This window comes from Neorickettsia findlayensis (assembly GCF_009856525.1).
GTDB classification, from domain to species: domain Bacteria; phylum Pseudomonadota; class Alphaproteobacteria; order Rickettsiales; family Anaplasmataceae; genus Neorickettsia; species Neorickettsia findlayensis.
The window spans coordinates 747,846-805,516 of sequence record NZ_CP047224.1; the positions used below are offsets into that span (position 1 = coordinate 747,846).

Annotated in this window: 52 protein-coding genes and 2 tRNA genes (2 of these 54 cut by a window edge); 27 read left to right on the forward strand and 27 right to left on the reverse strand. The window is 41.6% G+C overall.

The features are described from left to right. On the reverse strand, window positions 1–825 hold the beginning of the coding sequence (locus GP480_RS03410) for a TRAP transporter permease (protein ID WP_160095855.1). Its footprint begins 1,743 nt before the window's first position; the window shows 825 of its 2,568 coding nt (coding positions 1–825); the start codon lies at window positions 823–825; the stop codon falls past the left edge of the window. Between the two features lie 33 nt (window positions 826–858). After that, a complete protein-coding gene (locus GP480_RS03415; RefSeq protein ID WP_160095857.1) occupies window positions 859–1,476 on the reverse strand; it encodes a superoxide dismutase in 618 nt (205 codons plus the stop codon). Between the two features lie 183 nt (window positions 1,477–1,659). Here GP480_RS03415 and tsaB point away from each other — a divergent pair, with 183 nt between their 5' ends. The 3 genes from tsaB to GP480_RS03430 all read left to right on the forward strand — a co-directional run bounded on the left by tsaB (window position 1,660) and on the right by GP480_RS03430 (window position 4,805). Continuing rightward, window positions 1,660–2,250 carry a tRNA (adenosine(37)-N6)-threonylcarbamoyltransferase complex dimerization subunit type 1 TsaB gene (gene tsaB / locus GP480_RS03420; RefSeq protein WP_160095859.1) on the forward strand — a complete coding sequence of 197 codons (591 nt, stop codon included), beginning with the start codon at window positions 1,660–1,662 and terminating at the stop codon, window positions 2,248–2,250. 20 nt (window positions 2,251–2,270) lie between these two features. Then, window positions 2,271–3,413, forward strand: coding sequence for a branched-chain amino acid transport system II carrier protein (locus tag GP480_RS03425; protein ID WP_160095861.1), 1,143 nt, complete (start codon window positions 2,271–2,273; stop codon window positions 3,411–3,413). Window positions 3,414–3,605: 192 nt separating this feature from the next. Beyond that, a complete protein-coding gene (locus GP480_RS03430; RefSeq protein ID WP_160095863.1) occupies window positions 3,606–4,805 on the forward strand; it encodes an MFS transporter in 1,200 nt (399 codons plus the stop codon). 9 nt (window positions 4,806–4,814) lie between these two features. Here GP480_RS03430 and GP480_RS03435 read toward each other — a convergent pair whose 3' ends face one another. Then, window positions 4,815–5,864 carry a mechanosensitive ion channel family protein gene (locus GP480_RS03435; RefSeq protein ID WP_237111333.1) on the reverse strand — a complete coding sequence of 350 codons (1,050 nt, stop codon included), beginning with the start codon at window positions 5,862–5,864 and terminating at the stop codon, window positions 4,815–4,817. Between the two features lie 92 nt (window positions 5,865–5,956). Here GP480_RS03435 and GP480_RS03440 point away from each other — a divergent pair. The 3 genes from GP480_RS03440 (at window position 5,957) to GP480_RS03450 (ending at window position 8,075) form a co-directional block, all read left to right on the forward strand. Then, window positions 5,957–6,033 (forward strand) — tRNA-Asp (locus GP480_RS03440). A 152-nt stretch (window positions 6,034–6,185) separates the two neighbouring features. After that, entirely contained in the window at window positions 6,186–6,893 is a 708-nt protein-coding gene (locus tag GP480_RS03445) for a class II aldolase/adducin family protein (protein ID WP_160095865.1), read from the forward strand. Window positions 6,894–6,905: 12 nt separating this feature from the next. Further along, entirely contained in the window at window positions 6,906–8,075 is a 1,170-nt protein-coding gene (locus GP480_RS03450; protein WP_160095867.1) for an aspartate aminotransferase family protein, read from the forward strand. Window positions 8,076–8,130: 55 nt separating this feature from the next. Here the strand turns inward: GP480_RS03450 and GP480_RS03455 are convergent, their stop codons facing one another. Both GP480_RS03455 and purC read right to left on the reverse strand, forming a co-directional pair. Further along, entirely contained in the window at window positions 8,131–8,790 is a 660-nt protein-coding gene (locus GP480_RS03455; RefSeq protein WP_160095869.1) for a peptidylprolyl isomerase, read from the reverse strand. 136 nt (window positions 8,791–8,926) lie between these two features. Continuing rightward, window positions 8,927–9,649 (reverse strand): phosphoribosylaminoimidazolesuccinocarboxamide synthase, encoded by a 723-nt coding sequence (gene purC, locus GP480_RS03460; protein ID WP_160096148.1) that lies wholly within the window; start codon window positions 9,647–9,649, stop codon window positions 8,927–8,929. A 271-nt stretch (window positions 9,650–9,920) separates the two neighbouring features. On the opposite strand from purC, the gene GP480_RS03465 reads away from it, so the two are divergent. Together GP480_RS03465 and lgt are read left to right on the forward strand one after the other, a co-directional pair. Continuing rightward, window positions 9,921–10,565, forward strand: a complete 645-nt coding sequence (locus tag GP480_RS03465) for a riboflavin synthase (protein ID WP_237111334.1) — start codon at window positions 9,921–9,923, stop codon at window positions 10,563–10,565. A 102-nt stretch (window positions 10,566–10,667) separates the two neighbouring features. Further along, window positions 10,668–11,465 (forward strand): prolipoprotein diacylglyceryl transferase, encoded by a 798-nt coding sequence (gene lgt, locus GP480_RS03470; protein WP_160095871.1) that lies wholly within the window; start codon window positions 10,668–10,670, stop codon window positions 11,463–11,465. A 45-nt stretch (window positions 11,466–11,510) separates the two neighbouring features. On the opposite strand, the gene GP480_RS03475 is transcribed toward lgt, so the two are convergent. Continuing rightward, window positions 11,511–12,488: a COX15/CtaA family protein gene (locus GP480_RS03475; RefSeq protein ID WP_160095873.1), complete on the reverse strand. Its 978-nt coding sequence runs from the start codon at window positions 12,486–12,488 to the stop codon at window positions 11,511–11,513. Between the two features lie 220 nt (window positions 12,489–12,708). Between GP480_RS03475 and rpmH the strand changes: the two genes are divergently transcribed. From rpmH to yidD, 3 genes are all read left to right on the forward strand, one after another. Next, window positions 12,709–12,843, forward strand: coding sequence for a 50S ribosomal protein L34 (gene rpmH / locus GP480_RS03480; RefSeq protein WP_011452229.1), 135 nt, complete (start codon window positions 12,709–12,711; stop codon window positions 12,841–12,843). Between the two features lie 104 nt (window positions 12,844–12,947). After that, window positions 12,948–13,175, forward strand: coding sequence for a ribonuclease P protein component (gene rnpA / locus GP480_RS03485; RefSeq protein WP_272898933.1), 228 nt, complete (start codon window positions 12,948–12,950; stop codon window positions 13,173–13,175). 5 nt (window positions 13,176–13,180) lie between these two features. Further along, window positions 13,181–13,489, forward strand: a complete 309-nt coding sequence (yidD, locus tag GP480_RS03490) for a membrane protein insertion efficiency factor YidD (protein ID WP_237111396.1) — start codon at window positions 13,181–13,183, stop codon at window positions 13,487–13,489. A gap of 13 nt (window positions 13,490–13,502) precedes the next feature. Here yidD and GP480_RS03495 read toward each other — a convergent pair whose 3' ends face one another. The 8 genes from GP480_RS03495 to GP480_RS03530 all read right to left on the reverse strand — a co-directional run bounded on the left by GP480_RS03495 (window position 13,503) and on the right by GP480_RS03530 (window position 31,633). Beyond that, window positions 13,503–16,772: a TrbL/VirB6 family protein gene (locus GP480_RS03495; RefSeq protein ID WP_160095879.1), complete on the reverse strand. Its 3,270-nt coding sequence runs from the start codon at window positions 16,770–16,772 to the stop codon at window positions 13,503–13,505. Continuing rightward, window positions 16,759–20,577: a TrbL/VirB6 family protein gene (locus GP480_RS03500; protein ID WP_237111335.1), complete on the reverse strand. Its 3,819-nt coding sequence runs from the start codon at window positions 20,575–20,577 to the stop codon at window positions 16,759–16,761. The genes GP480_RS03495 and GP480_RS03500 overlap by 14 nt, the downstream gene beginning before the upstream one ends. Then, window positions 20,543–23,095, reverse strand: a complete 2,553-nt coding sequence (locus GP480_RS03505) for a TrbL/VirB6 family protein (RefSeq protein ID WP_237111336.1) — start codon at window positions 23,093–23,095, stop codon at window positions 20,543–20,545. Before GP480_RS03505 ends, GP480_RS03500 begins: the two co-directional genes overlap by 35 nt. After that, window positions 23,073–25,628 (reverse strand): TrbL/VirB6 family protein, encoded by a 2,556-nt coding sequence (locus tag GP480_RS03510; protein WP_160095881.1) that lies wholly within the window; start codon window positions 25,626–25,628, stop codon window positions 23,073–23,075. Before GP480_RS03510 ends, GP480_RS03505 begins: the two co-directional genes overlap by 23 nt. After that, window positions 25,628–28,036: a VirB4 family type IV secretion/conjugal transfer ATPase gene (locus tag GP480_RS03515; RefSeq protein ID WP_160095883.1), complete on the reverse strand. Its 2,409-nt coding sequence runs from the start codon at window positions 28,034–28,036 to the stop codon at window positions 25,628–25,630. Before GP480_RS03515 ends, GP480_RS03510 begins: the two co-directional genes overlap by 1 nt. A gap of 2 nt (window positions 28,037–28,038) precedes the next feature. Beyond that, window positions 28,039–28,335: a type IV secretion system protein VirB3 gene (locus GP480_RS03520; RefSeq protein ID WP_160095885.1), complete on the reverse strand. Its 297-nt coding sequence runs from the start codon at window positions 28,333–28,335 to the stop codon at window positions 28,039–28,041. A gap of 316 nt (window positions 28,336–28,651) precedes the next feature. Further along, entirely contained in the window at window positions 28,652–30,424 is a 1,773-nt protein-coding gene (locus tag GP480_RS03525) for an ABCB family ABC transporter ATP-binding protein/permease (RefSeq protein ID WP_237111337.1), read from the reverse strand. Between the two features lie 141 nt (window positions 30,425–30,565). Beyond that, the gene (locus tag GP480_RS03530; protein ID WP_160095889.1) at window positions 30,566–31,633 is read right to left on the reverse strand and encodes a patatin-like phospholipase family protein; all 1,068 of its coding nucleotides are present in this window, start codon (window positions 31,631–31,633) and stop codon (window positions 30,566–30,568) included. Between the two features lie 319 nt (window positions 31,634–31,952). Here GP480_RS03530 and GP480_RS03535 point away from each other — a divergent pair, with 319 nt between their 5' ends. The 7 genes from GP480_RS03535 (at window position 31,953) to GP480_RS03565 (ending at window position 39,108) form a co-directional block, all read left to right on the forward strand. Continuing rightward, complete coding sequence (locus tag GP480_RS03535) at window positions 31,953–32,831, forward strand: hypothetical protein (protein ID WP_237111338.1); 879 nt, start codon at window positions 31,953–31,955, stop codon at window positions 32,829–32,831. A 99-nt stretch (window positions 32,832–32,930) separates the two neighbouring features. Further along, window positions 32,931–33,794, forward strand: a complete 864-nt coding sequence (locus GP480_RS03540) for an alpha/beta fold hydrolase (protein WP_160095891.1) — start codon at window positions 32,931–32,933, stop codon at window positions 33,792–33,794. Between the two features lie 127 nt (window positions 33,795–33,921). Next, window positions 33,922–34,689 (forward strand): cell surface protein, encoded by a 768-nt coding sequence (locus tag GP480_RS03545; protein WP_160095893.1) that lies wholly within the window; start codon window positions 33,922–33,924, stop codon window positions 34,687–34,689. A gap of 320 nt (window positions 34,690–35,009) precedes the next feature. Further along, window positions 35,010–35,936 (forward strand): P44/Msp2 family outer membrane protein, encoded by a 927-nt coding sequence (locus GP480_RS03550; protein ID WP_160095896.1) that lies wholly within the window; start codon window positions 35,010–35,012, stop codon window positions 35,934–35,936. A gap of 367 nt (window positions 35,937–36,303) precedes the next feature. Beyond that, complete coding sequence (locus GP480_RS03555) at window positions 36,304–37,086, forward strand: P44/Msp2 family outer membrane protein (RefSeq protein ID WP_160095898.1); 783 nt, start codon at window positions 36,304–36,306, stop codon at window positions 37,084–37,086. Window positions 37,087–37,145: 59 nt separating this feature from the next. Continuing rightward, window positions 37,146–37,469 carry a preprotein translocase subunit SecG gene (gene secG / locus GP480_RS03560; protein WP_160095900.1) on the forward strand — a complete coding sequence of 108 codons (324 nt, stop codon included), beginning with the start codon at window positions 37,146–37,148 and terminating at the stop codon, window positions 37,467–37,469. Then, window positions 37,453–39,108 (forward strand): CTP synthase, encoded by a 1,656-nt coding sequence (locus tag GP480_RS03565; protein ID WP_160095902.1) that lies wholly within the window; start codon window positions 37,453–37,455, stop codon window positions 39,106–39,108. Before secG ends, GP480_RS03565 begins: the two co-directional genes overlap by 17 nt. 79 nt (window positions 39,109–39,187) lie before the next feature. On the opposite strand, the gene GP480_RS03570 is transcribed toward GP480_RS03565, so the two are convergent. Further along, window positions 39,188–39,263: transfer RNA gene (locus GP480_RS03570), tRNA-Ala, on the reverse strand. A gap of 149 nt (window positions 39,264–39,412) precedes the next feature. Here GP480_RS03570 and GP480_RS03575 point away from each other — a divergent pair. Beyond that, window positions 39,413–41,410: a hypothetical protein gene (locus GP480_RS03575; protein WP_237111339.1), complete on the forward strand. Its 1,998-nt coding sequence runs from the start codon at window positions 39,413–39,415 to the stop codon at window positions 41,408–41,410. Window positions 41,411–41,418: 8 nt separating this feature from the next. On the opposite strand, the gene GP480_RS03580 is transcribed toward GP480_RS03575, so the two are convergent. From GP480_RS03580 to infA, 3 genes are read right to left on the reverse strand one after another with little or no spacing between them, the layout of a single operon-like run. Beyond that, a complete protein-coding gene (locus GP480_RS03580) occupies window positions 41,419–41,844 on the reverse strand; it encodes a transcription antitermination factor NusB (protein WP_160095904.1) in 426 nt (141 codons plus the stop codon). Further along, window positions 41,834–42,454 (reverse strand): Maf family protein, encoded by a 621-nt coding sequence (locus tag GP480_RS03585; RefSeq protein ID WP_237111340.1) that lies wholly within the window; start codon window positions 42,452–42,454, stop codon window positions 41,834–41,836. The genes GP480_RS03580 and GP480_RS03585 overlap by 11 nt, the downstream gene beginning before the upstream one ends. Window positions 42,455–42,495: 41 nt before the next feature. Beyond that, window positions 42,496–42,777 (reverse strand): translation initiation factor IF-1, encoded by a 282-nt coding sequence (infA, locus tag GP480_RS03590; RefSeq protein WP_160095906.1) that lies wholly within the window; start codon window positions 42,775–42,777, stop codon window positions 42,496–42,498. 371 nt (window positions 42,778–43,148) lie between these two features. Here infA and GP480_RS03595 point away from each other — a divergent pair, with 371 nt between their 5' ends. After that, entirely contained in the window at window positions 43,149–43,679 is a 531-nt protein-coding gene (locus tag GP480_RS03595; protein WP_160095908.1) for a thioredoxin family protein, read from the forward strand. A gap of 21 nt (window positions 43,680–43,700) precedes the next feature. Further along, on the forward strand, window positions 43,701–45,434 hold the full coding sequence (locus tag GP480_RS03600; RefSeq protein ID WP_160095910.1) for a monovalent cation:proton antiporter-2 (CPA2) family protein: 1,734 nt from the start codon (window positions 43,701–43,703) through the stop codon (window positions 45,432–45,434). Window positions 45,435–45,497: 63 nt separating this feature from the next. Here GP480_RS03600 and guaA read toward each other — a convergent pair whose 3' ends face one another. Both guaA and GP480_RS03610 read right to left on the reverse strand, forming a co-directional pair. Continuing rightward, a complete protein-coding gene (guaA, locus tag GP480_RS03605; protein ID WP_160096160.1) occupies window positions 45,498–47,054 on the reverse strand; it encodes a glutamine-hydrolyzing GMP synthase in 1,557 nt (518 codons plus the stop codon). Window positions 47,055–47,187: 133 nt separating this feature from the next. Further along, window positions 47,188–47,928 (reverse strand): Mrp/NBP35 family ATP-binding protein, encoded by a 741-nt coding sequence (locus tag GP480_RS03610; RefSeq protein WP_160095912.1) that lies wholly within the window; start codon window positions 47,926–47,928, stop codon window positions 47,188–47,190. A gap of 400 nt (window positions 47,929–48,328) precedes the next feature. On the opposite strand from GP480_RS03610, the gene GP480_RS03615 reads away from it, so the two are divergent. The 3 genes from GP480_RS03615 (at window position 48,329) to gpmI (ending at window position 51,339) form a co-directional block, all read left to right on the forward strand. Continuing rightward, window positions 48,329–48,937: an OmpA family protein gene (locus GP480_RS03615; protein ID WP_237111341.1), complete on the forward strand. Its 609-nt coding sequence runs from the start codon at window positions 48,329–48,331 to the stop codon at window positions 48,935–48,937. A 96-nt stretch (window positions 48,938–49,033) separates the two neighbouring features. Then, a complete protein-coding gene (locus GP480_RS03620) occupies window positions 49,034–49,798 on the forward strand; it encodes a tetratricopeptide repeat protein (protein WP_237111342.1) in 765 nt (254 codons plus the stop codon). A gap of 68 nt (window positions 49,799–49,866) precedes the next feature. Next, a complete protein-coding gene (gpmI, locus tag GP480_RS03625; protein ID WP_160095916.1) occupies window positions 49,867–51,339 on the forward strand; it encodes a 2,3-bisphosphoglycerate-independent phosphoglycerate mutase in 1,473 nt (490 codons plus the stop codon). 15 nt (window positions 51,340–51,354) lie between these two features. Here gpmI and GP480_RS03630 read toward each other — a convergent pair whose 3' ends face one another. Beyond that, complete coding sequence (locus GP480_RS03630; RefSeq protein ID WP_160095918.1) at window positions 51,355–52,095, reverse strand: alpha/beta hydrolase; 741 nt, start codon at window positions 52,093–52,095, stop codon at window positions 51,355–51,357. A 249-nt stretch (window positions 52,096–52,344) separates the two neighbouring features. Between GP480_RS03630 and GP480_RS03635 the strand changes: the two genes are divergently transcribed. Further along, window positions 52,345–53,856, forward strand: coding sequence for a methionine--tRNA ligase (locus GP480_RS03635; protein ID WP_160095920.1), 1,512 nt, complete (start codon window positions 52,345–52,347; stop codon window positions 53,854–53,856). A 35-nt stretch (window positions 53,857–53,891) separates the two neighbouring features. Here the strand turns inward: GP480_RS03635 and trxA are convergent, their stop codons facing one another. The 6 genes from trxA to recR all read right to left on the reverse strand — a co-directional run bounded on the left by trxA (window position 53,892) and on the right by recR (window position 56,586). After that, window positions 53,892–54,200 carry a thioredoxin gene (gene trxA / locus GP480_RS03640; RefSeq protein WP_160095922.1) on the reverse strand — a complete coding sequence of 103 codons (309 nt, stop codon included), beginning with the start codon at window positions 54,198–54,200 and terminating at the stop codon, window positions 53,892–53,894. Between the two features lie 10 nt (window positions 54,201–54,210). Continuing rightward, window positions 54,211–54,573 (reverse strand): 50S ribosomal protein L19, encoded by a 363-nt coding sequence (gene rplS / locus GP480_RS03645; protein ID WP_160095924.1) that lies wholly within the window; start codon window positions 54,571–54,573, stop codon window positions 54,211–54,213. A 23-nt stretch (window positions 54,574–54,596) separates the two neighbouring features. Continuing rightward, complete coding sequence (gene trmD / locus GP480_RS03650) at window positions 54,597–55,274, reverse strand: tRNA (guanosine(37)-N1)-methyltransferase TrmD (RefSeq protein ID WP_160095926.1); 678 nt, start codon at window positions 55,272–55,274, stop codon at window positions 54,597–54,599. 10 nt (window positions 55,275–55,284) lie between these two features. Then, on the reverse strand, window positions 55,285–55,533 hold the full coding sequence (gene rpmA, locus GP480_RS03655; protein WP_160095928.1) for a 50S ribosomal protein L27: 249 nt from the start codon (window positions 55,531–55,533) through the stop codon (window positions 55,285–55,287). A gap of 50 nt (window positions 55,534–55,583) precedes the next feature. After that, window positions 55,584–55,883 carry a 50S ribosomal protein L21 gene (gene rplU / locus GP480_RS03660; protein WP_160095930.1) on the reverse strand — a complete coding sequence of 100 codons (300 nt, stop codon included), beginning with the start codon at window positions 55,881–55,883 and terminating at the stop codon, window positions 55,584–55,586. 112 nt (window positions 55,884–55,995) lie between these two features. Further along, window positions 55,996–56,586, reverse strand: a complete 591-nt coding sequence (gene recR, locus GP480_RS03665; RefSeq protein ID WP_160095932.1) for a recombination mediator RecR — start codon at window positions 56,584–56,586, stop codon at window positions 55,996–55,998. Window positions 56,587–56,656: 70 nt separating this feature from the next. On the opposite strand from recR, the gene GP480_RS03670 reads away from it, so the two are divergent. Beyond that, on the forward strand, window positions 56,657–57,355 hold the full coding sequence (locus GP480_RS03670) for a thioredoxin domain-containing protein (RefSeq protein WP_160095933.1): 699 nt from the start codon (window positions 56,657–56,659) through the stop codon (window positions 57,353–57,355). A gap of 255 nt (window positions 57,356–57,610) precedes the next feature. Further along, window positions 57,611–57,671 carry the 5' end (the start) of a DsbA family protein gene (locus GP480_RS03675; RefSeq protein ID WP_160095935.1) on the forward strand. The gene runs 713 nt beyond the window's last position, so only the first 61 of its 774 coding nucleotides appear in the window; it begins with the start codon at window positions 57,611–57,613; the stop codon falls past the right edge of the window.

Consider the following 57,671-nt stretch of genomic DNA (forward strand, 5'->3'; position numbering starts at 1 on the left):
CTTCATCATAGGAATGGTCAATGAACCAACAGTAATAGTGTTCGCAATTGAAGAACCAGAAATCATCCCCATAAGTCCCGAAGACACTACAGCAGCTTTCGCAGGTCCACCTCTAAATCTGTTTAAAAGTAAAAATGAAAGTTCGATAAAGAAATTCCCTGTACCTGTCTTTTCCAAAAGACCCCCAAAAAGGACATACAAGAAAACAAAGTCTGCAGATACGGAAATAGCTGTCCCAAACACACCTTCGGTAGAAAACCACTGCTGTGAAGCAATTGCTGAGAACATATAGTTCTTGTGGGCAATAACATCTGGCATAACTTCACCAAATCTAGAATAGAAAAGAAACACCAACACAACAGCCACGACCGCAAAACCTACTGTTCTACGTGCAGCCTCGAGGAGAGCACATATTCCACATGCAGCAATCAGCAGATCAATTATCGTTGGAATTCCAAGTCTCAGCGCAATCTGCCTGTAAAAGACCACTAGATATAAACACGCACATATACCCATGGAGCTCAGCAACCAGTCCGTAATAGGGATGTACCTCTTCTCTGAAGTCGAGAAAGCTGGGAACATCGACAAAGATAAGAAAAGCCCAAATGCAAGGTGTAAAGCACGCACTTGAAAATCGTTGAAAATGAAAGCATTTGAACCAATATAATTCGCCAGATGGAACTGTAGAGGAGACGCAACCCAAAGCTGAAAAAATGCCCAAGCTAACGCTACACAAGAAATGACCATGTACAACAATGTACCCTTTGGTGGGCGAGAACCGAGCTCAGACTCGGTCAGATGTTCATAATCTTCCTTTCGAACCATAAAACTCTATCAAGAAAAAGAGAGGCTGCATGCTTATACAGATGCAGCATAATTTGTGGAAGCAAACTCCCAATTAAGCAATTGACCCAAAAATGCCGCTACATAATCGGGCCTACGATTCTGATAATCTAGGTAATAAGCATGCTCCCACACATCAATCACAAGCAATGGAGACAAACCCTCCACAGTTAATGGCGTTTCGGCATTAGATGTTTTGAGAACTACCAGTTTATCTTTCAACTTATCGAAAGCTAGCCATGCCCATCCGCTACCAAACTGACCGATAGCAGCAAGACCAAGCTGTTCCTTTAATGCGTCAAGACTACCAAAATCTCGCACGACCTGTCCCATAAAAGCATCGTCCGGTTGAGGTTTATGCAATGGGGAGCACATTGAGTTCCAATAGAATGAGTGGTTCCAAACTTGTGCAGCGTTGTTGAAAATTCCTTCACAACCTTCCCTTCCATAACTTTTTTTTATGATATCCACCAACCCATACCCGTGATTGAGTTCTTTATTGACCAACAGCTCATTTAGCTTATTTACATAACCTGAATGATGCTTGTCATAATGAAAGCTCAAAGTCTTCTCAGAGATGAGTGGCTCCAGGGCATCCCTATGGTAAGGCAGGTCCGGTAATATAACTGTCATTGCAGATACCATCAATTAACAAAGCAGGATACTACCACTTTGGAACATATTTTGCAAAACTTGGCACAATGTGCGATGAAATAGACAATCTGGTTCTGTGGCAATTGTTTAGGCTGGCAAACTAACAATGCGTCGACCTAAATAAGCTCATTTTTCGCGTTTAGTGTATTTGAAGGGCAACTCATGAATGTCATGTCCGTTGACTCATCGGGGGAGTTTAATTTTTCTGTGGCAATCGTAAAAGATGGTGAAATAACTTCCTCTAAGGCAATCGAGGGCAGATTTTCCGAGCATTTTTTTCCCTTTCTTTTCTCTCTAGAAAGGAAAACCTTCGAGGAGATTGATTTATTCGCTGTAAATACGGGACCGGGAAGCTATACTGGCATTAGGGCAGCAATAGCAGCTCTCCAAGGGCTGTCAATTTTCTCGAATAAGAAGCTTGTAGGTCTCAATGCTTTCTCGGTTGTGCTTGATAAATTCGAGAGGAACAATAAGGAAAAGATGAAAAACTGGAACACGATTGCAATAGTGCTACGTGGATACAACGACTCATTTTTTTATCTTAAAGAGCTCAAAAGAAATTTCGAGGAACATACGAAAATTGTCAGAATAGACCGAAAAGATTTGGGAAAGATTTGCTCGGACATTTTACTGACCAACATCCCCGGTTGCGGACATATTTGTGAGGTCTCTGCGGAAGATTTAGCTCTACTGGCACTTCAGCAGAAAGATTTCAAAAATGAACTTCAACCCGTCGTTCCACTCTACATATAGCCGAGATCATCAATTTTTTTATGCCCATCTCCAAACCAATACAGGTTGCTATAGCTTCACTGACCATTTTCGCGATTTTCTTCGGCGCAGGAAATCTCATATACCCCACATTCGTTGGCCTAGAAACAAGAAGTAACTTCATGTATGGATTTCTTGGATTTGCATCTACGGGGATCTTCTTACCACTATTGGGGCTAATAAGCATGATCAAGATAGGATGCAAAACAGATGAATTTTTCGCCTTAGCGGGGAAAAAAGTCAGTACGATATTGGTAGTGTTAATATTGTTATTGTTGGGACCACTCGGTGGGATCCCTAGATGCATCATAGTTTCTTTCGAAGCACTCAAAATTATGAGCAGTAGTATTCGTTTAATTCATTTTAACTTTCTTTTCGGCACACTGACGTTTCTGCTTGTCCTACGTGAAAGTGAAGTTGTTCGGATCGTTGGTAAGTGGCTTACACCGGCATTGATACTGGGAATACTAGTGATAGTAATCGCTGGGATATCATCAAATCAGGTAATGTCGGACGCTACGCTTACTGGATTTTCTTCGTTTACATTTGCAGCCCTCGAAGGCTACCAAACAATGGATGCCTGCGCAGCGATTTTTTTCGCAAAAATCATACTGGATTACTTTAAAAAGGAAGTACCAGAAAGTGATATTTTAAATTATTCTTTACTCTCCTCGATATTCGGCTTTTTCCTTTTAGGAATTGTATACGCGGCACTGCTTTTCCTGGGCGCGAAGTATGCCATCAATCTTAACGAAATACCGAAGGCAAACTTGTTCAATTCTTTAACATGTTTGGTTGTAGGTAAAGCGTCATCAGTGGTAGTGTCATTTACCGTCTTTTTTGCTTGTCTTACAACTGTGATTGCATTAGTACAATTAGTATCAAAATGGCTTACAGAACACGCCGGCATCGACTTTAAACTATCTGTTTGCGGAACTGTCGTTTGTAGCATGATTTCTGCTTCGTTCGGATTTCAGACTTTGACGACCCTTCTGATAAGTATTTTGAGCCTACTTTATCCTGCCCTTATTGTGCTTATCTTGTGTAATTTAGCTTCTGGCTATTGTCAGCACATGCGTAAATATTCTCCTGTGATCTTTTGGCTTGCGGCAGCGATCAGTACATATATGGCCGCAGGATTATGACGTGAACAAATGGGATGATAAGAAATATCAAAGATGACGCTTGATATTTCACCGTGGAAGATATTATCATAACGCCTACCAGTAACTTCAACAATGGGTGGTCTTTGCGCACCGGAAAGCAAACTACTTTTCCTGTAGTGGGGGAGATGCCTTTGTCGTTTTATCTGTGACTTTGCGTTTTTGGGTAAACATATGGGAAATATTCTTCCGTGGCTGATAGCGACTTTATTCTTCATGTACCAGTACATACTTCGTGTTCTGCCAAATGTCATAGTTGATGACATAATGATGAAGTTTGACATTTCGCCTGCCACCCTAGGACAAGTGGGTGGACTCTATTATATTGCATACACTCTGCTTCACATACCCGTGGGAATGATCCTGGACCGTGTGGGTGCTAGGACGGTGATTTTTGTTGGTGCTTTGTTAGTGGTCATCGGAATGTTACCTCTGGTTTATACTTCGTCTATAGAGCTCTTGATTGTGGGAAGGTTCATTCTAGGTGGAGCATCTTCGATTGGCATACTAGGCCTACTAAAAGTGGTCAGGGATCTTTTTGCGCAAGAAAATTTCTCCTTCGTTTTGGGAATCTCAGTATCCGTTGCGTTAATAGGAGCGATGTATGGCGGACAGCCATTGCACTACTGTATACACACGTTTGGGTGGTATAGCACCTTTTCCGTGCTTTTGATTGCGGGCCTCGTTATTGCAGTTTCTGCGTACATCTTTATCCCTGCAAGAGGAAAGCAGCACAGTGAGAATACAGCCACAAAGGCATTGTCAGAGCTTTTTTCGTTCAAGAAGTGGTTGGTTATTTCATTGATAGGTGGATTGATGATCGGTCCTGTGGAAGGCTTCGCCGACAATTGGGCTACCAAGTTCTTTACTGTCGTTTACCCTAGCATTACGCCTTCAATGGCAGCCTTTCTACCATCGTTAATACTGCTAGGAATAGCAGTTGGGTCACCAATCATAGGGCTGATAGTTGCACGTTTCAATAACTATTATTCGATCCTCACCTTCTGCGGATGTGTGATGCTATTAGGTTTCCAGTTGTTATTCTATGCCCAATTATCACTCAACTTGTTATCCGCTGTGCTGTTCACAGTAGGTGTAGCTTGCTGCTACCAAACATTAATAATACACCTTGCTTCTTGCATGGTACCAAAAGACTGTGCAGGAACTGCTGCAGCATGTGCCAATATGATAATGATGGCTTTTGGGTATTTCTTTCACTCAACAATAAGCATTGTGATTGGAGATAGCATAGCAGATCCTGACAGAATTGTAGCAGGGCTTTCAGTTATCACGTATTGCTTAGCAATTGCGGTTCTAGCATTACCCCTCTTCTGGAGGTTTTGCGTAAAGAATAAAAATCCGCTCTTAGACTAAAAGAGCAGCTTAACGGCTGTCGTACAGGCATATCTCTGTTTCCGGATACATAGGTTTGAGGTCCATTCTTCTTGCGGTTTCGAAGACTGCAAGAAGGATTTCCTGTCGAGTTGAGGAGAACTCCGTCCAAACCCTTGCTTTTGTGTACGCGATCAACCTAATTGCAACCACTGCACTTCCTATCTTACTCACATTAAAAGTTGCCTTAAATTGTTGATTGAGCAGTTCATTCTTCTCAAGAAACGAAGCCACTTCTTTTGTAAATTGCGGAATTATTGCACTATCACGAAATTCAAATTTCAGGACTTCATCGATACGTCTTGCAAGAACTTCACTCTCATTTTGAATAACGATTGTTGAGAAAATCGCATTTGGAATATACATGGGTTTTTTTTCAAGTGTAATGACTCGAGTAAAACGCCAAGTGATCTTGTCAACTACCCCCATGATATCTCTGTCGCTCGAATAAATAAGATCCCCAACTTTAAATGGCCGATCCAAAAGAATTGTCACAAATCCAAAAAAACTTGAAAATAAATCCTTTGAAGCCAAACCAATAACAACACCACCTATACCACCAACAGCCAAAATTCCACTGATATTGATGTTGAGTTTGTCCAGTATCATTAAGCCTACCACCAACAGCAGCGCACTTTTCGTGACCGTTGTAAGAACATTAATCACAAAAGAATAATTCGCTTCCTTTAGTGCGCAATGGTTCTCAACAGTTTTGATTATTCGAATAAATACCCAACCAATACATCCAATAAGCGCAACTTCTAATGTCATGCATAAAGCCCAGAATTTCTCGTAAATGGTGCTGCTCTTCAGAGAGAGCAAAAGACCACCTACAATCATCGTAATGAGCAGAGGGTATCTAACATTTTTAAGAAGGCGGAAAAAAAGATGCTGTTCCGAACTTGATTGAATTTTAAAACGGATCAAAGCATCACAAAGTAAAATTGCCAATATCGCCCCTAAGGCAATAAAAATACCACCATATGTCTCAACAAAATTACCCATCAATCCTATATATCCAATAGACAACGCTTTCCCCATATTGACACCCTCTCTACACGTGTAATACTATCACCACTGGGGTTTGTAAGGCTACAACGTGTCCGTTACTTCTTACTCTTCCCGTTGTTTTTGGGGGTGTAGCTCAGTTGGTTAGAGTGCCGGTCTGTCACGCCGGAGGTCGCGAGTTCGAGTCTCGTCATCCCCGCCATTTTGGGGACCCTAGTTTCGTAGGGTTGTTTAGGCACTTTTCCTCGAAACAAGGTATGACAAACAAGAAACGGTTGTGATGACATGAATGAATTAAGTGCATGCTTGTGCTGTGTGATGTCTTCACCCGTACATACTTTTATTCATTAATCGATGCCTGATCTTCCTATCAAGAAAGACCTTTTATACGCATACCGAATTATCGCGTATCTTGGTATGGATGATCTCACCTATACTCATATCACTGTCCGCCCAGAAAACGCAGATTTCTTCTACATAGCAAAGTTTGGTGTTCTTTTTAATCAGGTCACTTTCGATGATTTGGTCAAAGTCAGTTTGAACGGCGAAATTCTCGATGGAGAAGAGGTCATATACAATAAAACAGCCTACACAATACACGGCTCCGTATATAACAGCCGTAGTGATGTGAATGCGGTATACCATCTGCACACACAGGCAAGTATTGCGGTCTCTGTTATGGAGTGTGGACTCTTACCACTTTCCCAATTTGCGATGCCCTTTTTTGAGAACATCTCCTATTACAAATATGACTCTCTTGCTTCGGATAAAGCGACTCAAGGAGCAGATCTAGTGAATAGCCTAGGTTCTTACAAAGCAATGCTGATGCGTTCACATGGTTTGCTAACGTGCGGTAGTAGCCTACAAGAGGCTCTTTTCTATACCAGATTTTTAGAGCAAGCTTGTAGAACCCAAGTTGCGATTCTTTCCACAAGACAGAAATACATACTTCCAGAATCAGATGTATGTAGAAAGGCAAGGCATGATATGCTTACATTTGAGGAGAGATTGGGCGAACGTGATTGGAAAGCTCTCTCGAAGTTATTTGAAAAGAGGGTCTGACCTATTGAGTCTATGTCTGCAGTCCTAGGATTTTCAAGGAAATTTCCGGTAAAGATAGTACGAGCCGAAGGTATATATCTTTTCGACTCCAATGGGAAACAGTATTGTGACTTCACAAGTGGTATTGCGACCGTCAACTTTGGGCATTGCAATGAGTACATAAACAAAAAAATCAGTGAGCAAATCCGTACGTTGTGGCACTGTTCGAATCTTTTTTCGAGTGAAATCCAAGAACAAACTGCCATAAAACTAATTAATTCAACAAATTTTGGAGACAAAGTTTTCTTTTGCTCGTCTGGTCTAGAAGCAATAGAAGCAGCAGTCAAATTTATAAAACGGTACTTTTATGAATCCGGTGACACAGCTAAAACCGAAATACTAACACTGAAAAATGGCTTTCACGGAAGGAGCGCTACTGGTATTTCAGCTGGTGGCACGGAGGAAGCGCGCCGTGGGTTTGCACCTTTATTAAAGGGATTTACACAGATAGAAGCAAATAACGTAGATGAACTGAAAGCAAAGGTGAGTCATAGTACGGCAGCAGTCATGCTCGAACTTATACAGTCCGAAGGTGGAATCTATGAAATAACAAATGATTACCTGGAAAATTTGCAGATATTAAGGAAGAAATTCGGATTTCTGTTATGTTTCGATGAAATACAAACAGGCTTCGGGAGAATCGGGCGGCTCTTTCACCACGAAAATCTTGGTATAGAACCAGATTTACTCACATGCGCAAAGGGAATGGGTAACGGGTTTCCAGTAGGGGGGTGTATAGTTAACAAAGATATTGCCTCTGTACTTCCACTCGGTGCTCATGGGGGAACCTACTCAGGAAACGCGCTTGCTATGGCCGCTGTCAGTGCAACTTTGGATCTACTAAACAAAGAATTGTTAAGTAATGTGATAAAGATGTCAGAATACCTATCAAGTTCTTTAAGAGAGATTGCAGCACTCCTCCCAGACCAGGTGATAGATATTAGAGGTAGAGGCTTGCTCATGGGAGTAGAGATAGCTCAAACTGTAGATACATGGGATCTGCTGCTGAAATGCTTAAAATCTGGGCTAGCGCTAAATCGTACATCAAAAAGACAGGTCCTGAGGATTCTACCTCCCCTGATTGTGGAAAAAAGCAACATAGATTTCGCAGCCGAAGTGCTTTACAAAAACTTAAAAAGCTAAGAAATTGCACCAATGCCTACTAGAAAATCTTACTCTTCTCTATCCAATCAGACAGCTACGATACCTGCCAACAGTCCAATATCTTGATAACTCTCGATGGTCTACCGTTGCTGGAACCATAGCTTTCTATTTTTCTCACAACCGGCATTCCCCTAACAACTTGTCCGAAAACAACGTGTCTACCATCCAACCAAGGGGTCTCCACTGTAGTAATAAAAAACTGTGATCCATTTGTATTTGGACCCCGATTAGCCATAGAGACCTTTCCGGGACCAGTATGTTTTATGACAAAGTTTTCATCGGGAAAAACATCATTGTTGTATATCGAGTGACCACCAGTACCATTACCTTGAGTGAAGTCACCTCCTTGTATCATAAAGGAAGGTATTATTCTATGAAACACAGAGCCCTTATAGCCAAATCCATTCTCACCTGTACAGAGTTGAAGAAAGTTTTCTGCAGTTCTAGGTACTACATCCGCTGCGAGTTCAATGTCTATCTCACCCAACATTTCCGCTCCAGCACCTATCTCAAGACGTACTACCGGATTAGCGTTCTTCTTTTTCATTTGTTGAACCTTACGAAAACTCACACGCTCGGTATACGATAACACATTCTCTTGAGGATGCAGGAATGCAATAGATGCATACGAGCAACGAACTCCACAAAAAAACAGAACAAACGCAGTAATAGTTGCTACACTGTTCTTCATCATACTCTAGAATTGAAAGTGTTATATGGTAGTACTCGTAATTAAATAAAAAGCTATTAATAGAAAATCCAGATCCGCAAAACTTACAACACTCGCCTGCACATGCGGGCTGTAAAATTTGACTGTCTTGAAACAGCATTCAGAATGAACCATTCAGAATACCCAAACGCCTGGCAACTTCTCTGTAATACTTACTCACTCCACCTAAATCTCTTCTAAAGCGATCTTTATCCATTTTTTCTTTTGTGCCAGTGTCCCAAAAACGACAAGTATCAGGACTAATTTCATCAATCAAAATAATCTGGTCATCATAGAAACCAAACTCGAGCTTCAGGTCTACAAGTGTGATACCGGCAGAGGACAAGGCGCCACTTAGAAAATCATTTATCCTCCACGCCATGACTTTTATTTCCTCTATCTCAGATTGTCTGAGCCAATCAAATGAAAGAATGTGATCATCAGTGACCATCGGATCTCCAAGCGAATCACTTTTGTAATATGTCTCTATCAGCGGAGCATCAAGGATCATTCCCTCCTCTAAACCAAGCCTTTTTGCGAGACCACCCGCAACTATATTGCGTACGACGAGTTCAATGGGTATTAATTCAGCTTTTTTTACAAGCTGTTCTCTCATGTTCAGTACCTTTATGAAATGTGTTTTAATTCCGACATTCTGCAGGTTTTGCATGAAGAAGGCTGATATATAGTTATTGATTACTCCCTTACCTGGAATAACAGAATGTTTCTGATTGTTATAAGCTGTAACATCATCCTTAAAATGCTGAGTTACAAGGTTAGGATTGTCAGGAAAACTAAACAATATCTTGGCTTTTCCTTCGTAAATTTTTCGTCTTTCCCTCATTGTCAACCCAACACCCAAAGACCCCAAAAGGTATCAGGATTATAGCATAAAGCAATCTACTTAACGACTTAGAGAAAGTTTATTTTTATTTTGACTACCCGACATGACATTCAAGCTAGTCCATCATTTGCGGAATAAACTTTTGAGCCGAACCCATACTATTCTCAGAAACGTAAGAAGCAAGATGTGATATATGATTTAGACTGGTTTTAATTCACCTCTCCTTTGTAATCAGAATATAGTGTAGACAAACTTCCATTGCGCACTCAGAATGAAAATGTTTCCTATAACTGGTATTTTAAGCAGTAAAGTTATGTTTAAGGGAATAGTGCAAGCACTAGGTTTAGTAACAGAGTTAACTATGATGGATAAACAAATTTCCCTTGCAGTTGATGCGAAAGCATTAGCACAGAATGTGGAACTCGGTTCCTCGGTAGCATGTAATGGTGTTTGTCTCACAGTAACTTCTATCACCAATACAGAACTAGAATTCTACATTTCTCAAGAAACATTTAGCAGAACCAACTTTCATGCACTTAAGAAAGGTGCAAAGGTAAACTTGGAAGCTTCCCTCAGGATTGGCGATACACTCGACGGACATTTTGTACAAGGTCATGTTGACGAAACTACTACGATTACCGCCATAGAAAAAGTTGGTGAATCACACGTCTTCACGTTTGCCCTTACGGAAGGAATTTCATCATTTATAACGTATAAGGGTAGCATTTGCATCGATGGTACCTCCCTCACGGTTAACGGGGTATTCGAAAACGAATTTAGTGTCAACATCATTCCATACACCTGGAGTCACACTATTTTTCACAGCAACAAAGTTGGTGATGAAGTAAATGTAGAAAGCGATTTGTTAGCTCGCTATCTAAAGCGATTGCTCGAACATACCAGACCTGCTGTATAGACCTCTTATATTTGTACGTGATAATGCGGAATCACCACCCATACTTGATTTCTCACATATTTAAGCTTACTAACTTCGTTCTGTGATAATTCAACTCAGCCGGTGACTTACGCCATAGTTTTACCATACCTTGACCCGGTTGCCTTTTCTTTTGGCCCTATTACGGTGAGATGGTACGCTTTCGCATATGTTTTCGGTATAACCTACAGTTATCTTTTCATTTCGAAGCACGCGAATCTCGCGCACAAGGAGCTAGATAGTCTTTTCTATTACGCCATACTGGGAATAATCTTTGGTGGTAGGCTTGGCTATGTCATTTTCTATAATTTGACCTATTACATCGCAAACCCACTTGAAATATTGATGCTGTGGCGTGGAGGTATGTCGTTTCATGGGGGTCTCCTCGGACTAATACTAGTGCTGTTTCTTTTCTCGTGTCAGCACTCGTACAAATTTTTCCACATTACAGATTTAATCACTTCCACTGCAAGTTTAGGCATTTTTCTTGGAAGGCTTGGGAACTTCGTAAATGCCGAACTATATGGTAGACCAACTACCCGTAGTTGGGGTGTCATTTTCCCAAATGGTGATGGCCTCCCTAGACACCCAGTACAACTCTATGAGGGATTCTTTGAAGGGTTTCTCCTTTTCCTAGCTACACAACTACTCTTCTTTAAGACACCTATCTTGAAATACTCTGGAATGCTATCCGGAATCTGGCTCACCCTATATGGCTCAACAAGAATAGTTCTAGAGAATTTTAGAGAACCAGACCCTCAAATTGGTTATTTTTTTCACTTTATTACCATGGGACAGCTTCTGTCCGTACCGATGATAGGAATAGGTATCGTAATGATTCTAATCGCTACGAAAGCGTTCAGGGAGGGGAGTCCCAGGTAGCTGAGACTCAACAGCACTTGGATATAGCTTCTGGAAGTACAGGATTTATTCGTGCTGCACCCTTAAAAAAGACACACAAATACCAAGCAGGATGAAAGCCATTATTTGATGCAACAATGCAATATCAATTGGCACGTGAAAAAGTAACGTTAGAACGCCGAAAAACATCTGTAGCAACACCATCAATGCCATCAAAAAAACCCTAGCGCGAAAAGTCCGATCATAAAAGAATGAAATGATCAGATATATAAGGCACACCAAGGTCAACAAGAAACCATTCATTCTGTGCAAAAACTGAACAAAAACTGGATCATCGAACCACGTTAAACTTACTTCATTAAATATCTCAGCAGGAAAAAATTCTCCATTCATTAGAGGAAATGTATTGCATACAAGACCAGCTTTCAGCCCAGCTACAAGGCCTCCAAGTACAATCTGCATACTCAAGAGGAACATAAGTGAGTATCCAACTAGATTCCACTCGAAGATTGCTCCTTTAACTACTGTCGGCAACAGGAATTCGTAGACCAACACTACGAAAAGTAAAGATGCACAAAAAAGATGCAAAGCAAGTCTGTAATGGCTAACGGCCGGCACGTCTAATAAACCACTTTTGACCATGTACCAACCAACAAATCCTTGCACCAGTCCCAAGATTAAAGCAATGCACAACCTCAATTGGGACCCCCTAGATAGGTTACCTACAACAAAAAAATAAACCAAACCTGCTACGAAAACTAATCCCAGTACTCTCCCAACAAGCCGATGAAAATATTCTACCAAGTAAATGAACTGAAACTCAGCATAGGAAATCGAAAAGTGACGTACTTTATACTCGGGAGTATTTTTGTACTTATCGAACTCTTTTTGCCATGCACTCTTGCTAAGTGGTGGAATCACTCCAGTTACTGGCTTCCATTCAGTAATCGATAATCCAGACTCAGTTAATCGTGTGAAACCACCAATTGACACCATAGACAATATCAGAACTATACAGACAGCAAGCCATGTTCTATAAGACATTGCAATCACACTATTTAACAACCTCAATACGGCAATGATCACATAAAAATATGCAATGAAAAAGTTCGTCCATACAAACACTTGAAGATAAGCAAGCTTTCAAAACTAAATCTGATGAAAACCGGATAAGTAGTTTTAGTCGAATTAATGAAGGCGTTGAAACCATCCATGAATCCATAGTAGAATCTACGCTGTTGTGTTCCTGCTGTTGGAGCTAGAAATGAAAAGGACTTATCAACCAAGTAAAATAGTACGTAAAAGACGGCATGGATTTAGAGCCCGCATGGCAAGCAAAAGTGGCAGAGCTATAATCAACAATAGGAGAAGAAAGGGTAGGCACGTCTTGTGCGCTTGAGAGGGGTTAAAACTCTTTCTGGCAGGGCGTTCCGGTACTATCAATGTAACAGTTTCGGCTGCCGTTCTGGAAGTGTTTTGCTCCTTATATCGCGCGGGGTAACTGTGGAGCCTATGGTAGGGTTTATAGTGACAAAAAAGGTTGGTTCTGCGGTTAAACGGAATAAAGTTCGTAGGAGACTACGTGCGTTGCTTCCTTTTCTTGTTTCAATGAAAAAGCTGCTGAACCGTGCTTATATATTTGTCCCCTCGCCTGCGTCTGTGTTTTCCGATTTTTCAGCAATAAGGAGGGACGTTTTGTCTTGTCTAGAAAGAGCAAGTCGTTCGCGCTAGCTATGATGCTTTTCGTTTTTGCATTTGTTTTTTGCTACGTTCTGTCGTGTCTCAAAAACCGCAGGGGTCCTTTCACTACCCTAGCTGTATTTGCCATTACTTTCTATAGATATGCAATATCACCACTAAAACCGCGATGTTGCATGTACGAACATACTTGTTCAGAGTATGCATTGGAAATGTTAAAAACGCATCCCTTGCCAAAAGCTATGTTCTTCTCTCTCAAGCGTCTTCTAAGCTGTCACCCTTTTGCGCACCCTAAACTCCAACAGGACTGCACAAGGAAAACGTTTAATAAGCACCTTTCTAAATAGAGGCTATTAGGTGCTAGTCATTGGTTTCTTCTTCAGTTTCAGTAACTTGGCCTGGCAATTTTCGTCCTTTACGTTTTCTCGTGGACTTCTTGGCTTCCTCTTCTCCCGGAGTAACACTACGCATAGGGTCTTCATATGTACTTTGTTTATCTAGAACATCTCTTACAAAGGAGAAAACACCTCCATCATCTTGAGTGATGTTAGAAAATGCGGAAGCAGTCTCTACGTTGTCTGGAACCTGTGCAGTATCTGGCTGCACACTACTATGTGATGCCGACTCGAGACCTGTTTCACCAGTATTTGTATCTTCAGGCAATTCTCTCGAAATGCCAGAAGTACTACTTTCCTCTCCTACAGAAGCACCAGATGTCTCTTCGACAACAGTTCGAGATGTTAATTCTGGAGATGCTTCACCAGTATTTGTATCTTCAGGCAATTCTCTCGAAATGCCAGAAGTACTACTTTCCTCTCCTACAGAAGCACCAGATGTCTCTTCGACAACAGTTCGAGATGTTAATTCTGGAGATGCTTCACCAATACTGACAGACCCAGTGCTCTCCAACAAAATATCACGAGCCGTGTTTTCGAATTCGACCTCGCTATATGAAGGAGGTAATGAATTAGGATGACGTGGCAGATTCTCACCAGCTTCTGAACTCTCACTCATCGAAGGACCACCCTTAGCAGAAGGTGAGAAATGAGCATCTAAGTCTTGGTGCTTTTTAGTATCATTCATACATTCCGGTAGTTTCTCACGTTGAATGCCAAGATAGTAATCATGGATTTTTTCCCGTTCACAGACGTAGAGTTTACGCAAACCACCAAAAAGACTTTCCTCCTTTGCTCCAACAAAATATTTATCCGACATATGTTTAAGACCACCAAAAAGCATTCTTATTCCTGGTGAATCACTTAAATCTCTACTACCCACAATAGATACAAGGTGGTACCCCATAAGAGCCTGTGTATAGTTAATTTGCCTAAAGGCTTTTTTCTCATAATAATGGTCACTGAGTTCCGAATTCACACCTAAGAGATAACTTGTGCCCTTAATAATACCGCTAGAAACGTCACCAACAGTGGAGAGTACTTTCATTGTTGTTTCACCTAACTCTGTCTCATTTAATTTGGCTGCGACCTTCTCGCCAATATAACCTCTAAGAGAGGCAATATCATTTATGCCGCTGCGTACTCTACTAAGTACAGGAAGTTTGTCGGCAAGGGCACCCACCATCATTTTTCCAGCTCTGTAGAGTCCTCCTATGCCATCCTGAGCAGCATAAGCACCGCCTATCACAGCTTGGAATGGTGATGCACCCACAAGCGATGCTCCTATAGACTGACAAAGATCCCTCATGTGGAACATAATCACCGAAAGGAGCAACAAGACAAATACCTCAGCCATATCAAGCAGGCCAGAATCAGATTCTCTTATCTGCTCTATCCGCTCCCAATCCCCTCCTTTCCCTGCAAAACCCGCAATTCCACAATTAACATCGCTAATTTGTGGATCATAGAATGGGTAATCAACAAATCTACAACCTTTTTCCTTGTAATGAGGTGGTATATCAATCACTTTTGCACCACCAATAAACTCAACGCGTTTACTCTCCCACATATGAGTTATACTGAGCGGCATAAACCTCTGCCCAGGCGTCCAAGCATAAACAGAAACATTAAATGGAAAAATCCAGAACTTGTTGCAACAGACCGTGTAACCTGTGTTTCTATAAAATTGGTCCTTTATCATCGCTGAAAACAGCGAGACTACGGTGAAGATCATTATCGCTTGGAAACAGAAACTCAGTGCCTGGGTAAACCAGTTATCGAAAGTATGTTTAAGCTGCCCGAATAGCATCCCCAAAAACAGGATCGGCATTAATACGATTAGCACTGATATTCCAACAAGGGCGGTTATATAAACAACAAAAGCATATGCGACAAGTACAACGTAGATTACCAGTATAAAGAAAAGGATTAACCACCAAAAAACTCCCAATGGATACGCAAGTAGTATCGCCTTGACTTTTGTCGAAACAAGCATTTTGAACAAAATATTCACGGTGTCATCAAGAAAGGCAAAAGGTTGATCTGGCTGGTAACCAGCACCAGTATGCGAATTTACTACTGCTATGACCTCGTTTAGTCCATCTATAAACAGACGGAACAAATTGTTGTAGAAGAAATCCCAGCTACTCGGAGAAATTAGCTGAAGAATAACTGCCATTTTTAGAACTTTTATCAGCAACTCACTTGGTGGACTTTCAGACATTCCCATAAGAAACCTAAGACCCGTGAGAACAATCATCAGAACGATTAGCGCCTTAACTAACGAAACATAGTCATTATTGGATGTAATGGCTTTGTATATTGCCTCATTCTGTCCGGTAAGAATCTTCTGTAGCGTGGAACGCACACCTTCAAAAAACTTCGCAGTATTTTTTGGGTCAACAACTCCTGTACGAAATTCCAGAGAATAACCACCTATGTTATTTTGATAGAAGACATCCATAAGTTTGTAATAGATTCTCCAACCAGGCTTCAGCTTCAAATGCGTGCAATCGGTTGTAAAGATCGACTGTATACGAATACTATGCCCAGTATATCCAACATGCATCGTCGGAGAGGATGGGTTTTTAATAGATGAAAAAGTAGCATTAGGATTCGGATCACCAGGACGGTGAAAAAGTAAATACAATCCATACCCTTTTTCTAATATGCACCCAGACTGGGAAAATTTAGGATCTATTTTTACACCATTGATTAAGCAGCCTGTTGTAATATCCGTCATTTGTGTCGGTAAATAGGTGCAGGATTGGCGTGGAAAACTTTTCCTAAATTCCTCACTTGCTACTTTTAGAGCATCGTAGTCAACATCCCCACAACGGAAAACCTTTTGCATTTCATCTTTAGAAAGGTTGAACGCACCACGCATAGGTATGAATAGCCACCGTCCCTCAACATTCAAAGTGATTGGCTCACCTGAAGTGACATAACCGGAATCCTCCCAGCGCATTAGCTGATTGCCTGAAGTATTGTTCTCTAAACCAAGCACTTCTGCATCAGACTTAAGAAGCAGGCTACCACGCTCAATTAACGCGGAAACGCTTGACTTAGGTATGCCAAAATCGTCTGCCGCTATACATCTTGGACACGTAGTTTCACATTTCTCACAGCCAGATAGTAAAAACAGCCCAAGTATGACTATGAAAACACGCTTCAAAGCACTCGGACAACATTGCGCTATAGCACTATTCACTTCTACTACCCTAATCTTTTTCATCGTCACCTGCCTGACTCTGGGTATGAATTCCATCACCTGATTCATCCGCCTCTTCATGAGAGTTTTTGCTCTCCCCTGTGGAAAAACTTTGTGAATCATCTTCTTCGGTTTCTCCTCCAGGAGCGCCTGCAAGACTATAAGGATCCTGAGCACGCACATCATCTATATCAGCATAAATATGCTCTTCATCAGGAGGACCGCCTTCGTATATAGGATTAGGTACGCTTCCTTCTTCAGTCTCTCCTCCAGGAGCGCCTGCAAGACTATAAGGATCCTGAGCACGCACATCATCTATATCAGCATAAATATGCTCTTCATCAGGAGGACCGCCTTCGTATATAGGATTAGGTACGCTTCCTTCTTCGGTTCCTCTTCCAGGAGCACCCGCTAGACTATAAGGATCCTGAGTACGCACATCATCTATACCAGCGCGAATATGCCCTTCATCAGGAGGACCGCCTTCGTATATAGGATTAGGTACGCTTCCTTCTTCGGTTCCTCTTCCAGGAGCACCCGCTAGACTATAAGGATCCTGAGTACGCACATCATCTATACCAGCGCGAATATGCTCTTCATCAGGAGGACCGCCTTCGTATATAGGATTAGGTACGCTTCCTTCTTCGGTCTCTCCTCCACGAGCACCTGCTAGACCATCGACGCCGTGACTGCCTCTTGTATCAGTCTGCACTGCATTACCCGTAACGGGAACATTGGACAATCCTTCATTGTCCAAAGATACCAACTTCACATTCGAATCTTTGTGAGAATCCTGTAAAGAAATACGCTCAGCTTTCTTCAGTGGGTCGTCTGTACCTGGAAGCACTTTTTCAGCATCCTCAGCAGCTTCCAACGTAATATTGCGGCGGCTACGAGGATTTGATCTAATTGCTTGCCCTATTTCGGACTGAGTTGCATCATCCAGACCGACAACAGATAACATAGCTTGATATGCAGCATGACCTGCATCGGACGGACTACCACCGCCTGTAACACCAGTGTAGCCCATCATGGTACCTGTAATCATATCCACCATGGAATCCGTTATTTTAAGGAAGCTCTTCATAGAGTGAGCCACCAAAAGAAAAACAATCACTGAAACCAATGACACAGGAAGACCTCCGAAGCCAGAACTCGCAGCACCTGGAATGAGAAAACGGTCTATACCACTCATTCCAGCATCAAATCCTATAGGTACAAGCGAACTAATAATGCACAAATCACTCCCAAATATATCTGTGGAAACAATACAACCAGGACAGACACCAAAATTATTCACTTCGTATAGCGTTGCCATCATTACCGCGTTTAATAATGCGAGGGTTCCAAAAATAAAAATTGGGCGCAGAGCAAAAGAAATTAACATCTTGAGCCAACCCTCAAATAAAGGTTTCGTCCTTTGGAAAATCAAAAAGGCTATAAAGATAGGTGCCAACAAAAAGAGTAAACCTGTCGCAATCAATATCATGAGATAGATTACCATTGCCTCGATGACGCAACTGAAAAAGAGAAATACACCCCACAATATGATTGACATGATAAACCAACCGGCAGGACCTGAAAGAAAAAGGGCCAGCATCCTTAACCAAAACTGGTTTGTTATTATCACACCAACGGTTCTATCAAGAAATTCAAAGGTGCTATCTGGAGAATATTTCCCACTCAGGCTGCCAGTGAAATAGTAGATGAGCTCATTAGAAGAATTAACAAACAGATCAAAAATTGTTTCGCCGAAGAACTTCCAGCTGTAATCGCTCACCAAGAGCAAAATGAATGCTATCTTCATCACTCGCAGAATAACATCCGACTTTGGATCTCTGATTATCCCAAGTAGAAATGACAACCCATAAGTGACTAGATAAAGCACTATCAAGGCTTGAACAGCAGGTGCAATTTTCCCGACAATTGCACTGTAAATTTGTACTATCACTCCTGTCGCTTCAGGTTTACCATATGGATTTTTTTCACCCTTACCATAAAAAAGTTTTACGATCGCGTGATAGATCGTGTTAAAAGGACCGGAAAAGTTTGGGTACCACCGTTCTTGCACTATGCTGACTGTATATTTATTATCCTCACTAGGAAGGTATTTACCTGTTTTGACTGCTTTCACCAAACTACTATCAATTGCCCCTGCTATACCAAAATAGACCTTGCCACTCCCTTTGAAAGAAATGCTGTAAGTACTTCGATCTATATCTCGCGGATTAACGACTGCCCTTTTAGGAACACCAGTATTGAAGCGAAGTTCATGTGCATTTGGATGCGCAGTACCGGGCGCAATACTTGGAGGACCATCACCAATATAAACATAAAGCCTCTCCCCGTTTTGATATGAGCAACTTTTTCGAACTCTCACACGGTAACCCGAGTATATGGCATTTTTTGAAGAACCTCCCCGACCTGCAATTCCAAGAAGCAGCGGACTTCCACCACTAATACTGCGCGGAATGGTAAACCACGTATTCAACTCTAACGATGGTATAGCTCCACCATACTCATCAATATCCATGCATCTTCTTACCCTATTATAGAGAGAGGTTTCTTCCGTACCGATGTTATAAATACACAACTGAGCTTCATCTCCACTTCGCAGTAGTGACGACTTATCTTTAGCAGCAGCTCTACCTATTTTGGCAACAAGTAAATCCGCCCATGCCCTCTCCAAGTCTGATTTGTTCCTTCTGCGTGCACGGAAGCAAGGATTTGAATTATCAAAATCATCATCATATCTAATGCTATAGATTCCATCTTTATATGTACCGTCCGAAACGAAATTTCCACACATTTTATTTACCTTGTACGTCTCGAACCTCTTAAGCTTCGCTCTATCTTTTTTCAAATCACAAGAATCCTTGTACTTGTACTCCCAACTTACCTTCTTTCCTCTATGAATTTCTTCAGGGTCAATCTGACTCTTGAACCCAACATCACAAAACTCTTTATCAGATAAAATATGTGGAACAACGACCCGCATATCGACCGCAGCTGCTTCTATCCATTTGGCATTACCATTTCCAACTATGACTCTGTTACTTCTGGGCGTATAGCCGTTTCCAATAAGAGATGAATTCAACAACTCCCCCTTCAACGAAGGAGGAAGAAAGAGTTGTAACTTATCCTCACCTCTCTGTACAAGAATCTTTCCACCAGCTTTGCATATGGCATTTGGATCCACATCACCTCCGGAAACAAGTTGTATCTTTTTTCCTTTTACATCCTTGAAATCTTCGTTGTTATACCAGGAAAACCCGAGTGGTATATTGTCGCAATCCACTAGATTGACGCTGACTACTGGTATCAACTCAAAGAGCACCTTGTCTCCCGGTGAAACTTCTAGATAAGTATCAACATAATATCTTCGCGGAGTTGTTGACGATTTCTCACATAGAGGTTCTTTATTCTTAATATCTGAAAGGTTTGATGGATTATGTATGCCTGCAGGAGCACCACCAGCACAAAATCTATTACTTACCTCGATTACTTGACAATTCCATTCAGGACACATTTCAAATTCCTTTCTATTGAAAAGTTTCCCACACAGATCTATGTCACCAATGACACCAAAGGGTACTTCTTCACCTTCTCCAATTTTGATGCCCGAATCTACCCACAATGTACTAGGCTTAGAGGGATCCATACCTTCCAGGTAGGCCGGCACAATGACGTTTGTAAAGTTTGCATTTACACCATCACCAGGATAGATGCACCCTATGTCACAAGCACTTAAAAGAAGCAATAAGCCCAGAACTACTCTACGCATAAATACTCCATTATCTACTACGTTTTGGTGGCTTCTCAGGCTCATCTTTCTCCTGATCGAGTTCTTTAATATGTCTCATGTGTGCTTTTTGATACTGTGTTTGAGCATCTTGGCCTACAATTGCTTTCATACTATCCATGAATTGCTCTGCAGGAACCGTCGCGTCAGATGCAATCGCACCAAAAATTGAACTAGAAAGAATGGCAGCTCTTGAAGTGAAGGCGACAACTGCGTTACTAATCACAATAAACGACACCACTAAACTTATGCCTACTGGCATCCCACCTGCGTTTTGCGCAACCATTATTCCTCCGGTATCGTATGAAGCTGGCAAATACACGGCAAGTAGGCAGAATCTGAACAGCACAAAATCTGGTTCAATTACACATCTAGGACAAATCTGGAAATCGAAAAGTGCGTGAATTATTCCCAACCCCACTTCTGTTAAAACCGCAAATGCGGCAAATGTGATAATAGGGGTCACGGCCACTTGTGCCAAGTTTTTTATCCAGTTATCAAAAATGGATTTTGTCCTCTTAAAGAAAATCATAGAGAGAAAGATCGGTGCAAAACACAGAAGCATCGCCACCATCACAATCGACATGACGTACGCAACAATGATTTTAAGCATGGCCATAAAAATCTGTATTAGGCCAACAAGTATCAATAAGAAATACAAGATCCCTAAACCACCGGAAAACAAAAAACTAAAGATCCTGAGCCAATTCTCTTGCGTGCTAAAAGGAGCAAGCGTTTTATCGAGAAACGCGAAATCTACCCCATTCATATTGCCCGAAAAGTAATTGATCAACTGCCCAGAGCCTTCCACAAAGAGTTGAAACAAATTCTCATTAAAAAATTTCCAGCTATTGGGACCGAAAAGAACCGCAACTATACCAAGCTTTACAAGTAGGATCACCAGATCAACTTGAGGCGTCCTAACAAGGCCAAATAAGAAGGCTAAACCGTAGACAACGATGTAAAGTACGATAGAAGCTTGCACCGCGATTGTGAGCGTACTGCCTGCTACTGCCTTATAGACACTCCCTACCGCGCCAGCAACATCGTCACCCTCGCTGAACCTGCCGTATTCATCGACTGTCTTGCCGTATAAAATCCTTATTATTTTACTCTTTATGCTGTTAGTTGCTTTACTAAAAAATTTTGTACCGTCTTGTCGCTTAAGGACATAATGTACTGATATGTAACCACGGCTTCCGGCCTTTCCATCTCCTCGTTGATCTACTATTCCCACATATACAGACCCCTTTCTATCTATTAGATTGGCAGAGTTCGGCACTAGAAAGGCACCACCCTCACCACGAACTGAGGGTTCAAAATTGGGCTCTTGATCAGAGGTATACACCTTCACTTCATCAAAACTAGAAATATTGCATTTCCTGCTTACTTTGAGTCTAAAAATACCGTTTTGCACAACATCCGGATCAGGTGGGCCAAATCGTAGCTCCATTAACTTGGATGACTTTGAAGACACCCTGAAGAATTTATTTAATGAAACGGCCATGCACGTAGAAGAATAACCCTGGGATATGACATAACAGAGACCTGCAATATCTTCATTGTTGCCACACAGGTAAGAAAGCTGTCCATTCTCATCCTTCAAATAAAGATGAAGCAAACGTAAAACAAGATCTCTACCATCAAATTGAATCAAGGGCCCGGATTTCATCATCTCAGTTGGACCTATGACTCGTTCACAATAGCCATAGATCACCACTCCAGGAACTCTCTCACTTAGATTTTCTATATCTTTGCTATACTGCTTTAAATTTTCTCCAAAAATTATAGCCTTGCATAAACCAACTGTTCCAACTAATTCATCTATCCCGCTAGCCATACTGTAGACAACTTTAAACTTCTCTAGAGCACCTTTTTTATTGATCGCAAAATTAATCCCCGGCGCAAAAATACCACCATAAGGTTCTCCTCTGCGTCTCATACACTCTTGATAATTCCCCGGGTAGATTCTTGCATCTTTGCCTGCACAAATATCATTACTAATTAAGCCGGATTCGAGCGCGGGCCTCAAACCTATTGAAACTTCATCACCCTCGACAAGGTTAAGATCGACCTCAGCTTTGCCATCTGGAAACTCAAGATCCACTGATCTGCAACTAGGAGTATCACAGAGATTCTCACCATTTTCGCTCAAGCAATTATCAGGACAAGGAGGATGACAAAGCGAATAATCCTCAGATTTCTCAAATCTATATTCAAATATATCGCCCTTTTCCAGATTGATACCTAAGTTAACCCAGTGAGTCTTAGCACCGGGGACTTCTCCTTCACCAACACCCATATACTCGAGACAATTTCTATTACCCACATCACCTGGATTGGGACAGACTCGCAAAGTACCTTCTCTAATATCATTAGAGCTAGCACCAGAAATACAGTCTCCGGCACATCCAGATAAACAAAGAAGGAGTAACAAACAAGCAAAAGAAAACCCTCTACTGGACACAGTAAACCCACCAGCTCTGAACCTGACTTCCGGCAGCATCTTGTATACTGTTCGCTTAACCTGCACCACCCATTCCACCTGTACCACCCACTCCACCTGCACCACCTGCGCCGCAACCTTTAACTGTTTGTTGACCACCAGGCCTCTTCGATCTCGGAAGTTCTCCCCCAAGTTTCTTGCTTATGTTCTTTCCTCCTGCAACAAGGGTATTCGCAGTATTAAACGAAACAGCAGCAAGTTTTCTTGCCATAGCCTGAGGACTACTGACATGTCTTGAAAGATCTGCTCGGAAGTTACCAACAAGCTCTGCTGCCAAACCACCTAAAATACCAAGGAAGTGGAAAAACAAAAACAGCATTAAAGTCATCATGCCCAGCTTTAGCCATAAAGCACTAGTAGCCGAAGCATCACTCGCGATCGTAGTTACATAAATACCAAAAAGTAGCGGCTTCTGAGTAAGTGACATCTCCTGAATCACACATGCGAGAACTGCAGAACTCCTCAATTCTCCATCTGCATTTCTCTCTTTACATTGATCTGGATTCGCAAGCTTATAGCTGTAGTAACTCCGGACACCATCCAACTTGGAGATCTGCTGGAAGGTTAAATCATCAAAGAAAAGCTTATCAAAAACAGAAAAAACAAGAGCTAAAAATCCGAATAGAACTACAGGATACAGCGAGTAAGCCATCACCTCTTTCAACCAGCCTTCGAAAAAAGGTTTCGTTACCTGGAACAAAATCATCGGAATAAAAATCGGAGAAAAAAGTATAAGTATCGTAAGCGCGATTATTGCCAGTATAAAAAGATGAACTATCCACAGGATAATGAGGAACATCAGTATCACATACATTAGCACCAATAACGCAATTACCAGCTGTCCTGCAAAAAAGAATGCCAAGATCAATACGGGTACCATGTATATCCCTGCACCAAGCGCACTTATCGCACCAGCTGTTATGACAGTTGCTACACCACCACCTGCAACAGTCGGATTACCAAGAGCACTACCTAAGTAAAACGCCACCCTACAATCCAACCTATCCCAAAGGGTCATATAGGAGAGATTTTTCAATTCTAACTTTGAGAATATCGGCAATTCGCCACCACGTACTGGTTTCAGTGAAGAGCAACTTAATACACCCTTATCAATAAACTTCTTCAATTCAGCGAAGTTCCTTTTATGACCTGACTTGACAAAAGCCTCAAAACACGCCCTTTCTTCAGGGGAAAAAGCCTTCGTAACTACGAGCTCATTGTACTCGGATGAATCGAAGTTACACACATCTTTTTTTCCTCCTCCACTATAGACGATATCTGCCAGACCGGTAGAGAGTGTTAGCAATCTATCATAGTAGATGATCATTCCATCACCTATCGTGAAATAAGCAATCGCAGCAATTTTAAGGACAAATATCGTCCACTCTTGCATACCGCTTACACCACCACTTAATAGTTTGAAGCCAAATAGAAGAATCGCGAGAACCAGCACAGCCTCTACGGCAGTCTTCAACTTTTTCTGTGCAATAACTAAGAAACCATCATTTTCTCCATTTCTACAGTCCGATACTAGAATATTCCTCAAGGATTCCCTTATACACTGAACCACCAAAGATGTCATTGGGAACTGGGCCTTAGCAATCAAACCTGTCACACCATAACACGCATTACTTATGTAACAATTGAAACAACCTGAGTTATCGTAACTTAACACCCTAGAAAGATCTTCAGGATCATAGATCGGCTTTGATTTGATACACATAGGCGCAGGATCGACAGGATCCCTCAAATGACAGCCAACTTTCGCCTTTCTAGAAAATGTAACATAGCCACAAAGCTTGGATCCATCATACTCAGCAGAAAAAACATAAGGACCTATTTTCTTACTTTCCATGTGCTTAAGTGTTACACACTGTATAGAGCGCACACTTACTTTTCTTTTCATGTCCAGAAGGGTGTCCAAACTTTGGATTTTGTTCTCGCCACCCAACACACCCAGGTTAATTGCAGTGAAATTGCTTTCCCTGCTGTCCAATTGAGTTTCCTGCCCTATTCTGGAGAGGTAACCCCAATCAAAAGGCTCCCTGTAACATATTTCAATGTACCTTCCGTTCTCTGCTCTGTTGCGTGGCCAGGCATACGTGCAACCCTTTGCATTACTATTGATTTCATTGCTTTCTTTCTTATCGCAATAGGCCATTTTCTCCTCTGAACAGACTTCAGCTCCTGTATTCCCATCCTGACAGTATTTATAATATCCAGCACGCGTCCTAAGAACCGGGTTTCTAACAAATGACCAAAGGCAGCCTACCAGTTGCATAGCCGAAACTACCGCAACAGCTATCAATCCAAGACCAATAGCGACCATGATTGCACCGCTGCCAGCAATGATCATTATTCCGGCTACAATACCGGCAATTAGACCTATGAGTGCAAAAGCTACATCAGTTCCACATTCAGGATAAGATGCTTCACCTGGCATTACTTTGGGTAGAGCAGTCTCTTCCGCATACGCGTAAGAAAAAAAGAACCCGCTTTTAAGAAGTAATATATTGTTATCCAAAAGGTTAAGTGCAAAGAGTAAAAGTAACCCTCTAAGAAAAAGCTTCATTACTGACCTAACTCCCTCACTTTTTCATAAAAAATTGGAAGCCATTTCACTGGTTCCTCACCATACTCTTCCATGATGCGGTGCAAGAGCAGCACCGTATCCGCGCGTCCGGACAAGACTGATATAACATCTTCCATTCCAGCAAGGTTGATCCGTGCTATAACAGCGCTCATAGCCTGCTTTATCAAGAAAAACCGCGTAGCTGGATCTGTGTGTTTGATGAGCGTGTACTCGCGCTCGCTAAGCATAAACACGGATCTGTAAACGTCTGTTGCTTTAAGGTTCGGCAAAAAAATCTGCGTCGCTGTTTGTTGAACCAGAGTGTCACTTATCGCACTCTTGCTTGCATCCTCTACACTTTGGGTAGCGAATATAACAAACGTATTTAGCTTCCTAAGAACCTTCAGCCAATCCTTAATTGTGGGCGCAAAAACCGGATTATCTATAAGGGCCCAAGCCTCATCTAACACAATCATGGAGGGAGAGCCATCCAACGAGATACTTATTCTATGGAACAAATACCGCAAAACAGGTGCGAGTGCAGCGCTGTCTCTAAGAAGGTGTCCCATTTCAAAACCAAATACACTGGCCTTCGAAAAATCAAGACAATCTTCCTGATTATCAAAAAGTGTTGCATGCGAACCATTCCCATACCACATTAGTAGGCGAGTAGCCAAACTATTGTCACCCTCCAATCCAAAAAACGCAGAAAGATTGCTTAGAGTTCTATCCGCTTTGTTTAACTTAAAATTACCTGCCACAGCATCATTGAGTGTCGCAATATCCGATGCAGTGAACTTATCTCCATTTACGGAAGCTAGAAGCTTTAACCACTCTGTTAGGAAGGTTCTGTTCTCGTGTGTATCGTCAAGTTGAAGAGGATTAAAGTCACTCTTACTCCTTGGCTCTATCACTGTGTAGACACCACCTAGTGCACGGATAAAAATCTCAGCACCCCTATCCTTATCAAAAAAAAACATCCGTGGCCTGAACTTCATGCTCTGTGCACATAAAAAGTTGAGCAGGACAGTTTTACCTGCACCTGTCGGGCCAATTATTAGTGTGTGCCCAACATCTTTACAGTGGAAATTGAAGTAAAATGGCGTACCCGAAGTAGTATCAAAAACAGTAATCGCATCTCCCCAGTGATTACCCTCCATCTTCCCAAATGGATAATTGTGCTGCGACGCAAAACCTGCCAAATTTAGTGTGCTTATTGTTGCTTTTCTGACTATATAATCAAAATTTCCAGGTAACTGCGCCCAAAAAGCAGGTTCCAGATTTATCTTTTCACGGACAGCATATACACCTGCATTTGTCAGCTCGGATTCAACCAGCGACAGTGCATTCTCAAGTCCTTTTTCAGTTTTTTCACGACAGAGTATGGTCAAGTGATGCAACCCAAACGCAATTCGACCACTCATAGCATCATCTAGAGCTCTAGTTATTTCAGCAACTTGCGAAATAGCTTTATCCTGAGTTTGTAACATTCGACTCTGCTGAACCTGCATCTTACTGATTGCAACCTGTCTGTGTACAAACTGAAATGTCTGGGTGATAACAAGTTCATATGGGACTTGCAGAAAATTGTCGAGCATTCCAGCTGACGTGTTCTGCCCATATTCCTTCAGACTTATAATCCCAGCATACTCACTTCTAGACGGTGTAACTATCTCTATCGACTTTCGTCCAAAATACATCCTACAACCACAAAGAGCTTCATCCAGTCGGCTATAAGGAAGAACAAGATCTGACTGTGTTACACCACAATTGGCAATCCTAGAGAGAAAAGTTAAAACTTCGGAGTATGTGACATTGCCAACTTTTTTCAATCCAAGAAGATGTGGGGTATTATTCCTCAAGCTTATTAAAAGCTTGTTTGTCATTTCCTCCAATTCTTCATGGGCAATTTTCAGATCGGCAATACGACCTTCTTTTGTATCCTTACGAGTTACCTTTCTGTACAAATCGTTAAAGAACTCAACCTTTTTATCGTTGCGTCTCACGACTGTTATGTATAACTCGTTCACAAAAGAGCTCTTGTTTCCATGTTTCTGGCGCCACCTTTTTCTGACATAGTCAGCAAAATAGTTAGGTATCTTGTTAGAAAAGAAAGCACGAGCTTGACTTCCTTCTCTTCTACGGATTAAGTGGAAACTAAGGGCAAAATGACCAGAAGAGACGCTTTTAAAAAGCTGATTTCTTAGTGCCTTATGGATATCTACATCTTCATCATCGGCAGTCTCGAAGGGGTAACCTACCAGCCTTATAACCTTGAGCATAGAGTTATCCTTCAGGAGGATGGTGCTGGAATCTAAGTGATCCTTATATGGTATAAAATTCCGAGCATGATACTCGGAAGAAGCGACTTTAGCTTTGTAGTTCTTAAAAATGGAGAAATCGAACATCCTCAGAGCACATCATAAGAGTTAGCATTATGGTAAGGACGATTTTTACACCTCATGCATTTCTGATTCCTTACTAGAAAAAGCTCCAAAAAGAGGGGCTCGTTAAAACAGATAAGATATCCTATTCCGTGTATGACCGGCATGAAAAAAAGCAGGATAAAAAGATTTTTTGTTAGTATATACGCAAGCAACGAGACAATCAGATTCATTGCACTGAAAGTAAAACTCACACCGAGGAACATTGCCGGACGCGTAAGACCCTTAAAGAGCGGATCAAGACCCAAACTACCTACACCCATACTTCACAATCTCGCTATCAACTCATGACATCATGGACACACCGCACCCATCCAGATACACATTATTACCTAATCGTTAAGTATTTCCCAACAATAACTATCACAACACTGCCCTTGTAAAATACTCAAATCCAAGAACCACTGTCACTACAATCAACTACACAGATCTCGGTCGGACAAATTCTAGCCACGACTATACAGAAAATCTATATGTAGTAGCAAAAGTGGCGCTCTTTATTAACAGATAAACAAGGCACTCCAAAGCAGGTCAGTGATGCACCTTATCTATCCTATTTCTAGAATATAAAGCAATTCTTTATCCAAGCCGATTTTGATGCTGCCATAGTGTGTAGTATGCACCTTTCATTGCAAGAAGCGTGGAATGAGTCCCCCTTTCAACCACCTCACCACAAGCGAGAACTATGATTTCGTCTGCGTAAAGCACTGTAGACAATCTGTGCGCAATAATTAAAGACGCACAATCTTTCCCAGCGTTCATGATGCTTTCTTTAATTGCGGATTCTGTTTTGCTATCAAGGGAAGAGCTAGCTTCATCGAATATGAGAATTTTTGCATCTTTTTTGAGTAGCATACGTGCAATAGCAATCCTTTGTTTTTCACCACCAGAAAGCTTTAAGCCTCTTTCTCCGACGACAGTCTGATACTGTTCCCTTGTACTGGTAATAAACTCGTGAATACTTGCAAGATTCGCAACCCTGATTACATCATCTAACTTTATATTTTGCGGATCAGAATATGCAATATTGTTGAAGATGGTATCATTAAACAAGGTAATATCCTGTGGAACAATACCGATATACCGTTGAAAAGTCTCGGGTCTCAAAGTACTGAGATCCTGGCCATCTATGAGGACTTGGCCTTTGGATGGAGAATAAAATCCAAATAATAATTTCGATATTGTTGACTTACCGGCACCACTCTTTCCAACTATCGCAAGAGTTTTCCCACGCTCCATGCGAAAAGAGAGATTCTTTAGAATTTGGCGATCATCAGAATATCCAAAGCTCACATCCTTGAATTCAACCACTCCTTCCTTGAATACAAACTTAGATCTCCGGTTTTGCACGCTTTCATGACATCCTTCTGATAACAACTCTCTAACTAAATCTACATCTAGATAAGCAAGACGCATTTCTCTATACGCAAAACCAAGATTTCCCAGAGGAATATAAAGTTGCAAAAGGTATGTATTAACTAGAGCAAAATCACCGATCGTCGCAGCATTGGCAAGAATATCAAGAATAACTGCAAGATTTATTCCAACTAACCCAAGAGCAATGATTAGCGCCTGACCAACATTAAGAACGGACAAGCTCCTCCTGTTTTTTACCGCAAGTTCTGCATAGCCTTTGAGAAAATTGGAATAGCAAGTAGCTTCATAATTTTGGTTATTGAAATATTTGACAGTTTCGTAATTTATCAGACTATCGACTGCTTTGAATGAAGCTTTCGTTTCAGCTAGCTTCATTTCCTTTATATAGCCAGTCCGCCACTGTGTAATTAAGACCGTGTAAACACAATAGAGAGCCAATGTCAGAAAAAGCAGCACAAAGTAGTAGTACGGATAGAAAAGAAGAACAAGTATGCAAACAAAGATCGTTTCAAGGAAAGTTGGAAATATACTGAAGGTTGCAAATCTCAAGAATGTTTCGATTGCCTTTACACCGCGTTCCATTATTTTAGATACTTCACCTATTTTCCTATTCAAATGGAACCTCATCCCCATATACTGGAGGTGAGAAAAGGTTTCTAAAGCTAATGTTTTAGCAGCATTTTGTTCAACTGAAACAAAACATATCTCCTTTAGCTCATTCAAAATTTGAGATAGAAACCTTACTCCTGCATAAGTGAAGACAACTAAAATGACTGATCCGACAGAAAAGTTCTGTACAGAGTCAAATTTCTCGATTGCATCAAAAAGGAATTTGTAAATGAATGGTACCAGACTGCTGGTTATCTTCGCCAAACAGAGAAACCCAAATGCTGAAACAAGAGCAGAGCGTAGCCTAACTGAGCTCTTGCGCCACAATAAGTCAAAAATTAGTGATAACGTTGTCATGCCTACCATGTAACGCGGTTTGAATACCAAAACAGTGTTACACAACATTAGCCTGATACTGCGAATGTATCCAGTCGAAACCTACGTGCTAGCACATTTAGAAGTGAACACCAAATCTGCTGTTTACTACACTAATCTCCAAGTAACATTCTACAACAGGTTATTTGGTGTAGGATCTTCTGGTAGAAAACAAAACTCTGTTTCAAGAAGACATACTTCCTCAAAGAATTTGCTCGCCTCCTTTTTCCCGTGCTCCATAAGTTCACAACGAACCTCTTCGCTAAGATCAAGATCAAAAGTGCTCAAAACCCTACCGTTTGAACTAACAAAGTTTGTATTGATGCTAATCTCCCCAGCAAAATTAGGATGATGATACCTAGGCTGAGCAGTCCTACCAGCATCAAAAATATACATCAGATATCCAAGGAGATCATTATACTCAGCAGACCCAGAAAGCACTTGAGAGAAGTCCAGATCTCCGATTCTCTTAGAGATTACACCAGGATGCATATCATTGAACAACTGCATCATGAAGATCAAATCTTTATGCGTCCACAAAGTCTGTTCCTCACCACACGTACCTATGTGAATAGCAAGCGTCTCCTTATTGTAGTCTGCATCTGGATCAGGCAGAAATTGAGGTTGATCGAAAAGCCAAAGTGGATAGTTGTCCAACAAACCTCCATCAACTAAAAGTTCCCCATTTGGTCCACGGCATGGAACAAAGTAAAACGGATAAGAAGCTGAAGCTCTTACAGCATCCACAACACTGTAATCCGGTGTATCCTCCCAGGAATATTGAACAAGTTTCTTGTTCGTAACATCTGTGGCAAAGACATAAAGATCCATAAATCCGAGATCGTGCATTTCAGCAAAGGTAACGCTTGAGGTACCACACTTTTTCTCTAGTAGGTTGCACAACTGCGCAAGCAATTTCTCCCCAGTATATCTACCATACTCTTCAAAAAACCTTTCAGTCTCTTCAGGCAGACACACTGCGTCTACTTCTTCTGCAAAAGGGATCTTAAGGAAAAAATCTCTTATCTCCGCTACACTCATGTCCACCGCTGTGAGGAGAGCCAACACAGCTCCCGATGAAACACCCGCAACCCGTTCTATGGAATCTAGGACACCACGTTCTTCCAGTGCTTCCATAGCTCCAACACTATAAAGAACCTTTACACCACCACCTTTAAAAACCAAATTTCTATACGGCATAGCACCACTGCACTTTTAGATATCCAGAAGAAAACACTTTTATCCGCTAGAAGCGAACAAATGAAATAATGATCCGATGCAACTAGCTTAGACAACTTCTTTAAAGCTCCAAGAATCTAAAAAAAATTTAGACGGATTTTGCACCACAAACTAGAGACGTAGTCTAACATATTTTACAATATAGTTGTCGAATCATAGATTGATAAGCATCGTTATTGTAAATAACTTTACATTTTATCTACACAGCACATATAATGCTTGCGTACGTATGCGATGTTCTGTGCACGCAGCTTTGTTGCTACCAAAGGTTTGTTTAACTTTGTTTGAGAAAATGGGATCGGGATGTTATGGACGTTCGTCCGGCTATGTTAGAGTGAAGGACCCGCTCAAACAAGGAAGGAGACTTGAGTTGCTTCCTCCTGCCTTGCTTGGCTTCCTGGTACAGGTAGCACTGCAAAACGTTACCGTCTTGGCGCTAATGAAATACCTTCATGATTCTGCCGTCCCATATAAACTCATAGCGAGTACCTTGGATCAACTCTACATTTCTCAACCTTCTAACCCATTGGCACAGTTTCTTTTTTGGAACAAGAGTTACCTGCTTGGTACTAGCAGGTCTTTTTTCACCAAAGCAATTCTTGCCAGTACGATTACTGCATTGCTTATCATCGGAGGCTTTATCGTTTTAACCGTCTATGAAGTAGCGGGTGTGCTCGAACGGAGAAAGAGTGCTTTTGAAAAGCCATTAGAGCAAAAAAGAAAAAGGAAGTTTGCTGTGAAAGCAGCGCAGTTTACACTTGGATTCGCGGTTGGAACCGTCTTAGCTGTCACTGTACTACTTATCCCGTTTTTTCTATTACCGAGCAAAAAACCCGAAAGCGTTTTGAACTTTATACTCAAGTTCCATAATGTTCGTGATAATCCACTGGCCGAGATTCTGAAAGGTATAGTTAAAGAAACTTTCAAGGATAGCGTCCTTTTCGAGAAATACACTACAAAAATAGAGGCTTGCCTTTTGGCAGTATTCTTCTCCTCGATAGCTCTTTTTTGCATAGTTCTAACTTTTCTGCTCGTATCTGCGCTAAAAGAAATAAGGTCGAACAGCGTGAAGGAAGAAAGTCCCTCGCAAAAATCGGAGAGTGCTACTTCTATTTCTTTGGAAAGTCCTCCCAATCCTCAGGTTCTCCGTGCTATCTAATCCGCTTTGAAAGTGCAGAACATGGGTAATCAACTCATCCACCATTGAAAGTGCTTTCCTCGTAGGCTATTTTCGAGCTTAAGAAATTTAACAGGAAGAGTGGAAAAAAAAAGTATAACAACCAGCTTTGGAAAAATAGTATACCTGGACTGGAACTGCAAAGGTAAACTCGGACCTGTAATTTGTATCCACGGTATTAATAGGAACAAACGTGACTTTGATTATCTAGCCAGAACATTAGCAGAAAGCAATTTTAGGGTCATAGCTATTGATGTGCCAGGTAGAGGAGAAAGCGAATATATGCAACCAGACCTGTATACATATGAGAATTACCGGAAAATTCTTTTGGAATTTATAAACAGATTGGCTCCACAGAAATGCATTTTAGTAGGAACATCAATGGGGGGAATAGTGTCAATGATGTTAGCGTCTACTATTCCTCAAAAAATCGAAGCACTTGTTATAAATGACATAGGACCATATACAGACTTCTCGGCAATGGTGGTATTAAGCAAATATCTCTGCATGTACCCAACTTTTTCATCACTTGACGAAGCAGAAAAATTCTTAAGAGTAATGTTAAAACCACTTGGCCTGCTCAAAGAAGAACATTGGCAACATGTACTGCATCATTCATTCAGAAATACCAAGGAAGGAAAATATGTATTGGACTTCGACCCAGAAATTTTTAGAAACCACAAGGAAAAAATAACTGGATCCAGAGATTTATGGGAAATATGGCACAATATTAACCAAAATATTCCAATACTTGCACTGAGAGGAGAACTCTCACGTATGTTATCAAAAGAAACATTTACTAAAATGGCTCAGTCGCGCCAGAAAATTTCGTGTCTAGAATACGCTGGTATAGGACATGCACCCTCACTCATGGATCACAAACAATTAGAAGACATCAAATCTTGGTTACTCGCAAATAGTTCGGAAAAGCAAAAACAAAATTAAAGTCTCTCAAACACGCAAACTTTAGAAACCATCACTACACATTGATACGCAATCTTTTATCTTTGTTGATAAGAAATATCTTTATGATATATTGCCCTTTTGGAATGAGAAATCGGTCTTAGTCTTTATGAATATTTTCAGACCTACGATCTGGTCTTTACTGCTCACTCTTCTCTTTGGTGATTCCGCTAACGCATTTTCTGTGAAGCCGGGTGCTAGATTGTATGCCGGTGCTAGTTACAGTGCTTTTGTAGCCGGCAAAATCAGTGGAGAAGATATACGCACAGAAAAAAGAAAATTTCTCACCGTAACTAAGGATAGACTTATGGACAGTACACTCGAGAGTTTCGGTGGTAAAATCGGATTCATTGTGTCGGGTATTAGTATAGAGACAGAGTGCCTGTATGGACGCACCACCTCTTCGTCTTTAGGTCCTCAAACTAGCGACCCCACAAAAACTGAGACCACTCCAACTAGTGATGAGAATTTTAGCACGGAACGTGTATATCTGTTGGGGATCCTCAATACCAACCTAGAATTCTCTGGCGTAACTTTATTAAGTCCTTATGTAGGCGTTGGCATTGGTAGTGGTAGTATACTCACTGAAGGAAATGACGGTAATTACGGGTTCCCTCTTGTAACACAGTTAAGAATGGGACTAAAATCAGACCTTGAACTGTTCTCAGTGGCAATAAAACCATATTTTGGGTACAGGTTAATGTTAATTTCAAGCCTATGCGCAAAAAAATTGACTGATGTCCCAGCAATAGTTACAGACCATCTAGATCCGAATCTGGGCATTGTTGAAACGGTGAAAGGATCAGTGAGCAAGATTCGTGAAATGAGTCATGTTTCTCACAATATTGAGGCGGGTATAGTATTTCATACACGCTAGCACAGCGTAGACCAAAGTGACCGCAAATACTCTCATACTGTGTTCTTGCACATGAGATCTTTTGAGCTACGTTTCTAGAGGAAATGGTAAGCTCAGCACTAGGAAAAACTAGCATCTAACCTCACACTATAAATTCCTCCTTGCTCTGAAATTTCGGAATTAAGCAAGATTTCTCAGATCTTATACACTCAAATTCTGAAAAAAATTATTTTTTATGCTACTTTAAATAGCTAATTGAGATTAATACGAAAAAAAGTAATATTTTTTTTACAAAATTAGGTTAGTTCTTTGCATTTTACTGAACCATCGGGGGTTTATAGATGATTGATAACCGTTTTTTAAAAAGTGCTGCATGTCTTTGTTTGCTCGTTCTAGCCCCCGCATACGAAGCCAAAGCTACAGATTCTGAAATCCAAAAAACAGAAATTGGACTTTATGGAAGGGTCTTCAATATAACAAAGCTCTCTGGGGAGAGTAATTTCATGGATACTGGGCTTGCAGCGATAAATGCCTGGAATGACGCTCATACGAGCAAACCAGATGGCTATCTCAATGGTGCTGTGGTAAGAGAATTCAGACCTACACATGGATTCAACATGATGGGTATCGGTCTAGCAGTTGGCTACCATATCCAAGAGACAAGGATAGAACTTGAAGCCCTGGTAAACGGTGCAGGTAAAGTTGCTGAAAGAGCAGAAGAAACTTTCTATGGTGTCGCAGATGTACCATCTGATCTACCAACGGAGACAAATAAGGATAAAAAATTAGATGGTATACAATTTGTGCCCGTAGGACCTATGCAATTCACGGATTTCAGTTACAAGGCCGGTTTATTGAATGTCTACCACGACTTCAGTGCCGGTAAGGTACTAAACATGTTTGTAGGAGGCGGTATCGGATTGGCTAAGGTCAAGTACAAATTATCTGAGGCACAAGAGCTAGTGAGTACACCTTTTATTGCACAGGGCAAAATCGGTATCTCTTTTGATGTTGATTATCTAAGGAAGGCTGGCGTAGTGCCTTATTTAGGATATACCGCACGCTACTTTACGGAGACAAAAACTAAAGAACCAGTAACAGGTTTGGGTGTGATAAGGTCCAAGTTAGCTAGTGGTGGTTTACTAACATCCTTCCTTAGTGACTATGACGTAGAAAAAAGCCCAGTAGAAGGTGTAAACTTTGTGCCTGTGGCGAAGCACCTACTCCATAACTTAGAGGTAGGCTTTACATTCTTGCTTGATGCATAATGCATTACTTACTCACACCGGAAGATAGATTTTCAAGAAAGTCTATCTTCCTTCATATAAAATTGTATCCGGTTAGTGTATGTCAAAGAGAAATTTCCGTTATGTCGGATGTATACTGTAAAATGAAATCGCAAAAAGAACGCTGCTTGCGATTTCTTTGTTTTGTCCGATTTAAGATTTGTTTTTCGACACTTTTTTGTGGATTCACCTAAATCTGAGATGTTCTCGAGTGGGTAAGCTTATCAAATCGATTGGGCGATTTTGAACTCAGAAAATCAAAAAGATCTACTTCAAAGGCCCTTGACGATGGACTTCTTGGAGGGCATGATATAGACTTTCCCTATGAAACTTCAAAGAGGTGAACTAAATGATAAATAGAAAGTTCCTAGTGAGTGCTGCCCTTGCGGCTGTCCTTGCGTGCGCATCTCCTTCTTACGGGCAGAGTGGTGCGGAGGATTTTGTTGAAGAAGCAGATGTGTTTTACGCTAAGGTTGGTTATGCTCCTGGTATGATTCAGGAAACTGAATGGAGTGGTAGCGCTTATGCCACTACAGATAAAAAGGCATTCAAACCAAAATATGATTTTGGACTCATGGGTGGATCTGGTGCACTCGGGTACTATTTTGGTGGCATGAGAGTTGAAATCGAAGGTAGCGTACACAAGGTCGCTGCTGAAAAAGATACCAAATTGTCTACAACTCCTGTTGCTTCAGTTAACACTAGCACTGCGGCTGGCAGTGGCAACGGTGGAACTGGTGGTGCTGGTAGCACTGCAAGTAATGCAAATACTGTTGCAACTTATAAAGGTGCAACCTTTATTGGTGGTATGCTTAGTGTGAACTACGACGTTGCTGTTACTGAATACATCAGTCCATACTTTGGTGTGGGTTTTGGTGCACAAAGGGTTGCTTTGGATTTTGAAAAATCTAATTCAGTCACTGCCTATCACCTTGCATCTCAGTTGAAAGCTGGTGTCAATGTGACCGGTTTGGCTTCTGTCGTACCTTATGCCGGATATAAATTTACATACCTCAACGAGAGAGAGTATACAGGCGCAAAAGCGGATGATGGTACTACTACCTTTGCACCTAAAGTTGCACACATGGTACACAACTTTGAAGTTGGTGTGATGGTGCCTATGAACGCGTAGTTCTTAGTTCCTCTTGCTACAGGGTGGGGTTTTGTACCGCTGATTTTGTGTAGGTGTGCATGTTATTTTTGATTGTTTTACAGTTTTTTGTTGCGGTCTTAATTGTTACATTGGTCCTGTGTCAAAATTCAGGTTCCGGTGTTGCTAGTGCTTTTGCCTCTGGGCGTGGGGCTCTTTTTCCTGTCAGAAGTGCGTCTAGTTTGTTTGTTAGGTTTACCTGGGTCCTCTTGTTCATATTTTTCCTGAACACCATCTTTCTAGGAAAATTAAATTTTGCTTCGAACACTGAGATTATAGTAAGCGAAGTGGAAGGAGAGTTAGAGAGGGCCCTGGAAGCAGATCATAGGGAATCTGAAAATACTGACTATGCCTCTTCCGAGTAGGGGGTCTTGCGCCTTTATATTTGTCACAGGTGGTGTTTCGTCGTCTGTTGGTAAGGGACTTACAACTTCTGCCATAGCGGCTCTTATGCAGTCTATGGGGTTTCGTGTCTGCATCAGGAAAATGGACCCTTACCTCAACGTCGATCCTGGAACCATGAGTCCACTGCAACATGGTGAAGTCTTCGTCACCGAGGATGGTACCGAGGCTGATCTTGATCTTGGTCATTATGAACGATTCACTGGCATAAATTGCACCCGTCATGATAGCACGACAGCGGGTAGGATATACGTTGATCTTATAGAGCGTGAGCGGAATGGTGAGTATCTTGGTGCAACTGTTCAAGTCATACCCCACGTAACAAATCTCATTAAAGACTTTATTTACTGCGGATCTGATCGGTACGATGTGATACTGTGTGAGATTGGTGGTACAGTTGGAGATATTGAGGGACAGCCGTTCTTTGAATCCGCAAGGCAGGTTGCGTATGAAGTTGGAAAGGAGAATGTTATATATTTGCATCTTACCCTTGTTCCTTACTTAAAATCCTCTGGTGAGCTTAAAACAAAACCCTCTCAACACTCTGTCAAAGCACTAAACGCATTAGGTATACAGCCTGATTTCTTAATATGCAGAACACAATCTGCACGAATGTCTAGTGTAGATAAAAGGAAAATAGCCCTGTTCTGTAACGTTAAAGAGGGTAACGTTATAGAAGCACAGGATGTCGACAACGTGTATGAGATCCCTGTAATGTACAAGGAGCAAGGACTTGATACAAAGATAAGTGCACTTCTTGGACGTGGTCCGCTGGAAGCAGACGTGTCTTATTGGAAAAAAGTCGTACAAGGAACACGATCTCTTGTAAGCAGTGCCAAAAGACTTTCTGTGGCGATAATCGGTAAATACTCAGATTTGTGTGATGCCTATATTTCAGTTGATGCTGCTTTGCAGCACGCCGCTTTCGCTGTAGGCGTAAATTTATCTGTCCAGATTATAGACGCACGAGGGGACAACATGTCTGATCTTTCAAGGTTTGATATGATACTCATTCCGGGCGGCTTTGGTAATAACGGAATAGATGGCAAGCTATCAGCGATAACGCATGCAAGGATTAATAACGTTCCCTTTTTGGGTATTTGCTTTGGTTTCCAGCTGGCAGTTTTAGAGTTTGCAAGAAACGTTGTTGGGATCGAAGGTGCTGATTCAACAGAGTTTAACAAAAATTGCAAAGCGCCGGTGATTTGCTTTTTGAATGAGTGGCGTCGTTCAGACTTATCCGTGGAAAGACGTAGTCAATCCTCACAAATTGGCGGCACGATGCGCCTTGGTAAGTACAACTGTGTGCTAAAAAAGGAGTCGAAAGCTTACACAATTTACAATGAAACAGAAGTGATTGTAGAACGGCATAGGCATAGATATGAGGCAAACCCGCGTTATCTACCTGAACTAGAAGAAAGAGGTATGTTTTTTTCTGGGTATTCAGAGAAGGATTATGATATTCCAGAAATCCTTGAACTCAGAGATCACCCTTGGTTCTTAGGGGTACAGTTTCATCCAGAATTCAAATCCAGGATATTTCAACCACATCCACTATTTTTGTCATTTGTGAAAGCAGGACTGCTACGCAAGTACAGTTGATAGAGCTCGCGTACACGGCGAACGTGTATTTTAGGCAGATTTATGCTAAAATTAGTAACTAGAAGAAAAGCCACAAAAGTGGTGGAGGCAACAGGAGTCGAACCTGCGACCTTCTGGGTGCAAACCAGATGCTCTACCAGCTGAGCTATACCCCCTCCTGCCACATTAGAAACGATCATAAGGTAGATGTCAAGCCACACTTATGTCTTCTTCATTTGAGAATCTTTCCTTCTTCATATTTTTATAAATTTATTAGCATTAAAATGCTAAAAAAGAACTTAAACCACAATCTTATTGATTACATATGCAATCATCAGAATTACCTTCACCGGTACGTACAATAGCGTCGTTAATGGACTTCATCAATAAGTCTACAGAAGAAAACTTCGACTACGAGGAAGCGTTACTCATACTCAAGGAGGCTGCAGATGGTGATAGGAGGATAATTTGGTCGAAGAATGCGGAAGCCAAAAAAATAACGCGGTACGATCTCCCAGCGCTCCAACAAGAAACATCACAACCAAGGAATCTATTGTCATCGCATGACTACCTGCAACAGGCAATAAATATGTGCAGGGGAGCCGATGAAATAGCCGCTGCTATGCTTGAGAATCCCGCACGGGAAAAAGTAAGACGTCAGTTAAAAAAGAAAGCTCTGGTTATCCTAGAGACTGGATTGCCGCGTTATAACGAAGATGCATGCCGGAAATCTTTAAAGAGGTTTAACACCGAAGTTTGTGAAATGCTTCAGAGAGATGTGCTGCCGTCACTTCCACTGAACGAAATTTCCGAGCTGCTAAGAAAGGCTGAGGCTTATGCTCCTATAGGAGATAGAGTGCACTTTTCAGTAAGCACGATCACGAGAATTGGGGATAACATAATTTCTCAAACTGATGTCCCGATTACAGGAACAACGGGAAATCAAAAGCAGCTTTTGCTGCATTATGCACATCAGTCTTGGTATCTGAATCTACATCCTGTTGAACAAGCCCTATTCAGAAAGCATGCAGATGTCCTCTTGGAGGACGATCGTGTTCTCTCAACATATTTAAGATGTGTACCCGGTCTACGTAATGCTTACACAAAAACACTTGAAAAGCTCACCGTAGACGATTCAGGCAATGTCACCAATAAAATACCTCTGACTAGTTACACGCATAGTGCGTCACTTGCTGCTACGCATAGTGACGGAGTACTAAGATTACAACTAGCTCATGAAAACTATCAACAACTATGTCGTGCTCATCCTGGAAAAAATGTGCACATGCTTACGTTGTGTTCGAGAGTGCCAATGCAGGGATTCATAGACAGGTTTTTTCCTAAGCTGAGCTCAAATATTTTAGACACCTACGTTGTTGACACCACAAAAAAGGCTGTTGGCGAGAATAATACACACGTCATACCAGTTAACTCACTCAGGTGTATCAGTAGAAACACAATATCCAAGACCTGCGACGTGCTAATAGGTAATTACGTTCAAAAAGCTGGAATAAGTACACGCCCTGAATACCAAGACTTATTACGGTACCTCACGCAGCCTACTAGCACTTGGAGTACAAGAGCATATCGACAAGCATGCGGTAATGTAAGCAATCTAGCAGCGCGGGAAGAAAGAGCTCTAGCAAAGGAAATGGTCGAGCTCAGAAGGCTTGAGCTTAAACAAAGTGGCTTTTCTGGTAGAGTTCGTTCGCTCTGTGAAGTGATAACCTCACCGTTTAGAAGTACTCCTAGGAATAGAAATGCAAGGATCGCGGCTAAAGTCACGGCACTATGGGAACAGGTGTGTGACAATGATGTTTTATGCGTCTCATGTAAAAGTGGTAAGGATCGCACGGGATACGTAACAACTTCGGCAGATGCAATCACATGTGCAATGAATACTCCGGAGCTGAAACCAGAAATAATACAAAGAGTGCTAGTTAATGCTAGCCATGCGCAATTTCTTGCTTCGCATCATGGAGGAAAGACCGGATGTTTTGGCCTAAAGACAGTACAAACAGATGCTTTTGAAGGAATAGGAAGAAACGACTGTGCATCTCTTTTTACAAGTGCCGCAAGAAGTAGCAGCTCAATTGCTTTGCTTAATCCACGCGGCACGTACAATTTTCCGTGGTCACAAACAAGATCATCCACAAATCATACAAGAACTGAAAGTACAGCCTCATCTTCTAATTCGGTTAGTACACAGTGTTCCCTTTTTGGTGATCCAGATGAAGAGCTACCGGAGACAGATCTTATAGATTTAACTGTACAACAAGGAATGAATATCCAGAATCAAGAAAGTCAAGGTGCAGAAAGGTAAAGCTAAATCTACTTTCCTTGAATTTCGCTCGCCAGCTTCTCAAGTATTGCGTTGATAAAACCAACTTCCTTTATTGGTAGAAAGAGTCTTCCTAAACTTACGTATTCATTAATTACAAGATTTCTTTGTGCAACATTGCTTAGTCGAAGTTCGGATACAGCAACCCTTAAGAGAGATAACTTGAGATTATCCATTCTGCTAATCTCCCACTCTTCAGATAAGAAGCGTCCTATAAGTTTTGTATCCTCTTCCGTGTTAGCAAGACATAAATCTAAGACAGAATTGAGTAACCCAAGCTCATACCGCTTCATATAGGGTACTTCCTGCAGTTCCAAGGCCCTACTAATAAGTTCTGATTTAGGTAAATCAGAATAATAACTTGAGTAGCACACTTCAATAGACAATAACCTGGCAACCCTTTTCTCACTTGGCATCTTCTACTCCTTGGGAGTAGAGAGCTTCCTTACTCTGCTGAAACACACCTACAGAGCTTAAAAGCGAGACAACTTCATAGGCTGGAAGTCCAACAACATTGAAGTATGAACCTCTAATGAATAAAACAAAGCCCTGTGCTACTCCCTGTATTGAATAGCCACCTGCTTTACCAATACCTTCCTTTGTTGCCAGGTAAAATTCTATCTCTTCGTGAGAGAGCCTTTTGAATTTTAAGACGGTCATGACCGTCCTCTGTCTTATCTCACCAGATTTTGTAACTAAACAAAGCGAAGTATAAAGTCTGTGTCTTCTTCCACTTAGGAGCTCAAGACAATAGCGTATATCTTCATCACAACACGCCTTGGGAAGTATCCGTCTACCACAAGAAGCTACGGTATCAGCCGTTATTACGTTTTCCTCACGACAAACCCTTCTGAGCTTAAGTGCTTTTTCATAAGCCATTCTCTTAGCATAAGTAAGAGGGAGCTCATCCCTCTTTGGTGACTCATCTATTTCTGGTCCAATAGACCTCTTTGGGAAAAATCCAAGAACTTCAAGGAGCCGACTCCTACATTTTGATGAAGAACCCAGAATAAAGTCGGAGTACATGTCACACAGTAGATAAGTAGATGGTCAACATGAATAATAATTTATTTTCGTTTCCTATCTTTAGCAGTTCCATCACCAAGATCATCCGTACGCTTCTTTCGGAATCCCTCTCTTTCGACGATGATCCCCCTGTTCGTGTCATACTGAAGAAACATCGAAACAACTACCTTATCACTAAGGATAATCTTTATTTTCTTTCTGCGCATCTTACCACAAGAATGCGCCAGTATTTCTTTCCCATTTTCGAGTCTTACTCGAAACTCGGGTCCCCTAAGAACCTCAATTACCTCACCTACGAAGCGCTTTTCATCTTCTCTAGGCATAACAATGCTTCCTCGACATACGGATTTTACAAATTTACAACTCTCACTTTGTCAAATGAATTTTATACAAAATCTTAACTTGATTTTCATATCAAGCAACGATCCACTTGTATGATAATTGTTAAAGTCCGGATTAACAACTTCCACTGATCTAGTCAAGAGAAATCCAAACGCTGAATGTAATAAGGAAATGCACATATTGGATAATTAAATATCACATACTCTAAACTATTCCCCAGAACATGCTGCTTTACGAACATGCAATCTGAATAAAGAAATTTTTTGTTAATGAGAGAGCTGCTTCTTTTGATACTCTTGCGATTTAGGGTCATTTAGGTTACCATCTTCCACCGTCTCTGGGATTTTCTATTATGGTAAAGATGAGCACTCCAGAAGCCTCACTTGGTTTCAAAGCGCCTCCTTTTTCAATTGAGTTTGGTGGTTCAGTGTACTCGCTTTCAAGTGTTGCTGGTCCCAATGGTACTTTGGTGATGTTTATTTGCAACCATTGTCCGTATGTAAAACAAATAGTGCGACAACTTTCCAAAGATGTAAAATTGATGCAAGAGAGCGGTATTGGTGCAGTGGCAATTATGCCAAATGATGTCTCTTCGTATCCAGAAGACTCACCAGAAAAAATGGCTGACTTTGCACGGGAATACAGTTTTTCATTCCCTTACATTTATGATGCTGAACAAAAGGTTGCTGCAAGCTACGGGGCTATTTGTACGCCGGATTTTTTCGGTTTCGACAAAAAACTTGAGTTACAGTATCGTGGACACTTCATGGATCTCACGTCAGGAACCCATGATCTGCTCGATGCAATGCTGGAAATCGCCAAGGGCAGAAAAGTCTCGAGAAAACAGAAACCCAGTATTGGCTGTTCAATAAAGTGGAAATAATTTTGACGGTATTACCTTTGCATGTTTGATGATGGCATTACTTTATTCCAGGTAATAGCGCTGCTTTCGACCGCTGTTTTAGTGGTAGCGTTGTTCTTGAAGTTAAATATAAGTCCAATCTTGGGTTACTTTGTTGCTGGGGCGGTTCTTGGTACACATGGATTCAAAATAGTCGAGTTTTCCTCACCCATGGAAACCTTCGCTGAGTTCGGAATTGTTTTTCTACTTTTCCTAATCGGGTTGGAGCTTACGTTAGATCGCATCATGTCCATGCGGCTCCACGTTTTCGGGTTGGGAACACTACAGGTCATAATAACTGCGCTTTTGATCATACTAATCTGTCGAGTATTTGGTAACAGTTCAAGTGCATCAATCATAATAGGGTGTGCGTTTGCGCTTTCTTCAACGGCCATAGTACTTCAGGTGCTGCAAGAAACCGGGATGGAATCAAACCAGGTAGGTAGGCTTTCAATAGCTGTATTGCTCATGCAGGACTTTACAGTTGTGCCACTGCTGGTGCTCGTCGCACTCTTAGGAAATAATGCACCACAAAATCTCCTTCTTCCTATCGCGATGTCACTCATCAGGGCCGGTTTAGTGTTGTTGCTAATTTTCGTTGCTGGTAGGTTATTACTAAGGCCTTTCTTTAAGATTATCGCTTCCACCAAGAGTAGCGAACTATTTATAGCCACGACGTTACTCATAGTGCTCGGTGCAGCTTATATAACCGAGAAACTTGAATTATCAATGGCAATGGGTGCATTTGTGGCTGGTCTATTACTGGCAGAAACGGAATACCGTCATGAAGTAGAGCAAGTAATATTCCCATTCAAAAGTTTACTTCTAGGCTTGTTTTTTATGACAGTTGGCATGTCGATAGACCTCAGGATGCTCGCTGAAAACATAGGATTAATTACTGGCGTGGCTTTGGCTCTAATGACACTCAAGGCATCAATTATAATAGGGTTAGCCAAATTGTTTGGTTTTAAAACCGGCCCGGCAATAAATGCTGGTTTGCTGCTAGCGCAGGGAAGTGAATTTGCACTCATCTTGTTTAAGTTGGACAGCAGTACTGCGATCCTTGACGCCTCACTGGTTAACATATTGGTCTCAGCAGTTACAATGAGTATGGCATTCACACCACTTTTCTCGAGTATTGGTGCTATGGTTGCAAATAAACTTGAAGCACCTGATAGAATAGTCGAAGAAGATGAACTCATCCAACTGATGCGTGCTAGTGTTGCTGATATTGATAACCATGTGGTTATAGCAGGTTTTGGCCGGGTGGGTAGAATGGTTGCACGTATGCTATCTGAGGAGAGAATTAACTACATTGCCATCGACGTGGATTCCAAAATTGTAGAGAGAGCACAAGATGAAGGGTTCCCTATTTTTAAAGGAAACATCAAAAAGCGTGCCACTCTAGAGGCGATTGCTGCAGACAGAGCTTCAACTATAGTACTTTCAATGCAGAATGGGGTTACTAGCAAAAAGGCGGTCGCTCTTATAAGTCAAAGTTTCCCCCACGCTACAATTGTCGCGCGCGTGTCGGATTTCTCTGATATCAAGACTTATAGAAAGTTAGGTGCACATAAACTCGTACCGGAAACTTACGAAACCGGTCTGCAAATAGGGGCAGAAGTATTACAGTCAGTCGGCCTTGGATCTTTCGCAATTGCCTCACTAAAGGAACGCTTCAGAGCGTGTGATTATGCAATTCCAAAAAGCATCGCCAAGGAAGAATCATCTTCTTAGAATCCATAAGTACAAGGACAGAGAGCTCTTCACACATGTACAAAGCACCTAAAATGTCAAGGTTTACTCCCACTCAACTGTAGCTGGAGGTTTTGATGTAATATCGTATACTACACGAGAGACTGCACTCACACGATTAGGTATTCTGGTTGCAACCTCATTCAGAAAGCAAAGAAAGCGTAACTTAGCATCATCCTGAGCTTCGAACGGGTAGGCGCTAGCCGTCATTCCATCATGAGAAGTAACAGCACGCAGGGCACAAACATAATTATAAGAGCGCTTATCCCCCATAACACCGACGGAACGAACTGGCAATAAGACACTGAAAGCCTGCCATATATGAGAATACAGATTGTATTCCTTCATCGTCGAGATATATATCTCATCGATATCCTGAAGTACAGCTACTTTTTCTTGAGTTACTTCTCCTAGGATTCGTATTGCCAGAGCGGGTCCTGGCGACGGATGCCGCATTAAAAGGGCCTCATTTACACCTAACTGACGCCCGATTGCCCTTACCTCATCCTTGAAGAGTAACCTAAAAGGCTCAAGCAACTTTAATCCCATTTTCTTAGGCAGCCCACCTACATTATGATGAGATTTAATTGTATGGGAACCTTCGCCACCCGATTCGATAACATCAGGGTACAAAGTACCTTGTAGAAGAAACTCCACATCCTGTATTTTTAGAGCTTCTTCTTCAAACACTTGGATAAAAGTCTCTCCCACAATTTTTCGCTTCTCTTCAGGATCTGTAACTCCAACAAGCTTTCTAAAGAATCTATCAGCTGCAGAAACGATCTTCAGTGGTATTCCCAACGACGAAAATAACTCTTTCACTTCATTAGCTTCATTTTTTCTCAGAAGTCCTGTATCTACAAAAATGCAGTGAAGCCTCTCACCTATTGCTCCGTACATAAACTTCGCTGCAACCGTTGAATCAACACCTCCGCTAACTGCGGCAAGAACATTTGCATCACCGGTAGTGGAAACTACTATACGTTTTTCTTCCTCGGAAAAAACCTGTAAATCCCAGGTATTTTCGACTCCTGCAATTGCTATGAAATTGCGTAGTAAGACATCACCATTCTCAGTATGTGAGACCTCAGGATGAAACTGAAAACCATATATCTTCCTCTTTTCATCAGCAATAAGCGCAAACTGGCAGTCGTCTGTCATTGCTATACATTTAAAGCCACAGGGAAGCGTCACAACTGCATCGCCGTGACTCATCCAGACCGTAAAATCCGCAGCACCGATGTTGTTCACAATCGGGCTTTCTGCAATGATCTGGAGTCTAGCCTTTCCATATTCGCGGTTTTTGCCTGAAACCACATTAGCACCAAAGAAATCACTCAAGAGCTGCTTTCCATAGCAGATTCCCAACACTGGTATACCACGCGTAGAATTAACGTTCAGAACCATTGAGATTAAGTCCCTGTAGTCCGCATACTCACTAGTAGAGCGGTGGCTGCCAGACAATATAACGCCCTTTACATTGTCAGAAAAAGTAAAATCAGATGGGGCATAGATACACGAGCGGCATCCGTTTTCCCTTAATTTTCGCGCTATTAGTTGGGTGAACTGCGACCCTAGATCAATGATTGCTATTTCGGGTATCATCTGCTGTTATCGGAGTACACGGGGAAATTATATTGCTGATAGACAACAAAATCTAGTGAAGTATGGTTAAAAGTAAAAAAATACACCTTGCGATGCAAACGCTCCCTTTAGTTTGTTTTACAAATTCCGATCACACTCTTTCGTTTAGCCTAAGAAGCAATTCATCTAAGATTGGTTTGTATATCATAGTAATCTCAGCATCCAAAACTGCTGGTATAGAGCTATCACACGAATATGAGATTTGCCTCAAGAATGGAACTCTGCCAAGCACTGGAACGGAAAAAGCCCTTGAAAATTCTTTCGTATTTTCTGCGTCTCCAATAATATACCGCTCATCTTTGTCTAAATGCGAGCAACTCATGTTCTCAATTACACCAAGAACAAAAATTTGTAATTTCTTAAACATTTCACATGCTCTTGAAACATCCTGTATTGAAACTTTTTGTGCAGTCGTTACTAGAACTGCACCATCGATATCAAAATCACCACAGAGTGTAATGTGAACATCACCGGTACCCGGAGGAGTATCAATGACAAGATAATCCAACTCACCCCACTCAGTATTAGTGAGAAAAGTACGTAGAATCTTAGATAGCATTGGTCCACGCCACAGTATCGGCGCACTTGGTTCTACCATTGCACCAACTGAAACATATTTAAGCCCAAACTTTTCCACAGGAACTAGTGTTTCTCGTTCAGTCATTGTGATTTTTGCTTCAGTTCCGAGCATAAACGAAAGAGAGGGTCCATAAATATCAGCATCTATTAGACCGGTTCTGAAATTTCGCGCCAGTAAAACGGAAAGATTTAACGCGATCGTTGACTTTCCCACACCTCCTTTACCGGAAGCAATAATGATAATTTTTGGCATACCAAACTCCAAATATTTTACTACAGAAAGAGATCACTAGAAAAATTTCTGTATTAGCTGTTAATGGAAATACTTTACTCATATCAAATGGTAGTATTGTGCATTTACAGTTTTAAACAATGGGCTTACTTTACGTCACAACAAGAATTATCAACTGTGAACCTGTCTCATCGGCTGTTTAGAAAGTACACTCATCTAAATCAAGTTATATTATGCACCTGATGTTTAAAAGAAGGAGCTTGTTTTATATTCGTGTGTATATTGGAAATAGCATATACTTACAGTTGACTTTTAACGCATATTAATCTTTAGTTAAGCTGGGTTAGATACCATTCTTAGCAGGCTTGCTGTCCTAGTTCTACATGTGGGCCGGTGGTGCTCTAGCTAGGAGCTTTGTGAAATGGGACCTGGAGGTACAATGTCAAGGATCGTTAATGTTGCATTATTTTCGGCGCTTTTGTCGCTGTCCGGCTGCTTAAATATAAGCACGTCGCGACATGATAGTTCCACTTCTTCGCAACTTTCCGGTGTTGAGTGCCAATGTCCAACAAAAAGCGGAACTGTGGCCGTAATTCATTTTAAATCTGGTGAGTCAGCGGTATCACCTGAGGCAAGGCAACTTATTTATGAAAACATTGCCCAGTGCATTTCCCTGAGAATCAGTGAAAATCCTAATCTTAAAGTTTTAATTACAGGTCATACTGATAAGCTTGACACTCCTGAGGACAGCTCAAAACTTGGCAATGAGAGAGCTGTTGCCGTTCTTGAGTACTTGTTAGGAGCCGTCTCTGAAAATCTAGACGATCCTGCAGAAGAATTTGGAGGTTTCCCCGGTTCTTCCGACAATGCGACACAGGTTGTTCCTTCCTCAAAGGATAGTTTAAGGAGTCATTTTTGCACAGCTTCCGCAGGTAAAGATGAGCTCGTTGACGAAAGTGATACAGAAGAAGCCCACGCGAAGAATCGTAGGGTTGTTGTAGAGTTTGTGCAAGAATGTAATCAGGAATAGCGCCTTGAACTCAGCATGGTGAGGGTTGAGAAGCCTTCGAGTTTTCTTCTTTCTATTCGGTCCTTTCGAAAGGTTCGTATGTCCGCGTGTGGGTGCATGAGGTTTTTTTTATCTTGGTTTGTATTATTGCTTCCTCTATGTACTCGTTTTTTCTGTGGTTCCGTGGCTCTCGCAACACAACAAGTAGGTGAACCGCATGTTGATCTTAGCTCTGTAGTAAGAGAGCTCGAGACAATAAGAAGTAGTATATCAAACATCGAAATTATTCTTGGAGAATTGAAAAAAGAAGGTGCAGCACCTAAAAAGTCTGTGCTTTGCCCAACCAAAAAACCTCAAAACACACGGAAAGGGATTCTACAGGAGAATGACCCTGAATTGAACAGCTTAGACAACATAGAAAAGACAGCCCTGTCTGATATGAACAAGATAAAAAATATGGATCCGCCTGATGTTGCAGAGAGAAACCATTATAAAAACATTCTTTTCTTGATGGAGCGATCACAAAGTGAAGAAGCTGAAAAAAGCTTAAACCAGTTCGTTGGACGCTTTCCGAAAAGCAATTTTTTAGACGATGTGTATTATTTTCTCGGAAACCTTCATCTGAACAAGAAACAATACAAAGCTGCATTAGTAAGCTTTATCAAAAGTTATCATGCAGACAAAACAGGGATTCGGGCACCTATTGCACTGGTAAAATCGATTAGCATATTAAGATCAACGGGAGACTATGATCACGCATGCTCAATTTTGCGAAAGGCTCTTAAGGAATTTTCATCTAACTCCACTGTGAAAACACAGCTTCAAAAGGAGAAAGAAATTCTCTCGGCACGCTGTGAAAACGTGATGCAAGAGCTCGGGTGATATGTTACAATCCCCCGGCGTGTTTCCACTGCACTAGGTTGAATCTTTTGTTCGCTTGATATCAGTAGATGCCTTTAATTTTGTGTATACTGGATGGCTGGGGGGTTTCACCTCAAGACAAGTATAATGCTATCCGCCAAGCTAGAACCCCACACTATGACGTACTGTTAGAAAAGTTTCCGCATTCACTTCTTTCCGCAAGCAGCCTAGAAGTAGGTTTACCAGAAGGACAAATGGGTAACTCAGAAGTTGGTCACATGACCATAGGTAGCGGAAGGATTATATATCATGATCTTGTTCGAGTTAACCACGAGCTTGAAAAAATCGACAAAAATCCTCAGTTAAGTGCGTTTGCAAGCAAACTCAAAGGGAAGAGGTGTCATCTTGTCGGACTCTTATCTGATGGAGGAGTACACTCTCACGTCGCACATATAAACAAAATCTCAAACTACCTCACATCGCATGGAGTAACTGTGTGTATACATGCATTCTTAGACGGTCGTGACACAGCACCAAAAGCAGCAAAGCAATATTTCACAGAAGAGAACACGGGAAAAATTGCGACTCTGATTGGACGCTACTACGGCATGGACAGAGATAGAAATTGGGACCGAACGGTCGAAGCATATCGCGTTATTGTAAAACCATCAAAGCCCCAAAGAATCTTCGAAAAAGCAACTGAGGCCATAGAGTATTATTATGCTCAGGGCGTAAGCGACGAGTTTATTCCACCATCAGTGATTGGTGAATATGCAGGCGCGCAAGATGGAGATGGACTTTTTATAGCAAATTTTCGTCCAGATAGGGCAAGACAAATTACCTCTGAGCTTATTGGTAAAACAAACTTCTGTGAAAACAAGATTAAATTCTCAGAAACGATGACAATGAGCCAGTACTTTGAAGAACCTTTACCAACACTGATCCCACGGCATCATATCACGAATACTCTATCAGAAATCATCTCAGGTGCTGGAATGCAACAGCTCAAAATCACGGAGACTGAAAAATATGCTCATGTGAGTTACTTTTTTAATGGAGGAAAAGAGGCAGCTTTTCCGGGAGAGGAGCGTATTCTGATAAACTCACCACGCGTCAAGACGTATGATTTGTACCCAAAAATGGCAGCCTTAGAGATAACTGATGCACTTATCGAGGCGATAAGGTCAAAAAGGTTTGACTTCATTGTGGTCAACTACGCAAACGCCGATATGGTGGGCCATACTGGAAACATGTCAGCAACTATCGAGGCGATAGAGACATTAGATAACTGCCTTGGCAAGCTATATAAAGAGGCCTGCGAACTTAACGGATACGAAATGATAATCACCTCAGATCATGGTAACGCAGAATGTATGTACGACCACTCTACAAAGCTCTCGAACACAGCTCACACAACAAACCTAGTACCATTCATTGTAGTGTCAAAAAGGGTGAAACGTGTAAACAACGGAGGCTTATACAACATCGCTGGAACCGTCCTCAAGCTTCTCGACATAGAAAAACCAACAGAACTAGCCAGTGACCTTATTTATCTCGAATAGCCACCCACGGAGCAACTAAGCCTGTTCCTCAACCAGAATCCGTTCCTCAATGTCAGTATCATGATAGACGTCTTCGTCCTCGCAAGGGATACGTACCGGCGCTGTAGAGAAAGCAAATGACAAATAATCATCAATCTTTTGCTGTACAAGCCCAAGGTTATAGCTGTCACTCATACGACAGTCGGCACCTTCAAGAATCTCAACTTTAAACTTGCTCAGCCTCTCTGAAACGGGAGAGGTAAGTTTAATTAGATCAGCAGCATCACAAAATTGGTCTTGATCCCCCTGAACAATCAAGCCAGGAACAATACACGGAGACAAAAAAGAAAAGTCATACACCTTCAATGGAAGGGCTACTGCTACAAAGCCCGAAATTTCGGGTCTTCGCATAACTAGATTCAGCGCAAGCCAAGCACCAAAAGAGAACCCAGAAACCCAAAACGAACTTACCAGTGGATAACACGACTGCAGCCACTCTATAGCCGCATTAGCATCCTTGATTAAATCCTCATCCCGTACGCTAACCTGACCGGAAGAATACCCAACCCCCCTGTAATTCATTCTGAGAACCGAAAAACCCTTGCTAGCAAAACAAGAGTAAATAGACTTCACAACCTTGTTTTTCATCGTAGCACCATATCTCGGATTAGGTGGCAGAACGAGCGCTACCGATTGGGCACCAGGAACATCATGATAATACCCATGGAGCTTGCCCAAAGAGCTAGCAAAAAGTATTTCAGAACCTTCCCCTTTCATAGTACGAATAAAAACACTCTAGCAAACGTGTGCACCCATGAATCATGCAGCATAAAACGCAGAACCGTTACCACTTGTTGAACAGATGAAAAAAGCACAGACGAACATATATTTTGTAACTAATGGGATAAAAAAGCAATATGCTAAACTTTTTCATGTAACCTTTGCACCTGAATGGGGCTCTAGTACACAACTATGAAATGAAGTAACAAATGTGTTAGAGTGGCTTCAATGCTTTTTGCTCGTCCTATGCGCTATTACATCACCACACCAGTGTATTATGTAAACGACAATCCACATATAGGTCACGCATACAGCAGTTTGATAGCTGATGTACTAACAAGAGCACTTAGATTGCTCGGTCATGAAGTGCGTTTCACAACAGGAACTGATGAGCACGGACAAAAAGTACAAAACACAGCCAAAAAACATGGAAAATGTGAAACAGACTTTGTAGACCATGTAAGCAAACGCTTTCGCGATTTATGTGTGGCAATGCATTATGATTTCTCTGACTTCATACGCACAACTGAGACAAGACATAAGGATGCTGTTCAAGCACTGTGGAGTATATTAAGTAAGAATGAGTTTATTTTCTTAGATGAGTACTCAGGATGGTACTCCGAGAGAGATGAAGCCTTTTACACAGAAGCCGAACTGCAGAATGGCCTTGCTCCGACAGGAGCACCCGTCTCGTGGACAAAAGAAGCATGTTACTTTTTTAAACTTTCTCAATTCTCTGAACCACTGAAGAAATTCTATGCTGAGAATCCAACATTTATACAACCAAAAAGTAGATTTAATGAGATGTTGGCCTTCCTTAAGGCTGGCATGCACGACCTATCTATTTCTAGAACTCGAGTCCAATGGGGAATAAATGTTCCAGATGACGCAATACACACAGTGTATGTCTGGCTTGATGCATTGACGAATTATATCTCTTCCGTTGGCTATCCCGATACAAGTACTGACTCTTTATTCTCCGCTTTTTGGGATAATGCACGTGTAATACACATAATAGGAAAGGACATATTACGTTTTCACTCAATATACTGGCCAGCTTTCCTTATGGCAGCAAATTTGAAAACGCCCGATGTGATACTTGCACACGGTTGGTGGCTTAATGATGGCGAGAAAATTTCGAAATCACTTGGAAATATAATAGACCCATTTGAATTAATTTCTGAATTTGGTGTAGATCCAATAAGATATTTCCTAATAAGAGAAATAACTGTTGGAAAAGATGGCAACTTCAGTACGGCAAGTTTAAAAGGACGAATCAACACTGAACTAGCTGACAATATAGGAAACCTTTTACATAGAACACTCACTTTGACAGTCAGGCTGCTCGGCCCAAAAGTAAGTGAAATCTACGAATCAGAAAATGAGCTCCTGGAATTTGCGTACTCACTAGCTAAAGGCTACAAAAATGACATCGAACTGCTCGACCTTAATAGTAGCTTGGATAGGATAATACAACTTTCCAGCAAGGCAAACGAGTATATATCCACAGAGGAGCCGTGGAAATTAAAGGAAAAACCTGAGACGGCAGGTAGAATCTTATATTCAGTGCTAGAAGCACTCAGAATAATTGCTATAGGACTTCAGCCATTTATTCCTCAATCTGCAAGCACCATGCTAGACCTGCTTGCAGTTCCAGCGGGGGAACGAAAACTAGCAAATATGCACAGGGAGTCACGCGTCAAACCCGGCACACAGATCACGCTACCGGTCTCGCCACTATTCAAGAAACATCGGTAGTTACAGCAACTCCACACGTACAGAGAGCAACTGCACTAGGAGAACATAGCAACCCATTCCTTGAGTTGCGACAATGACAAAACCCCGACTTTGCGATCCACAATTTTTCCGTCTTTAAATAGTATCAACGTTGGAACAGCCCTTACACCATTAGAAACAGCTAAATCCTGACCAGGACCATCTATATTGACTTTATATACTTTCACATCCTCGGTGGACTCTGCAAAAGCGTCAAGTGTAGGAATTAATTGCTTGCACGGCGCACACCAATCTGCCCAAAAATCCAAAAGGACAAGGCCAGAAGAACCAGAAACTTGCGTAGGAAAATCACTTAGCTCATCCATATGAAACTCTTTAATTGCGGTATTCTTTCTTTATTCTGGTTGCCTTTCCTGTGAGAGCCCTAATGTAATAAAGCTTAGCTCTTCTAACCTTACCCTCTCTCTCAACTGAAATGGACTTAATAGAAGGCCAATACAAACGAAAAGTACGCTCTACGTAAACATCATGCACAGAAAGCTTGCGCAATGTAAAAGAAGAGTGCACACCCTTGTTGCTTTTTCCAATACAAAGACCTTTAAAAATTTGAGTACGTCCAGAAGTACCTTGGACATAAAACTCTACACTCATGGTATAGCCAGCCCTGAACTCGGGATAGTTCCTACCTTCAGAAAGAGCTTCCCTCTGAGCTTCATTAAATTTAGCTAAGACACCCATATCGACTTGTTATAAAATCAAACCTAACTTTCTTCCACAACCAGATCCGGCCTATTTCTGCCCGTAGCGGCTGCAGCGGAGTTAATTCTCCACTCATTTATTTTCCTGTGGTTCCCACTCATAAGGACTTCAGGAACACTCAACCCTTTCCAAGAGTTCGGCCGTGTATAATGGTCGTACTCTAACGAGGGGCCAACAAAGCTCTCACACTTGAGACTCTCCAGATTGCCCAAAACCCCGGGAATACATCTAACACAACTATCTATCACTGCCATAGCAGCAATCTCGCCACCAGAAAGTACGTAATCACCGACACTGAGCTCCTCAACATTGTAGTAATTCAAGAATCTTTGGTCAACTCCCTCGAAGCGCCCACAAATTAACAAGACACTACCAGCTTCCACTAGACTAGCGGTAGAGTTCTGTACGAACCTCGTGCCCCTAGGACTAAGAAATATACGCCTCTCTACGTTATAAGCAGAGCTCGCGTACTCAAACGCTTCACCCAAGACATCGGCACGCATTACCATACCAGGTCCCCCACCATAAGGAGTATCATCAACGCGACTATTTACAGCAAAGCGCCTTATCGGAACCACTTCGAGGGACCAACACCCACTAGCCAATCCTCTACCGACAACCGATAAACCCAAAGGTCCGGGGAAAACCTCTGGAAACATCGTCAGAACGACGAAACGCACGACAGGGAATCTACGTTACGTGAACAAAACGTCGACCCTTCAGACCAACAGAGAACGACACGGAGCCAGACTTCATAGCAAAAATGGTATGATCGCTACCCATTCCAACATTCCTGCCAGGATGAAACTTCGTTCCACGCTGTCTGACTATTATGTCACCCGGAATTACGCTCTCGCTGCCAAATTTCTTTACGCCTAACCTCTTACCTATCGAATCCCTACCGTTGCTACTACTACCACCGGCTTTCTTCGTTGCCATAAGATTCTACAAAAAATAATAAAAAATAGACCCCTAAGCTGAAAAGTCAATTACAAAGCAATATCCGTAACTCTGAGAATCGTCACATACTGTCTATGTCCATTCCGCCTACGCGAATTTTTTCTGCGCCTCTTCTTGAAAATAACAAGCTTTTCACCTCTTTCCTGTGCCAGAACTGAGGCCTTAACCGTACCAACACCAAAATGAGGCTTGGTCTCTCCATCAAGGACACACTTCACACAAGAAATCTCAACCTCTTCCCCTGGTTCAGCAGGGATTTTCTCCACACTGATAACCTGTCCTTTTCTGACAAGGTACTGTTTACTTCCTTGTTCAACTACCGCAAGCATAAAGGCATCCCCGACACCACTGGGTAAGATTGTAAATCGTGACTCAAAAAAAGTAAAGTACAGCCTTACAGGCCAAGACTTAGGATATTATGCACCGGTATGTCAACACAACTTATACGGCTCTACGATTCGCGAATGCTATTCCCAGTGTTCCCTCATCTAGGTAATCCATCTCACTACCCACAGGTATGCCATGCGCCAAAAACGATAATTTCACTTGCATGTCCTTCAAGACTTCAACTATGTACTGTGCAGTCGTCTGGCCCTCTACGGTCGCGTTGGTAGCAATGATCAGCTCTTTTACAGTTCCAGAAGAAACCTTTAGTTTTAGCTTTTCTATTTGCAACGTTTCGGGAGTAATACCATTCACAATGGATAATGCACCATTCAACACATGATATCTTCCACTGTGTACTCCAGCTTTTTCTATTGCCCAGAGATCAGTAATCTCTTCAACTACACATACGATATCTGAACTTCTTTTAGTGCTTCTACAAATTGAACAGGGTGATTCACTTTCAAGATTTCCGCACAGCTCACAGTGCTTGATTGTCTCATAGAGAACCTGCATCGCATCAATAAACCGTATCAACGTTGTTTCCTTAGACTTCAATAAATGCAAGACTATTCTCCTTGCTGATTTAGGCCCCAATCCCGGCAAATTTTCAGCAAGGTTTATTAGAGCTTTTATCTTCTTGTCCATTAACTTTATCATTCAATCGCGTGTATAATGATATCCGGGTTTTGCGTCTGCGCACATTCTGTGTTTGTATATGTCTTATAAGTGGTTACTCTGTGGCTTAGTTACTCTTGTTTCTTTTTCGCTTGCTTTTTCCGCACCGTTGTCCCTGCACCCTGATGCGTTAAAATTTAATCCTACAACACTGAAGGTAAGTGAGAATCTTCTCTTTCCTGGCGATTTACCGATAGGTAGCACTGATGCGCCCATTACCATAGTTGATTACTCATCTTTCTCCTGTACACACTGCAAAGCCGCCTTTGAAAAGCTCATCCTGCCTGTATATGAGAAATATGTTAGGACGGGTAAAGTCATGTTAATCATGAGGGACTTTCCGCTTGATAAGTTATCGTTCAATGCGTCTGTTTTTCTTATGTGCTACCGCAAAAACACAATGCCTAATGACGAACACGTGATCAGGCTAATAACAAAACTCTTTGATGTTGGAAACAACGCAAAAAACAAGGAAGATGCTGAGAAAATGTTTGACGGTATCATTTCGGATGCGAATCTTCACGGGAGCGCAAAAGAGAAATTTCTCTCCTGTATAGAAGACTTTGCTGCTAAGGATGAGGTATTATATTCGAAACTGTTCGGAATCAAGAAAGTTGGTATTGAGGGTACTCCGGTGCTTTTCATCAATGGTGAAAGGTACACGGGACCTATGAAATTTTCTTCTTTTGAGAAGAAGATAGAAAAAATTCTGAACGATAAAAGAACTATAGAAGAATAGTAAGCAGAATTGGACTAGTTATTCAGTTGAGGTTCACTTACCTCTGGTACTCTCTCCAGCTTAATTTATTAGAACTTGACTACCATACCATGTGATACTCGGCTTAAGACGGACGCTATGTGTTAGTTTTATACGAAGAGTATAGGCTCACCACTATCACAAATTGCATAAATGGTTAGTTAATGTTGACATGACGCAGGTTAACTAAGACAATACTGCGTTGTTGGTTTTGTTGCTGTTCCGCCATCCTGAAATATGAGAACCTTTTTGTTAGTGCTTGCCCTTGTTGCTATAGCGGGTTTTCCTTTTGTGTCGA

Bases quoted from the DNA above. Each gene is read 5' to 3' on its own strand.
- GP480_RS03415 (WP_160095857.1), bottom strand. From the start codon at position 1,476: ATGACAGTTATATTACCGGACCTGCCTTACCATAGGGATGCCCTGGAG.
- tsaB (WP_160095859.1), top strand. From the start codon at position 1,660: ATGAATGTCATGTCCGTTGACTCATCGGGGGAGTTTAATTTTTCTGTG.
- GP480_RS03425 (WP_160095861.1), top strand. From the start codon at position 2,271: ATGCCCATCTCCAAACCAATACAGGTTGCTATAGCTTCACTGACCATT.
- GP480_RS03430 (WP_160095863.1), top strand. From the start codon at position 3,606: ATGGGAAATATTCTTCCGTGGCTGATAGCGACTTTATTCTTCATGTAC.
- GP480_RS03435 (WP_237111333.1), bottom strand. From the start codon at position 5,864: ATGGGGAAAGCGTTGTCTATTGGATATATAGGATTGATGGGTAATTTT.
- GP480_RS03445 (WP_160095865.1), top strand. From the start codon at position 6,186: ATGCCTGATCTTCCTATCAAGAAAGACCTTTTATACGCATACCGAATT.
- GP480_RS03450 (WP_160095867.1), top strand. From the start codon at position 6,906: ATGTCTGCAGTCCTAGGATTTTCAAGGAAATTTCCGGTAAAGATAGTA.
- GP480_RS03455 (WP_160095869.1), bottom strand. From the start codon at position 8,790: ATGATGAAGAACAGTGTAGCAACTATTACTGCGTTTGTTCTGTTTTTT.
- purC (WP_160096148.1), bottom strand. From the start codon at position 9,649: ATGAGGGAAAGACGAAAAATTTACGAAGGAAAAGCCAAGATATTGTTT.
- GP480_RS03465 (WP_237111334.1), top strand. From the start codon at position 9,921: ATGAAAATGTTTCCTATAACTGGTATTTTAAGCAGTAAAGTTATGTTT.
- GP480_RS03475 (WP_160095873.1), bottom strand. From the start codon at position 12,488: ATGTCTTATAGAACATGGCTTGCTGTCTGTATAGTTCTGATATTGTCT.
- rpmH (WP_011452229.1), top strand. From the start codon at position 12,709: ATGAAAAGGACTTATCAACCAAGTAAAATAGTACGTAAAAGACGGCAT.
- yidD (WP_237111396.1), top strand. From the start codon at position 13,181: ATGCTTTTCGTTTTTGCATTTGTTTTTTGCTACGTTCTGTCGTGTCTC.
- GP480_RS03495 (WP_160095879.1), bottom strand. From the start codon at position 16,772: ATGAAAAAGATTAGGGTAGTAGAAGTGAATAGTGCTATAGCGCAATGT.
- GP480_RS03500 (WP_237111335.1), bottom strand. From the start codon at position 20,577: ATGAGCCTGAGAAGCCACCAAAACGTAGTAGATAATGGAGTATTTATG.
- GP480_RS03510 (WP_160095881.1), bottom strand. From the start codon at position 25,628: ATGAAGCTTTTTCTTAGAGGGTTACTTTTACTCTTTGCACTTAACCTT.
- GP480_RS03515 (WP_160095883.1), bottom strand. From the start codon at position 28,036: ATGTTCGATTTCTCCATTTTTAAGAACTACAAAGCTAAAGTCGCTTCT.
- GP480_RS03520 (WP_160095885.1), bottom strand. From the start codon at position 28,335: ATGGGTGTAGGTAGTTTGGGTCTTGATCCGCTCTTTAAGGGTCTTACG.
- GP480_RS03525 (WP_237111337.1), bottom strand. From the start codon at position 30,424: ATGGTAGGCATGACAACGTTATCACTAATTTTTGACTTATTGTGGCGC.
- GP480_RS03530 (WP_160095889.1), bottom strand. From the start codon at position 31,633: ATGCCGTATAGAAATTTGGTTTTTAAAGGTGGTGGTGTAAAGGTTCTT.
- GP480_RS03545 (WP_160095893.1), top strand. From the start codon at position 33,922: ATGAATATTTTCAGACCTACGATCTGGTCTTTACTGCTCACTCTTCTC.
- GP480_RS03550 (WP_160095896.1), top strand. From the start codon at position 35,010: ATGATTGATAACCGTTTTTTAAAAAGTGCTGCATGTCTTTGTTTGCTC.
- GP480_RS03555 (WP_160095898.1), top strand. From the start codon at position 36,304: ATGATAAATAGAAAGTTCCTAGTGAGTGCTGCCCTTGCGGCTGTCCTT.
- secG (WP_160095900.1), top strand. From the start codon at position 37,146: ATGTTATTTTTGATTGTTTTACAGTTTTTTGTTGCGGTCTTAATTGTT.
- GP480_RS03565 (WP_160095902.1), top strand. From the start codon at position 37,453: ATGCCTCTTCCGAGTAGGGGGTCTTGCGCCTTTATATTTGTCACAGGT.
- GP480_RS03575 (WP_237111339.1), top strand. From the start codon at position 39,413: ATGCAATCATCAGAATTACCTTCACCGGTACGTACAATAGCGTCGTTA.
- GP480_RS03580 (WP_160095904.1), bottom strand. From the start codon at position 41,844: ATGCCAAGTGAGAAAAGGGTTGCCAGGTTATTGTCTATTGAAGTGTGC.
- GP480_RS03585 (WP_237111340.1), bottom strand. From the start codon at position 42,454: ATGTACTCCGACTTTATTCTGGGTTCTTCATCAAAATGTAGGAGTCGG.
- infA (WP_160095906.1), bottom strand. From the start codon at position 42,777: ATGCCTAGAGAAGATGAAAAGCGCTTCGTAGGTGAGGTAATTGAGGTT.
- GP480_RS03595 (WP_160095908.1), top strand. From the start codon at position 43,149: ATGGTAAAGATGAGCACTCCAGAAGCCTCACTTGGTTTCAAAGCGCCT.
- GP480_RS03600 (WP_160095910.1), top strand. From the start codon at position 43,701: ATGTTTGATGATGGCATTACTTTATTCCAGGTAATAGCGCTGCTTTCG.
- GP480_RS03610 (WP_160095912.1), bottom strand. From the start codon at position 47,928: ATGCCAAAAATTATCATTATTGCTTCCGGTAAAGGAGGTGTGGGAAAG.
- GP480_RS03615 (WP_237111341.1), top strand. From the start codon at position 48,329: ATGGGACCTGGAGGTACAATGTCAAGGATCGTTAATGTTGCATTATTT.
- GP480_RS03620 (WP_237111342.1), top strand. From the start codon at position 49,034: ATGAGGTTTTTTTTATCTTGGTTTGTATTATTGCTTCCTCTATGTACT.
- gpmI (WP_160095916.1), top strand. From the start codon at position 49,867: ATGCCTTTAATTTTGTGTATACTGGATGGCTGGGGGGTTTCACCTCAA.
- GP480_RS03630 (WP_160095918.1), bottom strand. From the start codon at position 52,095: ATGAAAGGGGAAGGTTCTGAAATACTTTTTGCTAGCTCTTTGGGCAAG.
- GP480_RS03635 (WP_160095920.1), top strand. From the start codon at position 52,345: ATGCGCTATTACATCACCACACCAGTGTATTATGTAAACGACAATCCA.
- trxA (WP_160095922.1), bottom strand. From the start codon at position 54,200: ATGGATGAGCTAAGTGATTTTCCTACGCAAGTTTCTGGTTCTTCTGGC.
- rplS (WP_160095924.1), bottom strand. From the start codon at position 54,573: ATGGGTGTCTTAGCTAAATTTAATGAAGCTCAGAGGGAAGCTCTTTCT.
- rpmA (WP_160095928.1), bottom strand. From the start codon at position 55,533: ATGGCAACGAAGAAAGCCGGTGGTAGTAGTAGCAACGGTAGGGATTCG.
- rplU (WP_160095930.1), bottom strand. From the start codon at position 55,883: ATGCTTGCGGTAGTTGAACAAGGAAGTAAACAGTACCTTGTCAGAAAA.
- recR (WP_160095932.1), bottom strand. From the start codon at position 56,586: ATGGACAAGAAGATAAAAGCTCTAATAAACCTTGCTGAAAATTTGCCG.
- GP480_RS03670 (WP_160095933.1), top strand. From the start codon at position 56,657: ATGTCTTATAAGTGGTTACTCTGTGGCTTAGTTACTCTTGTTTCTTTT.